This is a genomic window from Streptomyces sp. NPDC047049 (assembly GCF_040643995.1).
In the GTDB taxonomy this organism is placed as follows: Bacteria; Actinomycetota; Actinomycetes; order Streptomycetales; family Streptomycetaceae; genus Streptomyces; species Streptomyces mooreae.
On sequence record NZ_JBEYVM010000006.1, the window covers coordinates 57,672 to 114,650 of the forward strand.

Genomic DNA, 56,979 nt, shown 5'->3' on the forward strand with positions numbered 1-56,979 from the left:
ACTTCATCGAGTTCTCCGCGGGGTGGAAGCCGGTTGTTGAGATTCACAGGCCGGTTGTTGACGACACCCCGACCATCTGAGGCGGCGTTACCTCTCGTTCTCGGCCTGAGAGAACGCCGAGAACGCATGCGCCGGCCCCGGTCGACCCCTGAGTGGACCCGGGGAGCCGTCGGAAAATAACTCACGGACGCCGAAGCGCCGTTCCACTCGATGACCTCGCGAGACAGCCCGCCTGACCAAGATCAAATCCTGAAGTTACTTCTGTGACGGCCCTCAGGGCTTCGGCGTAGTCGAGTGAGGTCCACTTCGGCTCAGGCGAGGCCGAGGAGTGTTGAGGGGTCGGCGGGCGTCACGCGCATTGCGGCGACGGCCGGAGGCGATGTTCTTCGCGCCGTTCATTCGCAGGGCGCCGACCGCGAGGTTGCGCCAGGTCGCCATGGCGCGGGGTGCGCTGTCGGTCCGCCACCACGCACGCGGTCAGGTCGAGGACGGTGGCCAGCGCGTGCCCCACTCCTCGCAGCCGGATGATCTGCTATCAGCCCGACCGCCCGGCCCAGCCGCTCATCCATGCCGCTGCCCGGACGACGCTGAGGAACTGCTGACCGCGCGGGTTTTGTCCCGGGCGGCGGGCAGGAGGGCCACTCCCTGAGAGATCTGGTGCAGGGCGGGGCCGGTTTCTCCGAGGTCGATGAGGCAGCGCCTGGAGTCGACGGCGAGGTCTGCCGGGCTCATCCCAGCAGGCCAACCACGGTCTCGTCGTAGCTGTCCAGGAGCTGGGCGCTGTGCTGGCGGTCGACGGTGGCCATGCCCGTGAGGTGCCCAACGCTGGACTCCAGCCAGGTCACGAACCCCCGGGCGACCGGCCGGCCGTCGGCGGCTGACGCGGCAAGGGCAGGATCGAGGTGCGGGGGTGCGCGGGAGGGAGCCGGGGTGCGGGGCGAACTGGGCGGCGAGTTCGCCGAGGTAGCGGCCCAGGGCATCGGCCTGCGCGAGGACAGTATCGGCCGGGTCCGGCAGCGTGGTGTCCGTGGCGCTCTGGCACAGCCGGTCGGCGTGTTCGCGCAGCGTCCGACGGGCGTGATCGGCTCGGATCATGCCCGCGTACGCCGCGGCGTGCTGGGACCGGGGGCAGCTTTGGATGAGCGTGTGCAGGTGAGATCTGAGAGCGCGGAGCTTGTGAGTGAGATGTCGGCGCGCGCCCTGCAACGCCGCTTGTCCGGGTTGGAGGACACCGGGCTCTCGCCACGAGCGTGGCACCGCGTCCGTACCGGCGGGTCAGGGTGAGCTGCGACGAGCCGGGGCACGCAGATGGTCCGCGTTGTCTCCACGATGAGGCTCTGACCTGCGCGTACCTCTCTTCGGGTGCGGTCGGCGGCCAGGTTCCGGCGGCTCTTCCTGACCCGGGCGTCAGGACGGGGTCAGGAGGGGCGGTAGCGTGGCCGGGTGAGTGAGAAGACCCTGCAACACCGGATCGACGGACCCGACGACGCCCCCGTACTCGTACTGGGCGCCGCTCTGGGTACCACATGGCACATGTGGGACCGGCAGATCCCCGAGCTGACCCGCCACTGGCGTGTGATCCGTTTCGACCTTCCCGGACACGGCGGCTCGCCCGCCCACGCGGCGGCCTCCATCGCGGAGCTGGCCGACCGGCTGATCGCCACCCTCGACGCCCTGGGTGTGGACCGCTTCGGCTATGCCGGCTGCAACATCGGCGGAGCCATCGGCATCCAGCTGGCGCTCACCCGCCCGCACCAGGTCACCTCGCTCGCCCTGGTGTCCACCTCGCCGCGGTACGGCACCGCCGACGCCTGGCGTCAGCGCGGTGTGGTCATCCGCACGAACGGGCTGGAACCGATCGCCCGCACCGCGCCCGAGCACTGGTTCACCCAGGGCTTCGCCGGTGCCCAGCCCGCGATCGTCGAATGGGCCGTCCAGATGGTGCGGACCACCGACCCCGGCTGTTACATCGCCGCCTGCGAGGCGCTGGCGTCCTTCGACGTACGGTCCTCCCTCGGCCGGATCGGCGTCCCCACCCTCGCCGTGGTCGGCTCCGAGGACCAGGTCACCCCGACCACCGACGCCCGCACCCTCGTCGCCGGAATACCCGACGCGAGCCTGGCGCTGGTGCCCGGCACCTCCCACCTCGCGCCCGTCGAGCAGCCCTCGGCCGTCACCGAACTCCTCATCCGGCATTTCTCCACCGCCTGGCACGACAAGCCCGGCCCCGGTGGACAGACCGCCATCGGCGCCTCGGCCCCCAAGCCGCAGATCGCGCCCCCGCCGCCCCCGATGGCGCCGCCCGCCGCCATAGAGTCCGGCCTCGCCCAGCCGGCACAGGCCCGCGGCGCCACCTACGAAGCGGGCATCAAGGTCCGCCGTGAGGTCCTGGGCGACGCCCATGTCGACCGGGTCGAGGCCGCCGCCGACGACTTCACCGGCGACTTCCACGACTTCATCACCCGCTACGCCTGGGGCGAGACCTGGACCAGACCGGGCCTGGACCGGCGTACCCGCAGCGTCATCACGCTCACCGCGCTGGTCGCCCGCGGCCACCACGACGAGCTGGCGCTGCACACCCGCGCGGCCCTGCGCAACGGCCTCACCCCCACGGAGATCAAGGAAGTCCTGCTGCACACCGCCGTCTACTGCGGTGTCCCGGCAGCGAACTCCGCCTTCGCGGTCGCCCAGCGGGTGATACGGGAGGAGACGACGCCCGAGTCCTGAGGGCCGGGGAGCACACGGCCCGCGAGGAGCGCGCCCAGGGTGAGGGGCGCGCTCGGGAGACATGTGCACGGGAAGGGCGCGCCCCTCGTGCCCGCAGCCGGTGGCGGGAGCGCACGCACGCGGCCCGTCACGGCAAGATGGGCCCATGGAACTCACCAAGAAGACCCACGCCTGTGTCCGGCTGGAGAAGGACGGGCGGACGCTCGTCATCGACCCCGGTGTCTTCAGCGAGGAGGACGCGGCCGTCGGCGCGGACGCGATCCTGGTCACCCATGAGCACATGGACCACTTCAACGAGGACCGGCTGCGCGCGGGCATGGAGGCCAACCCGGCTGCCGAGATCTGGACCCTGTCCAGCGTCGCCGACCCGCTCGCCGGAGCCTTCCCCGGCCGGGTGCACACGGTCGGCGACGGGGACACCTTCACCGCCGCCGGCTTCGAGGTGGAGGTGCACGGCCAGCTGCACGCCGTCATCCACCCCGACATCCCGCGCATCACCAACGTCGGCTTCCTGATCGACGGCGGCACGGTCTTCCACCCGGGCGACGCCCTCACCGTCCCGGAGGGCCGTACGGTCGACACCCTGCTGCTGCCCGTCCACGCCCCCTGGAACAAGGTCGCCGAGATCATCGACTATGTGCGCGAGGTCGCGCCGCGACGGGCCATCGACATCCACGACAGCCTGCTGCAGGACCACGCCCGCCCGATCTACGACTCCATGATCGACAAGCTGGGTGGCGGGGCCGAGCACGGCCGGCTCACCCCGGGGCACCGGACCGCCCTCGGCTGAGGACCGGCTGTCAGTGCCGCGCGGTAGGTTTACCGGCATGCGCATCGCGACCTGGAACGTCAATTCGATCACCGCCCGCCTCCCGAGGCTGCTGGCCTGGCTGGAGCGCACCGGCACGGACGTGCTGTGCCTCCAGGAGACCAAGTGCAGCGCCGAGCAGTTCCCGTACGACGAGCTGCGCGCGCTCGGCTATGAAGCCGCGGTCAACGCCGACGGCAGGTGGAACGGCGTGGCCCTGCTGTCCAAGGTGGGGCTCGACGACGTGGTCAAGGGCCTGCCCGGCGGCCCCGACTACGACGGGGTGCAGGAGCCGCGGGCCGTCTCGGCGACCTGCGGCCCGGCCCGGGTGTGGTCGGTGTACGTCCCCAACGGCCGCGAGGTCGGTCATGCGCACTACACCTACAAGCTCGGCTGGTTCGAGGCGCTGAAGACGGCCGTCGCCGAGGACGCGGCGGGCTCCCGTCCGTTCGCGGTCCTCGGCGACTACAACGTCGCACCGAGCGACGAGGACGTCTGGGACCCGGCCGTCTTCGAGGGCGCCACCCATGTCACGCCCGCCGAGCGCGCCGCCCTGACCGCCCTGCGCGAGGCCGGCCTGTCGGACGTCGTGCCGCGCCCCCTCAAGTACGACCGGCCCTACACCTACTGGGACTACCGCCAGCTCGCCTTCCCCAAGAACCGCGGGATGCGCATCGACCTCGTCTACGGCAACGGGCCGTTCGCCAAGGCCGTGTCGGACGCGTATGTGGACCGCGAGGAGCGCAAGGGCAAGGGCGCCTCGGACCATGCCCCGGTCGTGGTGGACCTCGATGTCTAGGCGGGGGTGACGGCCCCGGCCGGGAGTCCTTCGCGGGCCGGCCGGGGCGGTGGACAGCAGGCACCGGGGCGGCCTCAGCTCCGTCCCGGCACCAGCGCCCGCAGGTCCACCGCGTTGCCGAGCGCCGCAAGGCCCGCGTCGCCGGGGTGCAGGTGGTCGCCGCTGTCGTAGACCGGCAGCAGCCGTGCGGGCCGCTGCGGATCGCGGAGTACGGCGTCGAAATCCAGCGCCGACTCGAAGACGGTGCCGCCGTGGCCGCGTACGAAGGCGTTGACGGCCTGGCGGCGGGCCTCCACGTCCGGGGTGCAGTCGGGGTAGCCCTCACAGGGCGCGATGGTCGCCACCACCACCCGCAGCCCCCGCGCGTGCGCCCGTCCCGCGAGAGCCCGCAGACCGGCGATGACCTCGTCGGCCGAGGTCCCCCAGCGCACATCGTTGATGCCCTCGAACACCACCACCGTCCGCGCCGAGGGCTGCGCCAGCACATCGCGCTCCAGCCGGTGCTGGGCGCTCACCCCGCCGGTGTCCGTGCTGACCCCGTCGCCCGGATAGCGGTCGGTGACGATCCGGTTCGCCGAGATGCCCTGGCCCAGCACGCCGTAGCGGGGCAGTGCGTGCTGCGCCTGGAAGCGGCGGGCCAGCACATCGGGCCAGCGCCGGTTGGTACCGCTCGTCGACTTCACCCCGTCGGTGATCGAGTCCCCCAGGGCCACGATCGAGCCGGGCCCGCCCGCGACATCGACGCCGGTCAGGAACGGCCAGAAGGTCATCGTTCCGGTGTAGGCAGCGCCCCCGGTGTCCGTGGTGCGGTCCCCGCTGCCCGTGGTGCTCAGATACGACTGCTGGGCCGCTTCCTGGTGCACCGGCGCCGCCGTCACCGTTCCCGGCAGATGGAGGCTCACCAGCAGATCGGTGCCGGCCGGAACGGTGAAGTCGACGGGATCGCTGAACGCCTCGGCCCCGGCCGGTATGCGGACGCCGGTGTGCCGCTTGCCGAACGTGAGCGGCACCGGTGTGCGCTTCGCCGCCGCCCCCGCGCCCCGCACCGCGATGCTGGCCGCCCCGATGTCCACCGGTGCGGCGGCGAAGGTGTTGGCGATCCGTATGCGCGCCCGCGGCCCGCCCGCACCGCTGTGCACCACCAGCCGCAGCGTACGGTCGGTCCAGGGCCCGACCGCCCGGTAGCCCGCCGTGCTCGCCGCCCAACTCCCGGTCCTGCCGCGCCCGGTGTCCCGTACGGACACCGCGAACACATGCAGCGCACCGGACGGCCCGGACGCCTCCGGCAGCACCACCGAGCCCACCTCCCGTCCCGCTCGCAGCGGCACCGTCACCGCATACAGCCGTGCCGTCGCGGACAGCTGGCCGCCCGGAGCATTCAGGTGCGGCAGCGTCACCGCCTTGGTGGCCGCCGGTCCCGACCGCCAGTCGGGGGCGGTGAGTTCATAGGTGCTGCGCGACCCGTCCCGGTAGCGCACGGTCCCGGTGCCGGTGGCCGTACCGCCGGTCCCGGCAACCAGGAAGGTCAGCGCCTCGCCCCGGCCGCGCACCGCCACCGGCTGGCCGTCCGCGAGGACGTTGTCCGGCGTCCCGGGCGCGGTGCGCGGCAGTGCGAGCCGGGCCCCGTCGAGCGTCAGGGCGCTCCCGGGCGACCAGCCGGCCGCCGCCAGGTCCTGGGCGGACAGCGAACGGCCCGACCCGTCGAAATCGGCCGCCCCGGGCCGGGAGTTGTCACTGACCGCCCGGTTGTCGAAGAGCCTGGCCAGGGGCAGCGGGCCGGGCGGTGCTCCGGCCCGCGACGGGTGTGCCGCGACGGCCCTCGCGGTTTCGGCGGCGGTGACCGGCGGTGCGGTCGCGGTGAGCAGCAGGACCAGGGCGGTGCCCCATCGTCGTACACGCATCGGTCCGTATCCCTCCGTGGGCGCGGGCGGGCAGGCATGAGCGGGTGTTCCAGGCCGGTCCTGCGAGAGGCGGGGGCTCCTGGGGGCCGGTCAGATCCGATCCGAGCGCCATGAAGGTAGGGAGCTGCGGGGGAAGCGTCAAGGTGACGAACGGGGCAGGGGTGCGCCGCGCGCCTGTGGCCGCGACCACAGGGCGGGTGGGACCCTGCAGACCATGAACATGTCTTTTCTGGACAAGTGGCGCAAGCGGCGGCATGCGCACCGGTCCGTGCCGCTCGCGGAGTCGGTGCGGGCCGATCCCGAAAGCGTCGTCGAGCTGCTGTCCGAGTGCGAACTGCTGCGGGCCCAGGCCGCCACGGAGGGCGTGGAACTGGACGACTCCGCACGGTCGTTGGAGGCGCTGGACCAGCTGCGGCCGGTCTGGCGGGACGACCCGGAGGTGCTGCCCTGGCTCGGCAACGACGCCGGTCTCTACCTCGGCACGGTCGTGGTCCGCACGGTACCCGGTGCCACCTGGCACGTCCGGCCGGACGGGCAGCCGGTGGTCCGGCTGGAGTCCGGGCGGGAGATCGACGTGGTGGCCATGGGCCATGGGTGGGCCGACATCGGCGCGCCGGAGCTGTCGCAGGTATACGCCGAGGTCTCGGAGAGCTGACCTCCTCCGCCCGGGATGCCGCGGCAACGGCCCGCGCCGGCCCCGCGCCGCACCTCGCGCCGGGTTCCTCCGTCACCCTGATTCACCCGCCCATCTCTCCGCATACGTGCGTGTCAAGGGAGAAGCGCCCTATTCGCCCCGGTAGGTTGCGAGTTCTCCGCTGTACGGATGAGAGTGGGCAGGTCTGCATATGGCCGGTGATGCGCTGATTGAACTGCGCGGGGTCAACAAGCACTACGGAAAACTGCATGTCCTGCGGGACATCGACCTCACCGTCGGCCGCGGCGAGGTGGTCGTGGTCATCGGGCCCTCCGGGTCCGGGAAGTCCACCCTGTGCCGGGCCATCAACCGCCTGGAGACCGTCGAGTCGGGCACCATCGAGCTGGACGGCCGGCCGCTGCCCGAAGAGGGCCGCGCACTGGCCCAGTTGCGGGCCGAGGTCGGCATGGTCTTCCAGTCCTTCAACCTCTTCGCCCACAAGACGGTGCTGGACAATGTGATGCTGGCGCCGATAAAGGTCCGGAAGAAAAAGAAGGACGAGGCCGCGCGGCGCGCCCGTGACCTCCTGGACCGGGTGGGGCTCGCCTCCCAGGCCGAAAAGTATCCGGCGCAGCTCTCCGGCGGCCAGCAGCAGCGCGTCGCCATCGCCCGCGCACTGGCCATGGACCCCAAGGCGCTGCTCTTCGACGAACCGACCTCCGCCCTCGACCCGGAGATGATCAACGAGGTGCTGGAGGTCATGCGGCAGCTCGCCCGGGACGGCATGACGATGGTCGTGGTCACCCATGAGATGGGCTTCGCCCGCTCCGCCGCCAACCGTGTGGTGTTCATGGACGACGGCCGCATCGTCGAGGACCGCACCCCCGAGGACTTCTTCACCGCGCCGCGCAGCGAACGGGCGAAGGACTTCCTCTCCAAGATCCTCAAGCACTGAACGGGAGTGCCGTGATGCCGCACAGCCACTCCTCGCCCCTGCGCCGTGCCCTCGTGGGCTGCGTGCTCGTCGTGTTCGCCGTGCTCGCGCTGGCCCTCGCCGGCTGCGGCCGGGAAGGAAGCCCGCCGGTCAAGGGCCCCAAGGGCAGCGAGCTGCCGCACTACCCGGTCGCCAAGAACTTCTCGCTGCCCGCCTCCCCGACCTGGGTACGGGCCAAGCGCCGCGGCCACCTCATCATCGGTGTCAAGGAGGACCAGCCCTACCTCGGCGAGAGGGACCCGGCCACCGGCCAGTACACCGGCTTCGACATCGAGATCGCCAAGATGATGTCCGCCGCCCTCGGCTTCCCGCCGCACACCATCCAGTTCCAGACGATCGCCTCCGCCAACCGTGAGACGGCCCTGCAGAACGGCCAGATCGACCTCTACGTCGGCACGTACACCATCAACGCCAAGCGCAAGAAGCTGGTGGGCTTCGCCGGCCCGTACTACATGGCCGGCCAGTCACTGCTGGTGCGCACCGACGAGCACGACATCAAGGGGCCGCAGGACCTGGCCGGCAAACGGGTCTGCTCGGCGGCCGGCTCGACCCCCTTCCAGCGCATCCAGACCGACTACCCCAAGGCCGTACTGGTCGCCTACGACACCTACTCGGTGTGCGTCGACAACCTGCTCACCTACCAGGTCGCCGCGGTCACCACGGACGACGCGATCCTGCTGGGCTACGCGGCCAAGGCGCGCGACGAGCTGAAGGTGGTCGGCAAGCCGTTCTCCCTGGAGCCGTACGGCATCGGCGTGCCCCGCGGCGACAACGCGCTGCGGTTCGCGCTCGACGACGCCCTCGCCGCGAACGAGAAGAACGGCAACTGGAAGAAGGCGTACGAGGCGACCCTCGGCCTCTCCGGAGTGCCCGCCCCCAAGCCGCCCCCGATCGACCGCTACCCGGCGGCCTGAGCCGCCAAGGACTGATCGATGAACGTTCTCCTCGACAACCTCTCCCTCTACGGGAAGGGCCTGCTGGGCACCGTCGAACTCACCGTCTTCGCCTCGCTGCTCGCGCTCGTCCTCGGTTTCCTGATGGCCGCGTTCCGGGTGGCGCCGGTCGGCTCCCTGCGGGCCTTCGGCACGGCCTGGGTGACGGTGCTGCGCAACACGCCGCTGACGCTGCTGTTCTTCGCGGTGGTGCTGGGCCTGCCACGCTTCGGCTTCGTCCTGCCCTTCAACCTCTTCGCCATCCTCGCACTGGGCTGCTACACCTCCGCCTTCATCTGCGAGGCGGTGCGCTCCGGCATCAACACCGTGCCCGTGGGGCAGGGCGAGGCGGCCCGCAGCCTGGGGATGACCTTCCCGCAGACGCTGGGCGGGATCGTCCTCCCGCAGGCCTTCCGCTCCGTCATCCCGCCCATCGGCTCCACCCTGATCGCGCTCGCCAAGAACTCCGCGATCGCCGGCGCCTTCAGCGTCACCGAACTGCTGGGGGTCTACAAGCCGCTCAGCGAGATGGGGTACGGCATCATCTGGACCTTCGTCTGGATCGCCGTCGGCTATCTGATCGTGACCCTGACCATCAGCGCGATCTTCAACGTGCTGGAGAAGCGCTTCGGAGTCGCCCGATGACCACCGCCCTCTACGACGTCCCGGGCCCGCGGACCAGGCAGCGCCACCGGCTCTACGGCCTGGTCTCCACGGTGCTGATCCTCGCCCTGCTCGGCTGGATCCTCTACCTCCTCTTCGCCACCGGCCAGTTCACCGCGGCGAAGTGGACTCCCTTCACCTACAAGGGAATTCAGGAGCTCCTGCTGCGGGGCCTCGGCAACACCCTGAAGGCCTTCGCCCTCGCGGCGGTGCTGTCGCTGGCACTGGGCGGGGTGCTGGCGACCGGCAGGCTCTCCGTGCACCGGATCGTGCGCTGGCTGTGCACGCTGCTGGTGGAGTTCTTCCGCGCCATGCCCGTACTCGTCATGATCTTCTTCATCTATGTGGCGCTGAAGGCGGAGCCGCTGGTCGCCCTGGTCTCCGGACTGACGCTCTACAACGGCTCGGTGCTCGCCGAGGTCTTCCGTAGCGGTGTCCACTCCGTCGACCGAGGACAGCGGGAGGCCGCCTACGCACTGGGCATGCACAAGACGCAGGTCATGACGCAGGTCCTGGTGCCGCAGGCGGTCCGGGCGATGCTCCCGGCGATCATCAGCCAGCTGGTGGTCGCCCTGAAGGACACCTCGCTCGGCTACCTCATCACCTACGAGGAGTTCCTGCACGCGGGCAAGCTGATCGCCTCCAACCTCGACTACGACCTGCCGTTCATCCCCGTCGTCATGATCATCTCGCCGATCTACATCGGGATGTGCATGCTGCTGTCCTGGCTGGCCCACTGGGTCTCCCGGCGCCAGCGGCGCAACCCCAAGGTGGAGGCCACCGAGGTGGCCGCCCCGGAGCCGGGCACCTTGCTGCCGGGGGGCCGGCGACCGCGGGGGTGAGCCGCCGGGGGCAGGTGCCGGGGGACCGCTAATCGCGCACGGGCACCGACACATACGACGGATCGTTCGCCGGGGAGGAGAACGTCAGCCGGGCGCCGCTCGGGTTGTGCTCGTTGTACAGCGGGTCGACGGTGTCCACGACCAGCGCGAGACGGTGGCCGGCCGGGACGTCGTAGGCCGTGGAGAACAGATCCAGGTCGACGCCGAAGGGCTGGTTCGGTGTCTTGTCGTGGAAGGTGTACGGCGCGTGGGTGACCAGCTTGCCGATGCCGAGCGGGCCCACGTCGTAGAGGTAGGCGATGGCGGTGCCGCTCTCCGCGGTGCTGGTCAGGGTGGTGTGCAGCCGAGTGGTTCCCCTGACCCGCTGCCCGGTGTCGTAGCGCTCGGACTGCCAGACGGCGGCCAGGGAGCGTGGCAGCAGCGGGATCGAGGCCATCGGGGGCAGCCGGAGGAACTGGTCCAGCATGCTGGAGAGGATGACCAGCCCGCCGTTGGCGCCGGAGTCCCAGTTGGTGTGGAGCTGCTTGCTGCCGCCCAGCTCGATCCGGCGCTGCGCGGACGGGACGTCCTTCCAGCTCTTGTAGCCCTCGTACGCGCCGGTGGAACGGGACTTGAGCAGCACCGGCGACTCCCGGTCGATGCCGTTGTCCGCGCCCTTGAGGTAGTGGTCGAACCACCGCTGGGTGTCGGTCCAGGTGTCGTTGGGCAGCCCGAACAGGCCGAGCCCTTCGGCCGTGGCGTGATCACCGGGACGGAATTCGAGCCGCTTGGGGCCGGTCAGCTTCTCGTAGAAGTCGGCGGTCTGGTTGGGCGGGAAGATGGAATCGCCCCAGGCGTTGCCCAGCATGACGGCGGTGCCGTTGGCGTTGATCCTGTCGAGGTAGGTGGCGGGGGAGCGCTTGCGGCCCCACGCGATCAGGTCCTTCTCCTTGTCCAGGTTCGAGGCGAGGAAGTCCTTCATGATGGTGCGGAATTCGGGGCTGGGGCGTCCGGTCAGCTCGCCCGTGCCGCCCAGGAACGACGCGGCCTGCCGGTGCTCCGTGCGGCCGCTGTAGATCGAGCCGACGAGATCGCCCCAGCCGCTGAGCGCCGCAACCGCCTTGATCCGCTTGTCGAACGCGGAGGCCAGCAGGCTGATCCCGGCACCGTAGGAGACCCCGCCCATCCCGACCTTCCGCGGATCGGCCGGCGTGTGGGCCAGTGTCCAGTCGATGACCTTCGAGGCGTCGGCGACGTCCTTCGGCCCGGCCGTATCGATCTCTCCGCCGGACTGCCAGAAGCCGCGTGAGTTGTATCCGACGACGACATAGCCCGCCTCGGCCAGCTTCTTGGCCTGTGCCATGTACTCGATCTGCGGCATCGACCAACTGGTGGGCAGCACGATGACGGGGTAGCGCCGGGTGCCGTCGGCGCCGGCCGGAGTGAAGACGTTCGCCTTGAGGGTGGTGCCGCCGTCGCCCTGGATGTCGACGAACCGCACGGAGGGGGTGCCCGACGCCGCTGCCGTGGGAGCGGATTGCGGCGTTGCCGCCTCGGCGGTGGCCGGCGCGCCGGCGAGGACCGTGGTGGCCAGCACTGCCGCGGAGACGGTGCTGATCGCGGCGCGCAGTGTCGTACGGGAGGGCCTCATCGTCTGCTCCAGATCTCGATGCGGGCCGGCCGCACGCTGTCCGAGTGAGACAGGTGGGGCGCACGGTGACCCGATTTTGACTGGAGAGTAAGGTCCACTCCTTACCTGAGGTAACCCATCGGTAGGTTACGGGTGGGTAACGCCCTTGTGGTCAGGGGGAGTCGGGGCCAAGGGCGCGGCCGCGGCGGTGCTCAGCCTTGCGGTGCGGTCGTTGCCGTGGTCGTTGTCGCGGACTTCGGCAGTGAGTTGAGGAATTCGTGCAGTGCCGCGTTGAAGGTGTGCGGCTGCTCCAGGTTCGGCATGTGGGCGGCCCGTTCGATGAGCGTCAGACGGGAATCCGGGATGCGTTCGTGGAGGTGGCGGGCGTCGCTCACCGGGGTGTAGGTGTCCTCGGTGCCGACCACCACCAGGGTCGGCACCGTGATGCGGGGCAGCAGTTCGGTGTAGTCGGGGCGTTCGGCCCGGCCGCGCAGGGCGGCGGCCGCGCCTTCGGGGCGTGTGGTGGTCATCATCTCCAGGACGTGCGCGGCGACGTCCGGCCGGGCGGCGATGGTGGCCGGGGAGACCATCTTGTCCAGCACCTCGTGCGCGTAGTCGGTCATGCCCTCGCGGAGCAGCCGCTCCGCCATGTCGTACCGCGCGGTCCTGCCGTCCGGGGTCTCCGCCGCCGCGAAGGTGTCGGCGAGCAGCAGGGCGCTGATCCGTTCCGGGAAGAGCCGGTAGCACTCCATGACGATCTGGCCTCCCATGGAGAGGCCGCCGAGGGCGCAGCGCTCGATCCCGAGGTGGTCGAGCAGGCCGACGAGGTCCCGGGCGAACGTCGCCAGGAGGGTCTTGCCGGGGGCCGCGGTGGTACCGGTGGTCATCGTGCTGTCCCCGTAGCCCCGGAGGTCCGGGGCGATCACCCGATGGCCGGCCCGGCTGAAGTACTCGGTCTGCGGGCGCCACATCGAACGGTTGAAGGGGTGTCCGTGTACGAGCACCAGCGGCTCGCCGCTGCCCTCGTCCTCGTACCCGACGGTGATCTCCCGGCGAAAGACCGATCCCATGGAAGGCGTCTCCTCTGCTGTGGCTTGACTCCTCGATGCTATAGAGGGCAATCTCTCGGCACAATGTAAATAATGTACTCGGTGCAATGTGGAAGTGATCGATGGACGACTATCGCGTGATCGCCGATGAGCTCGCGGCCGACATCGCCGCCGGCCGGCTCCGCCCCGGGGACCGGCTGCTGCCGCTGCGCAGGTTCGCCAGGAACCGGCGCATCGCCAGCTCCACGGCGGCCCGGGTGTACCGGGAATTGAGCCGACGCGGTCTGACGGTGGGGGAGGTCGGGCGCGGTACTTTCGTGCGCACCGCCGCGCCCGCGGCCGAGCCCGCCCTGGCCGAGCCGGGCGGGGCCAGGGTCGACCTGGAGATGAACTTCCCCGTCCTGCCGCACCACCCCGCGCTCCTGGCCAAGAGCCTGGAGCATCTGGTGCGTCCCGACGCGCTGGCCGACGCGCTCCGCCCGGTGGGCGCCGCCGGCACGGCCGTGGCCCGCCGGACCGCGGCCGCTCACCTCGCCCGCGCGGACTGGGCACCGGACCCCGGGCAGCTGCTCTTCGCGGGCAACGGCCGGCAGGCGGTGGCCGCGGCGGTCGCCGCACTGGTCCCGGCCGGCGAACGTCTCGGCGTCGAAGCGCTCACCTACCCCGTCGTCAAGGGCATCGCGGCCCGCCTCGGCGTCACGCTCGTCCCGCTCGCCATGGACGAGCACGGCCTGACCCCCGAAGCGCTGCGGGCCGCCGCTCCGCTGCGCGCCGTCTACGTCCAGCCGGCCCTGCACAATCCGCTCGGCACCACCATGCCCGGCCCGCGCCGTGTGGAACTCGCCGCCGCTGTGCGGGAGTTGGGCATCCATGTCATCGAGGACGCCATTTACGGCTTCCTCCGCGACGACCTGCCGCCGCTCGCGGCCCTCGCGCCGGAGCGCACCGTGGTCGTCGACAGCCTGTCCAAGCGGCTCGCGCCCGGCCTGTCGCTGGGGTTCCTCACGGTGCCCACGGGCACCACCCAGGACTTCGCGACCGCCCTGAGGTCGGGGACCTGGGCGGCCTCCCGCTTCGCACTCGACGCCGCCACCCGCTGGATGGCCGACGGCACCGCGGCGGCCGTCGAGGAGGAGAAGCGCAGCGATGCCGCCGCGCGCCAGCGGATCGTTGCCGACAGGCTCGCCGGCTTCCGGGTCCGGGCCGACCCGCGGGCGTATCACTGCTGGTGGGAGCTGCCGGACCCCTGGCGGGCCGATACCTTCGTCGCCGCCGCTGCCCGCCGCGGCATCGCGGTCACCCCGTCCGGGGCGTTCGCCGTCGGTCCGGGCCGTGCCCCGGGCGCCGTACGCCTGGCCCTCGCCTCGCCGCCCGTCGACACGCTGGCCGGGGCGCTCGATGTGCTGGCCGGGCTGGCGCGGGGGATGCCGGAGGACAGCGCGCCGGAGTGAGGGAGGGGCGCGGTTCACCGCCGGCGCGGTGCAACGCGCCCCGGTGCGGGGATCGCCGCGGGGCCGTGCAGGTGGCCGGTCCAGGGGCCCGGTTCCGGTGCCTGGTGCGAGTGCCCGGTCAGGTGCCGCTCATCAGCTCCGAGAGTCCGGTGCGCCATTCGGCGGCGTTCATCACCGGCCGCAGCGAGACCTTCGCGTTCAGGTCCATGAAGAAGGATTCGAGGAGAGTCGGCATCTGCGAGGACTCCCTCATGTCGAAGTAGAAGAAGGCGGTGCGCTCGCCGTCGTCGAGGGTGAAGTAGGCGGCCTCCGGCTGCAGAGCGGCGAAGGCCGACTCCATGATCTTCGACAACTGGCCGCTCTGGATCAGTTCGTTGCCGGTCCGGGTAGGTATCCGGGCCGTCAGGACCATCCTCATCGGGCTCACTCCTCGCTGGAGTGTGTGGATCGTGGGGTAGGGGGTGGGAATGGTGGTGCGGAGGGGCAAGGGGAGGGGATCGTTCTCTGTTTTCAGGGTCTCACGCTCCGGGGGCCGGGGCCCGGTCCGGCGGCCGGGAGCCGGCGAGCCGTCGGGGCCGCCCGGAAGCCGGCCGGGACCGCTTCAGAAGCTGTGCGGCGCAGGGTCGGGGCGGCCGCTGGGCGGGACCTCCTCGGCCGGCGGTACCGGGCCGGGCGGGGTGCCGTCGCCGAACGGCCGTCCGCCCAACTCGTCGCGGTGGTGCGGGGTCAGCCAGCCGGAGAGGTCCGGCCCGAGCGGGACGATGCCGGCCGGGTTGATGCCCGTGTGCACCCGGTAGTAGTGCTGCTTGATGTGGTGGAAGTCGACGGTGTCGCCGAAGCCGGGGGTCTGGTAGAGGTCCTTGGCGTAGGCCCACAGCACCGGGTCCTCGGCCAGCTTGAACCGGTTGCACTTGAAGTGCCCGTGGTAGACGGCGTCGAAGCGGACCAGCGTGGTGAACAGCCGGATGTCGGCCTCCGTGAGGGTGTCGCCCACGAGGTAGCGCCGGTCCGCCAGCCGCTCGGACAGCAGGTCCAGGCGCCGGAACAGATCGTGGAAGGCGGCCTCGTAATCGCTCTGCCCGGTGGCGAAACCGGCCCGGTACACCCCGTTGTTGACGTCCCGGTAGATGCCCGCCATGACCACGTCGATCTCCTCGCGCAGCGGCTCGGGGTAGAGATCGGGTGCGCCGGGCCGGTGCAGCGCCTGCCACTCCGTCGCGAAGTCCAGGGTGATTTGCTGGTAGTCGTTGGTGACGAGCTGCCCGCTGGGTACGTCCACGATGGCGGGGACGCTGACGCCGCCCGGGTAGTCCTTCTCACGGGCGTCGTAGGCCTCGCTGAGGAAGCGGATGCCGAGGACGGGGTCGCGGCCGTCCGGCTCCAGGGTGAAGCGCCAGCTGCGGTCGTCCTGGATCGGGTCGGTGAGGGCGAGCGAGATCGCGTCCTCCAGACCGAGCAGCCGTCGGGAGATGACGGCGCGGCTCGCCCAGGGGCAGGCGCGGCTGACCACCAGGCGGTAGCGGCCGGCCTCGACCGGCCAGCCGTCGCGGCCGTCCGCCGTGATGCGGTCGGCGAAGTGGCTCTTGGAGCGCTTGAAGGGCTTCTTGCCGTAGGCGGTGTTGCCCTCGGTGGTGGCGGGCGGGGTGCCGTCCGAGGCGCTGTCCGTGGCGCCGCCGGTATGACTGCCCGCGTTGCTGCCCGCGCCGTTGGCCGCGTCGCTGCCTGCCTCGCTTCCTGTGGTGCCGTCGGTGGTGCTCTTGGTGGGGCGGTTCATCACCGGCTCCTTCCGTCTGCCGTGGTGCGGAGTCCTCTGGGCGAGCCTTCCCGGCGCGGCGCCGGTATCCCCGTACTCAGCCGAGGTGGGTGAGATCGGGTCGCAGCCGGTGCCAGATCGGATGCCGCAGCCGGCCGGCCGAGGTCCAGCCGCTCAGCGTGATCTCGGCGACGAGCCGGGGCTCGGCCCAGTGCGCGCCCGGTGTGTCCACGGGGTTGATGAACGGGGAGTGGTCGAGCGGGATCACTCCCAGGTATTGCGCCAACTCCTGGCGCTCCCGGCCGGACAGCCCCGAGCCGACGGAGCCGACGTACCGCAGCCCCGCGGGTTCGGCGATACCCGCCAGGACGGAACCGGGCAGGCCGGCCAGCCCGCCATGGCCTTCGGTCCAGCCCCCGATGATCACATCGAGGGTCAGCAGATGCTTCGTCTTGCGCCACTCGGGTGACCGGACGCCCGGCAGATACGCGGAGGTCAGCCGCTTCGCCACCACACCTTCGAGGCCGCCCTGCAGCGAGGCCTCCCAGGCCTGCTGCCCATGGCCCTCCACATACTCGGGCGCCGACCAGTTCGGGCCGCGCAGGCGCAGCGCGGACAGCAGCCGGCGACGCTCGTAGTACGGCGAACCGAGCAGCGATCCGTCCAGGTACATGAGGTCGAAGAGGACGAGCTGTACGGGGTACTCCATGGCGAGCCGGGCCGTGCGGCGCGGGTTCACCACGCCCATCCGGCGCTGCAACAACCCGAAATCCGGCCGCCCGCGCGCGTCCAGCACCACCACCTCACCGTCGAGCACCGCGGACCGGCCCCGCAGCTGTTCGCCCAGCGGCCCCAGTTCCGGGTAGGTGGTGGTCGCGTCGTTGCCCGCCCGGGTGATCAGCCGGATGGTGCCGTCGCCGGGGGTGTTGACGATGCAGCGCGCACCGTCCCATTTGGCCTCGAACGCCCAGGCCGCCTCCTCGTGCTCGGCGGGCAACGGGCCGACCGTGGCCAGCATCGGCCGGATCACGGGGTACGAAGCCGAGCCGGGCTCGGCGAACGGGGCCATATGTCGATGATCGTCGGATCCGGGGGCGCGCGCAGATCGGGTGGGGCCGGGCGGTCGGTCCGTTCGGCCAGGTGGCCAGGCGGGGAAGCGGCCAAGCGGTCAGCCGGTCAGGCCGAACCGGCCGTGGGGAGCTGTTCCTCGCCCTCCGTCCGTACATGCGGCAGGATCCGGTCCAGCCACCGCGGCGTCCACCAGGCCGCCCGGCCCAGCAGCGTCATCACCGCGGGGACCAGCAGCAAGCGGACCACGGTGGCGTCGATCAGTACGCTCACGGCCAGGCCGAGGCCCAGCATCTTCACCACGACGTTGTCGCTGACGATGAAGGCCGCGAACACGCTCACCATGATCAGCGCGGCACAGGTGATCACCCGGGCGGTGATCTCCAGCGCGTGCGCCACGCTCGCCTTCGCATCACAGGTGCGCAGCCATGCCTCGTGCACCCGTGCCAGCAGGAAGATCTCGTAGTCCATGCTCAGCCCGAAGACGATCGCGAACATCATCATCGGCACATAGCTCTCGATCGGCACCCTGCCCGAGACCCCGAGCGCCGGGCCGCCCCAGCCCCACTGGAAGACCGCCACCACCACCCCGTACGAGGCGGCGATCGACAGCACGTTGAGCACCGCCGCCTTCAGGGCGACCAGCACCCCGCGGAAGACGATCAGGATGATGAGGAAGGCGAGGGCGACGACCACGGCGATGATCAGCGGGAGCCGGCCGGCGACGAGGTCGAGGAAGTCCACCTGGCCGGCGGTCGTGCCCGTCACATAGCTCTGCGCATCGGTTCCCCGCACGGCCTGCGGCAGGAGGTCGTGCTCGAAGCGGTTGACCAGGTCCGTGGTGTCCGCGTTCTGCGGGGCCCGGGCGGAGTACGCGGTACCGGTCAGCACTGCGCCGTCGGAAGTGGCCTTCAGCGGGGTGACGAAGGCGGCGCCCGGCACCTTGGTGAGCACCTTGCGTGCCTGCGCCGCCAGCATCGGACGGTCCGCCTGCGGCACGGCGGACTGGTCGATGACGAGGGTCAGCGGGCCGTTGGAGGCCGGTCCGAACGCCGAGGACATCAGGTCGTAGGCGCGCCGGTCGGTGAAGGACTTCGGGTCGGCGCCGTCGCCGATATGACCCAGCTGGATCGAGAAGACCGGCAGGGCCAGCACGACGACGATGAGCACCCCGCCCGCCAGGTACCACCAGGGGCGGCGCTCCACCCGCTGCGCGTAGCGGTGCCAGGTGCCGCGGGCCTCCTCGCCCGGTGCGGCGTCCGTCTCGGCGATGGGCCGGCGGACGCGGAGCCGGTCGATGCGGCGGCCGGTCAGCCCGAGCAGCGCCGGTACCAGGGTGAGCGCGCCGAGCACCGCGGAGACCACGGTGATGGCGGCCGCCACCCCCAGTTTGCCGATGAAGGAGAGGCCCGAGACCCAGAGCCCCATCAGCGCGATGATCACCGTGCAGCCGGACACCAGGACCGCCCGGCCGCTGGTGGCCACGGCCTTGCCCGCACCGGTGACCGGGTCCGTGCCGTCCATGAGGTTCTGCCGGTGCCGGGTGATCAGGAAGAGTGCGTAGTCGATGCCGACACCGAGGCCGATCATGGTGGCCAGGGTGGGGGAGACGGTGGCGAAGACGAAGACGGCGGCGAGCAGTCCCAGGCACGCCAGTCCGCAGAAGACACCGACCAGCGCGGTCAGCAGCGGCACCCCGGCCGCCAGCACGCTGCCGAAGCCGACCAGCAGCACCAGGATCGCCACGGCGAAGCCGATCACCTCGCTGACCAGGTCATTGGGCGCGGGCCTGGCCAGCTCGCCCAGCGGCCCGCCGTACTCCACGTCCACGCCGGCGGAGCGCAGCGGCCGCACCGCCGCGTCGACACCGCTCAGATAGCCCGGGGCGAGGGTGGACGGCTGCACGCTGAACCGCACGGTGAGGTACGCGGTGTGGCCATCGGTGGAGAGCGGCCCGACGTTCGGTGTGCCGGGCGGCGGTGTGGCAGGAGGGGCGCCGGGCGGGGGCAGCGGGTTCTGCACGGAGAGCACCTTCGGCAGCTTGCCCAGCGCGGTGACGGCACTGTCGATCCGGCTGCGGAAGGCGGTGAGGGGGTGAGCCGTGTCGTGCAGGACGACCTGGCTGCTGTAGCCACCGGCCTTCGGCTCGTGCTGCTGCAGCACCTCGCGGCCCTGGGTGGACTGGACGCCGGGCAGCGAGAAGTTGTCGGAGTAGTCACCGCCGTACGCGCGCTGCAGCACCTGGAGTCCGGCCAGGGCGACCAGCCACAGCACGATGACGAGGACGCAGTGCCGGGCACACCACTCGCCGGTGCGGCGCAGCGCCCCCTTGGAGCGGCGGGCGCCCGGCGCGGCGGGAGCGCTCGGGGTCTTCGGCAACGACATGCGTGCTCCCGGTGCGGGCCGGCGCTCCTGGCACAGGCGGACACCCAGCATTCAACTGCGGCCCCGCCGCCGCGGCATGCCCACAGGGGGGAGACGGGTGCCGTCCGAACGAGTGCGACAGCCCGTACTCGTCCCCGTCGCTCAGTTCCCGTCCCGCTGTCCCCGTCCCCGTGTCCCTTGCGGCTCCCTACGATTCCTTATGCACGTGGGTGACATGGCACGAGGTAAGGACTGAGCTGTTGATGAACCATTCCTGGTCGTTTGCTGAGGGGTCGCGCTCGCGTTGCGGTGGTGCCGGTGTGAGCCGTCCGCGCGCCGGAGCGGAGGGGGTCCGATGAGCCGGGCGGTGCTGGTGACCGGGGCTTCGCGGGGGATCGGCCGGGCGGTTGCCGAGATCTTCGCCGCGCACGGCGACCGGGTCGCCCTGCATTACGCGTCGCGGCGGGCGGCGGCGCAGGAGGCGTTCGAGGGGCTGGCGGGGAGCGGGCATGTGCTGGTGCAGGGGGATGTGAGCACGCCGGAGGGGGCGGCGGCGATCGTCGAGGCGGCCGTGGACGGGCTGGGCGGCGTCGATGTGCTCGTCAACAACGCGGCCGCGAACCGGGCGCATCCACTGGACCGTTCGTCGTTCGACGACTGGCGGAGCGCCTGGCGGCAGATCGTGGACGTGAACCTGCTGGGGGCGGCGGACGTCACCTACCACGCGGCGCGGAGCATGATCGAGCGGGAGGTGGAGGGACGGATCGTCAGTATCGGGTCGCGCGGGGCGTTCCGCGGTGAGCCGGATCATCCGGCCTACGGCGCGTCCAAGGCGGCGCTGCACGCGATGGGGCAGTCGCTGGCCGTCCATCTGGCGCCGTACGGGATCGGCGTGGCATCCGTGGCCCCTGGTTTCGTCGCCACCGAGCGGGTCGCGGACCGCCTCACGGAGGACGTCCGGCAGCAGAGCCCGTTCGGCCGGGTCGCCACGCCGCAGGAGGTGGCGTCCGCCGTCCACTATCTCGCGTCACCGGAGGCGGTCTGGACCTCCGGGACGGTGCTCGACGTCAACGGGGCGTCGTATCTGCGCTGAGCTCCGCCTCGGCATCGGGACGACGGGGCGGGGCAAGGGGACGGGACAAAGAGGAAGCCCCGGCCGAACGGGGGAATTCGGCCGGGGCGGCTTGTGGGGGCGCGGGCGGTGACGGCGGTGGCCTGCGGGCCTGCTGCCGTGCGGCGGTGGGCCGGCTTCCCTGGGGGAGGGCCCTCGGACGTCGTCGTGCCGGCGCCCGCTTCCAATTGAACGATAAACCATAGGGTGAGTTTCCGGGGCATCGGGTGACCGCTCTCACCCGATGCCCGCCGTCGCCGGTCTCGCCCCTGCCGATGCCCGCCGTCGCCGGTCTCGCCCCTGCCGATGCCCGCCGTCGACGGTCTCCCTCCCGGTGCCGGCGGCCCGTTCCTCGCCTCCGGGGCGCGGGCCCTCAGGGCTCGATGCGGATCGGACGGTACCCCTCGTCCAGCAGGCGTGGCAGATACCACTCCAGGGCCGCGACGGTCTGCCGGCGGTCACCGCCCCCGTCGTGCGACAGGACGATCGCGCCCGGGTGCATCGCGTCCAGGACGGTGTGTGCGATGGTCCGGGCCCCGGGGACGGTCCAGTCCTGTGAGTCGATCGCCCAGCCGACGGGGGACATGCCCAGGTCGTTGCAGATGCTCAGGGAGGGGTCGTCCCACTCGCCGTACGGGGCGCGGGCCAGGTCGGGGGCGGTGCCGAGGATGTCCTCGATCAGGCTGCTGGTGCGGCCGAGTTCGCTGCGGACGGCGCCCGGCGGCAGTGCGGTCAGCTGCGGATGCGTCCAGGTGTGATTGCCGACGGCATGGCCCTCGTCGGCGATGTCGCACAGCAGACCCGGGAATTCGATGGCGTTCTCGCCGATGACGAAGAACGTGGCCCGGACGCCGTGCCGGCGCAGGATCCGCAGGACATGGGGGGTGTGGAAGGGGTGGGGCCCGTCGTCGAAGGTGAGGAAGACCTCACGGCGGTCGGTGGAGAGGTGGAAGGCGACCTCGGGATGCGGCGGCGAGGCGCCCGGCCCCGACCGGGAGGTCTCGCCGGCCATCGGGCGGAGCCGGTAGGAGTGCGGGTCGTGTGCCGCACCGGCCGGACCGCCGCCCGGGGCAGGCCCGGTCGGCACGGCGTGCGGTTCCTGCGGCCGGGGCCGGGCCCGTGGCGGCCCGCCGGTCTCCGGAGCGTCGCTGCCGGCCGGGAGCAGCGCGCGGCCGGCGGAGAGCACCCCGACCACGACCGCGGCCTGCACGAACCTGCGCCGCGTCTTCGCGCGCTGATCGGATGCCATCCTCCACGTGCTCTCATGCGGTCCGCGGCGGGAGCGGGAACGACACCGGCCAGGCCGCGTTCCGCACCCGATCGGCTCGCACGGAGCGCGCGCCGAAGGGGCCGGCGGCACTGCCCGGGGGAGGGAGCCGGCGGCCCGCGGCCGTGCGGCGCGGCGGCCCCGCGAGCCTCCCTCCGCCCCCGTCGGGCGGCCCATAGTTTGTCCGCCTATGAGCCCCTTCTTCAGGCCGAAGCGGATGATGGTGGGCCGTCCGCTGGACAGTGCGCGGCTCGGCGAGACGCTGCTGCCCAAGCGACTGGCGCTGCCGATCTTCTGCAGCGACCCGCTCTCCTCGGTCGCCTACGCCACCGAGGAGATCCTGCTGGTCGTCGGCCTGGGCGGAGTCGCGCTGCTCCATCTGACCTGGTACGCCGCGGCCGCCATCGTGCTGGTCCTGATCGTCGTGGTGGCGTCCTACCGGCAGACCTGTTACGCGTACCCCGGGGGCGGCGGGGCCTACATCGTCAGCGCGCAGAATCTCGGGCGGAACGCGGCGCTCACCGCCGCCAGCGCGCTGCTCGTGGACTACGTGCTCACCGTGGCGGTGTCCGTGGTCTCCGGCGTCGCCGCGATCACCTCCGCGATTCCGTCCCTCGGCGGCCACGACATGGCGCTGTCCGTCGGGTTCGTGGCGCTGCTGGCGATGATGAACCTGCGCGGGGTCCGGGAATCGGGGCGGGTCTTCGCCGTCCCCACCTACGGGTTCGTCTTCTTCATCTATCTGATGTTCGTGTTCGCCGCCGTGCGGATCGCCACCGGCGCGACCCCCCGCGCGGAATCCGCCGGACTGCCGCTGCACGCCGTCTCGCACTACACGGGCCTGGCGCTGGTCCTGCTGGGGATGCGGGCCTTCGCCTCCGGCTGCACCGCCCTGACCGGTGTCGAGGCGATCAGCAACGGGGTGCCCGCCTTCCGCAGGCCGAAGAGCCGCAACGCCGCCACCACGCTGCTGATCATGGGGTTCTTCTCCGTCACCATGTTCGCCGGGATCACGGCCCTGGCCATGCTCTACGACGTGCATGTCGCGGTGGAGCCCACCGAACTGGGGCTGCCGCCGGGCACCCCGACCTCCACCGCCCTCGCCCAGATCGGCCGCGCCACCTTCGGCGAGGTCACCGTGCTCTTCTATCTGCTGCAGGCGTTCACGGCCGGGGTGCTGATCCTCGCCGCCAACACCGCCTTCAATGGCTTCCCGATGCTCGCGTCGATCCTCGCCGAGGACCGCTACGTCCCCCGGCAGCTGCACAACCGCGGTGACCGGCTGGTGTTCTCCAACGGCATCATCCTGCTCGCGCTGGCCGCCATCGGCCTGATCATCCTGTTCAAGGCCGAACTCACCCACCTCATCCAGCTCTACATCATCGGCGTCTTCGTCTCCTTCACGCTCTCCCAGACCGGCATGGTCCGGCACTGGCGGACCGTCCTCGCCGAACGCGGGCTGCCGGCCAGGGAACGGGCCCGGCACCGGCGTTCGCAGGCGATCAACGCGGTCGGCGCGGTACTCACCGGCGTGGTCCTCGTCGTCGTCCTGATCACCAAGTTCACGCACGGCGCATGGATCGTGGTGATCGCCATGCCGCTGCTCTTCACGGGGATGCGCGCCGTGCACCAGCACTACGCGCGGGTGTCACGGGAGGTGGCCATCGCCCCGGACGCGCGACCCTGGGAGCCGGCCGGAAACTATGTCCTGGTGCTGGTCAACGCGTTGAACGCGCCCACGCTCAAGGCCCTCGGCTACGCCCGTGCGATGCGGCCCACCTCGCTGGACGCGCTGATCGTCGCGATCGATCCCGCCGATGTGCGGGGGCTGCGCGAGCAGTGGGACGGGCATGACATCGACGTCCCCCTGCAGGTGCTCAGCGCCCCCTACCGGGACTTCACCCGGCCGGTGATCGACTACGTCCTGGGCGTCAGCGCACGGCATCCGGACGGGGCCGTCACGGTCGTCCTCCCCGAATACCTTGTCGGGCGCTGGTGGGAACAGCCGCTGCACAACCAGAGCGCCCTGCGGCTCAAGGCGCGGCTGCTGTTCACGCCGGGGGTGACGGTGGTCAACGTGCCCTACCGGCTCCCGTCGGGGAGGGGGCGCGACCACAGGGCCCAGTAGGTGGGGAGAGGCACCCCCTGAATCACCTTGCCGGACATGGTCACCGGAAGGAAGTACTCCCGTTGCCGGACCGTCCGGGTGGTCACGAACAGGCTGCGGAGAGCTTGGCAGAAGGGCCGGGTGGCTGCCCGTCGGTGCGCGGGAGCGGCGGACGGGCGAGCGGCCGGCCCCAGACCGGGCCGGGCTGTCGCGCTGCCGGTCTCAGGCCGGTGCCCGGTGGCCCTTCGGTTCCGCGGCCGTGAGCGCGGACTTGGTGACATCGGCGACCAGCTCGACGACATCGGGCCCGTACGCCTGTGAGTTGACCACCTTCAGCAGCAGACAGAACTGGCCGTCGGCGCCGTGCTTACGGGCCAGCCGGGCCCGGTTGCGGACCAGATGACGGACCGCGGCCCGGTGGGTGACCGGGCGCTGGCCGGCCGCCAGGAACACCGGGCGGTCGCCGCCCTCACCTGCGGTCAGCCGCGCCAGCAGGACGTATTCGACCGCGCCGGGCTCCATCCGGTACGCCGTGCCGCCGATCGTGAAGGTGCCGCGGCCCGCGCCGGACTCGTCGCCCGGGTGCACCATGACACCCGGCAGCAGATTGGCCAGATGGGCCGCCAGCCGCCGGTGCGCGGTCGGGTCGCCGACACAGAACTCGGTGCGCGCCCCGAAGCCCTGCAGGCCGGTGTCGTGCGGGGCCACCTCGGGGTGCGCACCACAGTTCTCGATCACCGCGGCCAGCCCGAGCAGCGCCAGCGCGTCATGACGGGGGATGCTCCAGTGCGCCGAGGTGCTGTCCCGGTGGGTGACCAGCACACACTCCGAACCGTCCGGCAGCCCGAAGAAGTCCTGTTCGCGGGTCAGCTTCCGCCGGACCGTCGCGGCGTGCACGGCCCAGCCGGCCGCCAGGCCCACGATCAGGGCCACGGCCGCCACGGTCAGGAGCAGCAGGGTGTCGTCCATGGCCGGGGAGCGTAGCGGCTCACCGGGTGGGTGTTCGAGGGCGGGGCGGGGGCCCGGGGCGGCTTGCCCCGGTCCGTACCGGGCTACCTGTTCCTCCCTGTTCCGTACGGAAAAGGGGGCAGCTGATCCTCGCCGTCAGCAGGGCGACGGCAGGCGAAAAGCGCTCTGTCCGCGGGCTGTTGGGCCGAGTAGGCTCCGGCCCCTGCCGCCCCCCCCGTGCGCACGCTCAGGAGGAATATCCGGTATGAGCAGAGCCCGACGCCTCACCGTCCTGGGAGCGGCCGCCGCGCTGGCCGGCTCCCTGGTGGCGGTCCCGGCCGCCGCCGTGCCCGCCGCACCACCTGCCGCACCCGCCCGGCCGGCTCCCGCGGCCCAGGACCGCGCCCCCACCGCCACACCGGAGAAGACACCGGTCGCCGTCGGCTCCGGCGGGGCCGTCGCCAGCGTCGACGCGGATGCCTCGGCCGCCGGGATCGCGGTGCTCGCACAGGGCGGCAACGCCGTGGACGCAGCGGTCGCCACCGCCGCCGCCCTCGGCGTCACCGAGCCCTACTCCTCGGGCATCGGGGGCGGCGGCTACTTCGTCTTCTACGACGCCAAGACCCGGACCGTACGCACCCTCGACGGCCGGGAGACCGCCCCGCGCTCCACCGGCCGGGACCTCTTCCTGGAGAACGGCACCCCGCTCCCGTTCGCCGACGCCGTCACCAGCGGCCTGAGCGTCGGCACCCCGGGGACCCCCGCCACCTGGGACACCGCCCTGCGCGCCTGGGGCAGCCGGTCACTGGGGCAGGTGCTGCGGCCCGCCCGGCAGCTGGCCGCGGACGGCTTCACGGTCGATGCGACGTTCCGCCGGCAGACCGCGGACAACGAGGCGCGCTTCAAGGACTTCCCGGCGACCGCCACCCTCTTCCTGCCCGGCGGCAGGCTTCCGGCGGTCGGCTCGACGTTCAAGAACCCCGATCTGGCCCGCACCTACGGGGAGTTGGCGACGAAGGGCGTACGGGCGCTCTACGACGGCGCACTGGGCCGGGACATCGTCCGTACCGTCGGCAAGCCACCGGTGCGCTCCGGAGCCACCCGCACGGTGCGGCCCGGCAAGCTGACCGCCGCCGATCTGCGCGCCTACCGGGCGCTCGGCCAGGCGCCGACCCACACCCGCTACCGGGGCCTCGACGTCTACGGCATCGGGCCGTCCTCCTCGGGCGGCACCACCCTCGCCGAGGCGCTCAACATCCTGGAGCGGAGCGACGTCTCCCGGCTGAGCGAGCAGCAGTACCTCCACCGGTACCTGGAGGCGAGCCGGATCGCCTTCGCCGACCGCGGCCGCTGGGTCGGCGACCCGTCGCAGGAGGACGTACCGGCCAAGGCCCTCACCTCCCAGCGCTTCGCCGACTCCCGGGCCTGCCTGATCCGCGACGACAAGGTGCTGACCAGCCCCCTCGCACCCGGCGACCCCCGCCATCCGCGGCGCTGCGCCACCGGCGGCAAGGGCGTCCCGACGACGTACGAGGGGGAGAACACCACCCATCTGACCGTCGCCGACAAGTGGGGCAACGTCGTCGCCTACACCCTGACCATCGAGCAGACCGGCGGCAGCGGCATCGTCGTCCCGCACCGCGGCTTCCTGCTCAACAACGAGCTCACGGACTTCTCCTTCGCGCCCGCGGACCCGGCGGTGCATGATCCCAACCTCCCCGGGTCCGGCAAGCGGCCGCGCTCGTCCCTCTCGCCGACGGTCGTGCTGCGCCACGGCCGGCCGGTGGTGGCGCTCGGCTCGCCCGGCGGCGCGACCATCATCACGACCGTGCTGCAGAGCCTGGTCAACCACCTCGACCGCGGGATGCCGCTGGTCGACGCCATTGCCGCGCCGCGCGCCAGCCAGCGCAACGCGGCGACGACCGAACTCGAACCCGGTCTGTGGAACAGCCCGGTCCGCGGGCAACTTGAGGCGATCGGTCATGCGTTCAAGCAGAACCCGGAGATCGGCGCGGCGACCGGCGTCCAGCGGCTGCCGGACGGCCGCTGGCTGGCCGCGGCGGAGAAGGTACGGCGCGGCGGCGGCTCGGCAAGGGTCGTCCACCCGTCGTAACGGCGCGCACCGGGCGTCCCGTCGTCACGGCGTGCCCGCTCGTCCCGTCACGGTGTGCACCGCCCCTCGCGCCCCTGGTGCGTGACCGGGCGTCACACCACCGGAACACGGCGGGCCGCTGTGTGCCGTCCGTGTGTCGTCGATGTGGCGCACCGCGCGGCATCGTTGATGGCCCTCGCCGTGACGATTAGCCTCCTGGGACCGTTCGTTCGAATGAGCGGTCCCAGGGAGGGCACGCAGCGTGAGTGTTGACGAGAGCCAGGACAGCGGGACCGGTCCGGCCCCGGCCCGGCACATCGGCGCCGGGGCCGGGGAGTGGGAAGGCCTCGCCGAGCAGGCGCAGGCGCTGGCCGAGGGGCGGGTGACCTCGACCGCGCTGGTACGGCGGTCGCTGGAACGCATCGAGGCCACCCAGGCCGGCGTCAACGCCTTCCGCCGGGTACGGGCCGAAGCCGCGATGGCGGAGGCCGCGGAGGCCGACCGCAGGCTGGCGCACGGCGAGCGGCTGCCGTTGCTCGGGGTGCCGGTCGCCGTCAAGGACGACACGGATGTGGCGGGCGAGCCCACCGCGTTCGGCTGCGCCGGCGAGTTCCCGCCCAAGGAGCGCGATGCCGAGGTCGTCCGGCGGCTGCGCGCGGCCGGGGCGATCATCGTCGGCAAGACCAACGCCTGCGAACTGGGACAGTGGCCGTTCACCGAGGGCCCTGCCTTCGGCAACACCTGCAACCCCTGGAACCTCGCGCACACCCCGGGCGGCTCCTCCGGCGGCTCGGCCGCCGCGGTCGCGGCCGGGCTGGTACCCGCCGCGCTCGGCACCGACGGCGCCGGCTCGGTCCGCATCCCCGCCGCCTGGTCCCATCTCGTCGGCATCAAACCCCAGCGCGGCCGCATCTCCACCTGGCCGGACCCGGAGTCCTTCCAGGGCATCACCGGTATCGGACCGCTGGCCCGTACGGTCGAGGACGCGGCGCTGCTGCTGGACGTGGCCAGCGGCAACCACGACGGCGATCTGCACCGGCCGCCCGCCATCGCGGCGCGCGAGGCGGCCGGCCGCGACCCGGGCCGGCTGCGGATCGCGCTGTCGTGGAAGGCCGCCTTCACCTTCACCCCCAAGCCGCTGCACCCCGATGTCCGGGAGGCGGTGACGGGCGTGGCCCGCACCCTGGCCCGGCTGGGGCACTTCGTGGAGGAGGCGGAGCCGGACTACGGGCTGGTCGGACTGGCCTTCGTCCCGCGCGCCACGGCCGGGGTGGGGGAGTGGGCGGGCCGGGTCCCCGACCCCTCCCTCCTGGACCGCCGTACGCGGGAGGCGGCGCGGATGGGGCGGCTGCTCGGCGGGCCGGTACTGCGGAGGGCACGGGCCGTCGAGAGGCGCCAACAGCGCCGGATCGGCGCGCTGTTCGGCCCCTACGACGTCCTGCTGACCCCGACCACCGCCACCCCGCCCCCGCGGATCGGCACCCTCGCCAAGCTCAGCGGCTGGCGCACGGATCAGGCCATGATCGCCGCCTGTCCGTACGCCTGGCCGTGGAACGTCCTCGGCTGGCCGGGCGTGAGCGTCCCCGCCGGATTCAGCGCCGGCGGCCTGCCGCTGGGCGCCCAGCTGCTCGGCCCGGCCCACGGTGAGCCGCGGCTGATCTCGCTGGCCGCCCAGCTCCAGGACGATCTGCGCTGGCACGAGCGGCGGCCTGCGGAGCATCCGGCGTCGCCCGACGGGGCGCGCCGCTAAAGGAGCCGTCCGGATCAGCCGGCCGTTCTCATGGGTCCCGGCCACCACATGAAGAACAAGGGCGTGCTTGCACTGCGTCCGATTTCTCTTTCGCCGAGTAGATATGTCGCTACGTAAGTCAGCAGTACTCGGGGATTATCGGGGGTCCCGATGGGATAACAGGAGTTCTGCTGGCATCGGCGAGACTTCGGTGGATAGAATATCGCGCGCTGCTCGCGATGGCGGTCGGTGAGGTCGGTGGTGGGTGGGGGGCCAAGACGCCGTGATCGAGGTGCAAGAACACGCAATCCAGGGCTTTTTTGTTCGAGTTCCTGAACGCGCGTTCGCTTTCCCTGGCCTGCGATGCTTACCCCTCGCCCGCAATATCCTCAAGCGATCACCACAAAGCGGTCCACGCGCCAGCGTGGGCCCTTTTTCTTTTCCGTGGCGTTCGCGCCGGTGTTCGTGTCCGGGGCCATGAAGCGGACGGGCAGCGAGAAGCGGGTGCTTCGTTTTCCCGACAAGAAAAATGTGGAGTGTGATGCCATGAACCGATTCGGCAGAGATTCTCGCCGGTCGGCCCGGAGGCTCGTGGAGCCGCTGGCGCGCATGGGGTTATCCCTTCTTTTGCTGGCAGGCGGCGCCGTGGGAGCGACGGCTGGACCGGCCGCCGCTTCGACGGCCGACGGCACGTTGACGGTGCAGGTGCTGCGCGACTTCTTCGGCACCGGCCTGATCAACGCGGCGATGGACGTACCGCAGCGGGGGATGAAGGTGAAGGTCTCGGACCCCGCCGGGCACCATGTCACCGGCGTCACGGATGCCACGGGCAAGGTCGTGGTCTCGCGGTCGACCGTGCTGAGCGGCGGCCAGTACCGCGTCGACGTCAGCATCCCGGCCCCGTACCGCGACTACCTGCGGGCGGCGCCCGCGTCGACGGCGGAGAACCACTTCGACAGCTTCACGTCGTTCGTGGAGGTGTCGGACGGTAAGAACGACTCGGTGGTGACGGGGGTGTGGGACCCGGCCGACTACGCGCTCCCGGACTCGCGGTACTTCGTGCCGGTCCACAACGGCCCCAACGGAACCGACAACCGGGCCTTGGTGGCCTTCGGGACGAAGACCCGGGGCACGTGTCCCGGCGATGTGGCGTGCCCGGCCACGCTGGCCACGCAGGACCAGGTGGGCACGACGTTCGGGTTGGCCTACGACAAGGACCGCACCCGGCTGTTCCAGAGCGCGTTCGCCCGCCGGTACGCCCCGTACGGGCCGAAGGGCCCTGGCGCGATCTACACGGTGCCGGTCGGCGGTTCGGGTGCGCCGGAGCTGTTCGCGCAGGTGCCGGACGCCGCGGTGACGCAGCACGACACCGCCAACATGATCAAGGATCCCGGCTTCACCGACGCACCGGGCAAGGAGAGCATCGGTGGCCTGGCCCTGTCGGAGGACGGCTCCACGCTGTACGCGGTGAACCTGCGGACCCGCAGCCTGGTGAGCTTCGACGCGACCGGGGCCACCGCCGCGGCGCCCGAGTCGACGGTCCCGATCCCGGACCCGGGGTGCGCGAGCCCCGGCGACTGGCGGCCGTTCGGCCTCCAGGTCCACAACAACACGCTGTACGTCGGCGGGGTGTGCAGCGCGGAGAGCACGCAGCAGCGCACGGACCTGAAAGCCGTTGTCTCCACCTACGACGGCAAGCGGTTCACCACGGTGCTGACCCACGCACTCACCGACAAGCGCGGCAGCGTCTTCGGCTCCGGCGACAAGGCCACCCACTGGAACCCGTGGAACACCAGCCCGGACACGTGGGACGACCGGAAGGCGGGCGGCGTCTTCATCGATCCGCAGCCGGAGCTCTCCTCCCTCGCCTTCGCCCGCGACGGTTCGATGATCCTGGGTTTCCGCGACCGGTTCATGGACGTGCTCGGGTGGGGAGGGCTGGACCCCCGCCCGGGGAACGACACGGCCGAAAGCGGCATGTCCGGCGGTGACATCACCATGGTCTGCGCCACTCCCACCGGTGAATACCAGTGGGAGGGCACCGGGAGCTGCCCCAACCACGCCACCCCCGCCAACAGCGGCGGCCAGCCCGCCGATGTCGTCGAATACTTCCCGGGCGACACTTTCGCCAACGCGCACCAGGAGACCGCGCTGGGTTCGGTGGCGTATATCCCGCAGCAGCAGTGGGTCGTCAGCACGGAGTTCGACCCGGTCGTCGATGTCGCGACCTCGGGGACCGGGTACCACGACATCACGACCGGTCAGGGCCCGGGCAACAACCCGAAGGCCAACGGGTTCCAGTTCGTCAGCCGGGAACAAGGCGGGTTCGGCAAGGCCGGCGGGCTCGGTGACATCGCGTACGCGGCGGCGAACGCGCCGATCCAGATCGGCAACGTCGTGTGGTTCGACGGCGACCACAACGGGATTCAGGACCCGGGGCACGTGCTGCTGCCGGGGGCGACGATCAACCTGCTGGACGCGGACGGCAAACAGGTCGCCACGACCCGGACCGATGCCGCCGGCGAGTACTACTTCGGTGGTGTCGGCGCCGAGTACGCACTCACGCCGGGTGCGAAGTACACGGTGCAGTTCGACGTGTGTACCGCGGACACCAGCAAGGTGCCCGAGCAGCCTCCGGCGAGCGAGCTGCGGTTCACGCTCCCGCGAGCCGGTGGCAACCGTGCGCATGACTCCAATGTGACTCCGCCGGCCACCGGGCGGTTGTGCAACGGCCGTGCGCGTGTCACGGCGCCGGACAAGCCGGGCGGGGTCGATCACACGATCGACGCCGGGGTGTACATCCCGAAGGCAACGCCGACTCCGACGCCGACGGGGACTCCGACGGGGACTCCGACCGGGACGCCGACGGGGACGCCGACGGGGACTCCGACCGGGACCCCGACCGCGACGCCGACCGGGACCCCGACGCTGCCCCCGAGCGCTACCCCGACGCCGAGTTCGCCCCCGGGCCCGACCTCGCCACCGGCCGCTACGCCGCCGCCACCCGCGCCGCCTGCCAACAACCCGCCCCCGGGCGGTGGGAGCACGGGTTCGCTGGCGCACACCGGTATGTCCGGGCTGCCCAAGATGACCGCTCTCGCCGGTCTGCTGGTGGGTGCGGGCCTGTTCATCGCGTTGATGAGCCGGAAGCGCCGCGCCCGGAAACGCTGAACGAACCCACAACAGTGATCTGCCTGCCCGCGGCCCGGATGACGCGGGCAGGCAGTTCACCTCCCGGCCGGTCCATGAGGGCCGGCCTCGGCGTCGTCTGTCACCGGACTGCCGAGTGCCGCCGCGACCGCACGGTGGCCGGGCAGCATGGTGACCGAGAGGGTGGATCAGAAGAGTGTCAGCGTCGAGCCGCGTGCGGAGCGTGAGAACCCGGCAAGCCCTACCGGACCGTGCGGCTGACCGGCGCCGACGGCTGCGGCCACGCCGGGCGGCAGCCGTCATCGCCGCCGCGGCCGCCGCGGTGGCCGCGTTCCTTCTCGCCGACGGCGTCCTCGGCCCCAGCGGTCCGCGCGCACTGACGTCGGACGAGGCGAACCGGCTGGCGATCACGAGGTTCCGTAACTATGCGGCGCACGGCCGTGCGGTGACGATCACTGTGCCGGGTACCGCCGGCGGGCTGACCGTCACCGGGTCCGTCGACTACCGGGCCAAGCTCGGTTACGGCGTGGTGCACGGCACCGGGCGCGACACCTCCAGCGACGGGCTGATCGAGTGGACCGCCACCTCGGTGTTCGTCCATCCGATGGCGAACGCCCCGGCGCACGCACCCGCGTCGCCGCCCCGCTCGGCCTGGTACCGCCGCCCGCTGCTGTCGTCCGGCAGCGCGCTGGACAGTTCGCTGACCATCGCGCTCGGTCTCGGCAGCGACCGGCCTGACAACGCCGAACTGCTGCCGCAGAACGGCGCCGCCTGGTGGGGACGGGACCAGGTGGCCGGGCATCGGGTGGACGTCATGACCGGGCCGTCCTCCCCCGGCCGCTCCGGCACGGCGGGCAACGTGCGCTACTGGGTCGGCCCGGACGGCACCATGTACCGGGTCCGCGTCAGCGTGGGTTCCGAGCCGCAGCCGGTGGTCATCGCTTTCGACACCCAGAAGTACGCTCCGGTCGAGCCGGTACCCGGTGTCACCCCGGCCCGGTAGCCGCTGTTCAGGACGGCTGCACCCGCGCGTGCGCGGCGAGCAGGGACGCCGGCGGCAGGGGGATGCCTGCCGTCTTCGGCAGGGCCGGAACGGCCGGGACAGCGGTGGCGCCCGTAGTGGTGGCACGGGGGAACTGCGGCTGCGGACCCGGCACCGCGACCTCGGTGAACGGGATGCCACCGGGCGCCGTCGGCATCGACCACCGGCCGGCCGGCGAGACCGACTCGGACGGAAGCGGGCAGGACGCGGTGGTCGCGAGCCGGGCGGGCACGGTGGTGCGCAGCTCGTTGCCACGCAGGCAGTTCCCCCGCCCCCGCGTGGCGGTGGGGAACGCCCAGCCGACGTCGATGCCGTTACCGGTGAACGTGTTGTCCACGATCTGGTTGCCCACCGGAGGCAGGTCGGCGGTTGCGGTGATCACCAGCCCGGCGTTGCTGTTGCCGGCGATGCGGTTGCGGACGAACCGGTTGTCGCTGCCGCCGTCGATGCCGATGCCGACGCCCCACCCACCGTCGGCCTGCACGGGGGTGGCCCGCTGCTGGTTGGCGGCGATCAGATTGCCCGCGATGACGGCGCCCCGCTGCGGGAGCAGCTTCTCCTGGTGGTCGGAGTCGGTGGTCAGGCCGACCCGGTTGCCGACCAGGCGGTTGCCGACCACGTACATGTCTCCGCCGGCGTTGGTGCCTTCGTAACCGACGGCGTTGAGTTCGGCGATGTTGTCCCGCACCACGACGCGACAGGGCTTGCACTGTCCGACGTAGATCCCCGAGTCGGCCCCTCCTGACGCGTACGAGTGCTCGATGACACCGTTCTGCGCGGAGAACGCATAGATGCCGTACAGCCCGTTGCGGGTCGCGGTCACATACGAGACCAGGAACGACTTCAGAAAGGTGACGGGCTCGTCGCCGGTGTCGTAGCCGCCGCTTCGCCCCGGCAGCCCGGCGGCCGCTTTCGCCGAACCGGTGACCAGGACCCCGTTCTGCGTATTGTTCTTCACGGTCAGGTTCTGCACGGCCACCCCGGGCGCCGCGACGACCACGCCGTTCGGCTGCCGCAACCGCCCGTCGATGACGACCTTGTCCCGGGACGCGCCGCGAAGGGTGAGGCGAGCCGTGTCGATCTTCACCGACTCGTGGTACACGCCCGGAGCGACCAGTACCAGGTCACCGGGCCGGGCCAACGACACCGCGTCCGAGATCGTCGGCGCATCGGTGGGCACACGGATCGTCACCTGCGCACCGGCCGGTCGCCGGCCGCTGCTCGCTCCGCCGTCACCGCCGCCGCAGCCGGCCACAAGTGCCAGCGTGCCCAGTACCGCCGCCAACACGCGAAGAGCTGATCGAGGCATGATCCCAGTTTGGCAGCATGACGCCCAATTCCGCGCCGGAATCGGGAGGTTGACCGCGGGCGCGATGCGGGTGTGGCACTCTGCACACCATGCACCGAGCCGATCACCATCCGTCGCGGCGTGCGTTCCTCGATGTCACCGGAGCCATGGTGGCCGCCGGTCTGACCGCCGGATGCACCTCGGACTCCGCCCGGCCGGAAAGGCCCGCCCCTACCGCGGCGGCCACGCCGACGCCCGTGGTGGCAATGGGCCGGCATCAGGCAGGCATCACGCTCCCGCAGCCGGCCCAGCCCCACCTGCTGGCCGTGGTGGCCGACCTCGGCGCCGGCGTGCACGCCGGTCCGTTACTGGCCGAACTCGGCCGGGCCATCCGCACCCTCACCGCGGGGAGTGACCCCCGGCTGCTGGGCCTGCCGCCGGGCGACCTCACCGTGACCGTCGGCGTGGGCCCCCGGCTGGTACGTACGGCCGGTGCCACGCTGCCCGGCGCGGCCGACCTCCCGCGGTTCTCCCACGAGCGGATCACCCCACGGGCACGCGGCGGAGACCTGCTGATCCAGATCTGCGCCGGCGACCCGCTGCTCCTCCCGGTCGTGGGCGCCGCGCTCCTGGACCAGGCCGGTGACCGCATCCACGAACGCTGGCGGCAGTCCGCACGCCGCGGTACGAACGTGCCCCTCGGCAACGGCCTCACCGCGCCACGAAACCCGCTCGGATTCATCGACGGCATCGTGGGCCCGCACACGACCGCCGAACAACAACGCGACCTGTGGCTGGCCGGTCCCCCCGCGGTGGCCGGCGGCACCCTTGCCGTACTGCGGCGCATGGAACTCGACCTGCCGCGGTTCGCCGCCCTGTCCGTGGCCCAGCAGGAGGCGGTCTTCGGACGGCGCCGGGCCAGCGGCGTCCCCCTCTCCGGCGGCCCCGTCGCCGCAGGCCCGGACCTCGGCGCCAAGACACCGGACGGCCGTTACCTCGTCCCCGCGGATGCTCACGTGCGCAGGGCCAACCCCGCCGTCGTCGGCGCCGGCCTCATGCTCCGCCGCTCCTACAGCATCGACGAGCCCGCCCCCGGCCTGCTCTTCCTCAGCTTCCAGAACGACCTGCGGGCTTTCACGGCCACCCTCACTCACATGGACACCTCCGACGCGCTGCTGTCCTTCACCACCACAACCGCCAGCGCGACCTTCCTGATCCTCCCCGGCTTCGACGGGCAACACCCCCTCGGCTACCGGCTGTTCGGCTGATCGTGCGCGCTACCGGAGCCGGTCCCACGACCGGCTGGTCCCCATGAACTGCGCAGGGGAGTCCGTCCGGTCCGGCTTGACCGGACGCACACCTCTCGGAGTGGGCCGCGCGCCTCAGCCGAGGAGTCCGAGGATCGCCTCGGTGGTATCGGTCTCGCCCAGCCGGGGGAAGATCTTCTCCAGGCTGTTGCGGTGGGCGTCGGCGTCCAGGTCGGTCATCGCGTCGGTGGCGAGGGTGACGTGGTAGCCGTGCTCGTGCGCGGCGCGGGCGGTGGACTCCACGCCGATGCTGGTGGCGATGCCGGCGAGGACGACCTGGGTCACCCCGCGGCGGCGCAGCTCCAGGTCCAGGTTCGTGCCGTGGAAGGCGCCCCACTGCTGCTTGGTGACGAGGATGTCGCCGGGCTGCCGGTCGAGCTCGGGCACCAGCTCGGCCCAGTCGGCGGGCGGGCTGCCGGCGGGCCGCGCGCTCTGCGTACGGCCCGGGGCGCCGCCCGTGACGTTCACCAGGACGACCGGCAGCCCGCGCGCCCGGAAGGCGGCGGCCAGCCGTGCGCCCCGTGCGACGACCTCGGTGGCGGGCACCGGCGCGCCGGGCAGGGCGGCGATGCCCTTCTGCAGGTCGATCAGGACCAGGGCGGTCGTGGCGTCGAGGGTGGTGGCGGGCATGGGTGCTCCTTGGGGGGTGAGGGGTGGTGGAGGTATTGCGGGGGCGGCCGTCGCGGCGCGTGGCCGGTGTCCGATGGCCGGTTTCAGCCGCCGCTCCCGGTGGCCCCGGGCCGCAGGCCGCGGTCGGCGAGGGTCAGGACGAGCAGCAGCAGGCCGAGCGCGATCCCGGTCAGTGCGATCTCGTGCAGCCCGGAGTCCGAGGCGCGCTGCCCGTAGAGCAGCCCGATGACGCCGGAGGCGGTGATCGCGCCGAGGTACTGGGCGGTGCGCTGGAGCCCGGCGGCCGCGCCCACCCCGTCGTCCGGGGCCTGGGCGTAGACGGCCGCCTGATTGCCGGTGGAGGCCAGGCCCTGCGGGATGCCGAAGAGCGCCCCGGCACACAGCAGCGCGACCAGCGGTCCGGTGCCCTGCAGCAGGAGGAAGACCGCGCTGCCCAGGGCGAGACAGACCGCGGCGACGGTCAGCGGGGCACGGATGCCCTTCGTCCGGGCGCCCACCAGCGAGCAGACCGCGGCCGCCAGGGACATCGGCAGCAGGATCAGCCCGGCCTGGAAGGAGGAGGCGCCGTACGCCTGCTCCAGCCACTGGCTGAAGCCGTACAGCACGCAGTAGATGACGAGATAGGTCAGCCCCTGGCGGAGGTAGGAGCGCACCAGGGCGCCGTGCCGGGCGAGCATCCGCAGATCGAGGAACGGCTCCGGATGGCGCAGCTGCCACCACACCAGGACGCCCGCGAGCACCCCGGCCGGTACCAGGAGCGGCCACTGCGGGTCCGCCAGGCGCAGCAGGAAGACCATGGCGCAGGTGAGCGCCGCGGCGAACAGCGCGATGCCCAGCGGGTCGAGGGAACCGGAGCCGGTCCCGGCACGGCCCGGCCGGGCGTCGTTCCGGTCCGCGGGGAGCCAGGCGAGCGCGCCGAGCAGGGCGAGCAGCGCGAGCGGGACGTTGACGGCGAACACCGCGCGCCAGCCCGCGGTCGCGGCGAGCAGTCCGCCGAGCGTGGGGCCGACGGCGGCGCTGCTCAGCGCGGCGAGCGAGAGCCGGCCGAGCACATGACGGGGCGTGGGGCGACCGGTACGCCCGGACTCGGCGCGCAGCACGGCCATCGCGGCGGGGTAGGCCGCCGCGGTGCCGATCCCGAGCACGACCCGGGAGACGATCAGCAGCGCGAAGGTGGGCGCGAGCGCCCCGATGACGCCCGCGGCACAGACGGTCAGCGCGCCGGCGACGAACACCCGGCGGGGCCCGACGCGGTCGGCCAGCCGCCCCATCGACGGCTGGCCCACCGCGCTGGCGAGGTACATCGCGGAGATGAGCCAGGCGGTGTCGGCGGCTCCGGCGTGGAAGTCCCGGCCGATGGCCACCAGGGCGGTGGCGATCATCGTCGAGTTGATCGGGTTCAGCAGCGACCCGAGCAGGAGCGGTGCCATCAGCCGGGCGCCGAAGGCACGATCGGGGTCGGTGGCCGCGCCGGGGCCGGTGGCCGCGCCGGGGCCGGCCGGGGGAGCGGGGAGGCCGGGCCGGCCCGTTTCCCGCGGAGTGGGGACGGCCGCCGGGGCCGTCCCCGTCGTCGGCCTGCCGCCCTGCCCGGAAGCGGAGGAGCCGTTCGTCCCGGCGTCCATCCCGGCCTTCATTCCGGCATCAGCCGCCGTATCAGCGCGGTCGCCGACTCCAGGGTCTGCTGCTCCTCCGGGGTCAGCCGGTCGGCGATGGCCTCGGCCAGCCAGTTGTGCTTGGCCTGCCGTACGACGGCGAGCATCCGGCGGCCCTCCTCGGTGAGCGAGAAGACCACCTGCCGGCCGTCCGTCGGATGCGGGCTGCGGGCGAGGACGCCGCGCTCCTCCAGCGCCCCGACGGTCAGCCGCATCGACTGCGGGCGGACCAGCTCGGCGCGGGCCAGGGCGGCGATGGTGGCCTCCCCGTCGGTGTCGATCCGGCCGATCACCGCGCGCTGGGTCGGGGTGAGCTCCCCCTGCGGCGAGGCGGCGCGCAGATGTCGCATGAGCAGGGAGACGGTGGCGGCCAGCTCCGTCGCCAGGCGTTCCTGGTCCTTTTCCGGCATATCTCCAGCGTAAATATCGACAGGCAAACTTGCAAGTTTTCCTGTTGATATCCCGGACGCGCCATGCGGAGATGGTCTTGCCACGGTGCGTGACGGGGCTTACGGTCACCTCCACACGCGTAGATCCCGCGCGGGCTGCAGGCTGACGCATCGACAAAGGAGCAGCTCATGGCCGATGTTGTGCGTGCCGCACTGGTCCAGGCGACCTGGACCGGCGACACCGAATCGATGATCGCGAAGCATGAGGAGTACGCCAGAGCGGCGGCCGCGCAGGGCGCGAAAGTGATCGGCTTCCAGGAAGTCTTCAACGCTCCGTACTTCTGCCAGGTCCAGGAGCCCGAGCACTACCGCTGGGCCGAGCCGGTGCCCGACGGGCCGACCGTACGGCGGATGCAGGACCTCGCCCGCGAGACCGGCATGGTCATCGTCGTCCCGGTCTTCGAGGTCGAACAGTCCGGCTTCTACTACAACACCGCGGCCGTCATCGACGCCGACGGCACGGTCCTGGGCACCTACCGCAAGCACCACATCCCGCAGGTCAAAGGCTTCTGGGAGAAGTACTACTTCAAGCCGGGGAACGCCGGCTGGCCGGTCTTCGACACCGCGGTCGGCAAGGTCGGCGTCTACATCTGCTATGACCGCCACTTCCCCGAAGGATGGCGGCAGTTGGGCCTCAACGGCGCCCAGCTCGTCTACAACCCCTCCGCCACCTCCCGCGGACTGTCCGCCTACCTCTGGCAGCTGGAGCAGCCCGCGGCGGCCGTCGCCAACGAGTACTTCATCGCGGCGATCAACCGGGTCGGCGTCGAGGAGTACGGCGACAACGACTTCTACGGCACCAGCTACTTCGTCGACCCGCGCGGTCAGTTCGTCGGCGACGTGGCCAGCGACTCCAAGGAGGAACTGGTCATCCGCGACCTCGACTTCGCCCTGATCGACGAAGTCCGCCAGCAGTGGGCGTTCTACCGCGACCGCCGCCCCGACGCGTACGACGGGCTGGTGCAGCCATGAGCCCTGACCCCGCGGACCTGCACGCCCGCCACCAGGCCGTCCTGCCCTCCTGGCTCAGCCTCTACTACGAGCGGCCCCTCGAACTCACCCATGGCGAGGGCCGCCACGTCTGGGACGCCGAGGGCAACCGCTACCTCGACTTCTTCGGCGGCATCCTCACCACCATGACGGCCCATGCGCTGCCCGAGGTGACCAAGGCCGTCAGCGAGCAGGCCGGCCGCATCCTCCACACCTCCACGCTCTACCTCTCCCGCCCCATGGTCGAGCTGGCGGAGCGGATCGTGGCGCTCTCCGGCATCCCCGACGCCCGGGTCTTCTTCACCACCTCCGGTACGGAGGCCAATGACGCGGCCCTGCTGCTGGCCACCACGCACCGCCGCTCCAACCAGGTCCTGGCGATGCGCAACAGCTACCACGGCCGCTCCTTCTCCACCGTCGGCATCACCGGCAACCAGAGCTGGTCCCCGACCAGTCTCTCGCCGCTGCAGACGCTCTATGTGCACGGCGGGGTACGCAGCCGCGGCCCGTACGCCGGGCTGAGCGACGCCGCGTACATCGCCGCCTGCGTCGCCGACCTGGAGGACATGCTCCAGCAGACCGCGGGCGGCGTCGCCGCGCTGATCGCCGAACCGGTCCAGGGCGTCGGCGGGTTCACCATGCCGCCGGACGGCCTCTACGCGGCGTTCCGCGAGGTGCTCGCCCGGCACGGCATCCTCTGGATCAGCGACGAGGTGCAGACCGGCTGGGGCCGCACCGGGGACCACTTCTGGGGCTGGCAGGCGCACGACGGCAACGGCCCGCCCGACCTGCTCACCTTCGCCAAGGGCATCGGCAACGGCATGTCCGTCGGCGGAGTGGTGGCCCGGGCCCAGGTGATGAACTCGCTCTCCGCCAACTCCATCTCCACCTTCGGCGGCAGCCCCGTCACCATGGCCGCGGGCCTCGCCAACCTCAACTACCTCCTTGAACACGACCTCCAGGGCAACGCCCGGCGGGTCGGCGGACTGCTCATCGAGCGGTTGCGGGCGGTCTCGGCCGGCATCGGTCTCGTACGGGAGGTGCGCGGCCGCGGCCTGATGATCGGCATCGAACTGGTCCGGCCCGGTACCGACGAGCGCTCGCCCGAGGCCGCCACGCTGGTCGTGGAGGCCGCCAGGGAACGCGGTCTGCTGGTCGGCAAGGGCGGCCAGGGCGGTGCCTCGCTGCGGATCGCACCCCCGATGACGCTGACGGTCGCCGAGGCGGAAGAGGGCGCGGAACTGCTCGCGGACGCGCTGCGGTCGGTGCAGGGGATGACGGCCGCCTCGTAGCGGGCGCCGCGGTGGCCGGGGCGGGGCAGCCTCACTCCGTCCCGGCGAACTCGCGCACCGTGTCGGCCAGCAGGGTGAAGAACCGGGTGTGCGCGCGCCGGCTGCACGGGGCCTCCGGGTTCCACGGCAGCAGCCGCGCCCGGGCCTCGATCGCGCGCCAGTGCTCGTCGGCCCGGAGCTCCTGCGGCCGGGCGGCATTGGCCCGTACGTCCCCCAGTACGATGTCCGGGGCCATCGCCGCGGCCTCCGCCCAGCCGACGGTGGACCAGTTCACCCCGGCGCCCGCGGCCGGCTCCAGCAGTCCGACGCCGTGTTCGGTCAGCGCCCGCAGATCCGGCCAGGAGCCGGGCCGGGCCAGGTGCACCCGCTCCGGCCCCGCGGGCGACAGCGCCAGCACCCGCGGCCGCACCGCGCCGCCGGTCGCCTGCCGCAGGGCGTCCTCCGCGGCGTCCAACTCGCGGGCGGCGCCGAGGGGTTCGCCCCGCCCCAGCGAACCGGCGAGCGCCGCGAACCGTTCGCGCACCCCGGCCAGGCTCCGCCCCGGGCCCACCGCGACCGTGGCCACCGGGACATGCGCCTCCAGCTCCAGCGCGGTCTTCTGCTCCAGGCCGTAGACCTGCTCACCGTCGTACGTCACGGCCACGACGAGGTCCGGCTCCGCCTCCAGCAGGGTGTCCGGGTGCAGCGCGCCGCCCGAACCCAGGTAGGGGATCTCCGCGAGCGGCAGCTCACCGCCCTTCGCCGGGTCGGGGGCGGCGCCGTCGTGCTGGGATCCGAAGAGCCCCACGGGACGTATGCCGTGGTCCCACAGCGTCGCCCCCGCCTGTATGTACGCCACGATCCGCAACGGCCGGTCCCCGGCCACCGCAAGGCGCCCCCGGTCGTCGGAGAACTCCCACGGTGTGCTGTGTTCCATGCCCTCTCGCCTCTCTGCATCGTCCGCCAGGATGCTGTGGCGCTCGCGAGGAATGCCCGCCGGCGTCGGCGCATACCTGCCCAACGGGCCGTCCCCGCACCCCTCCCGTGGCTGCCGCGACGGCCGCGGCAGGCTCCGCGTTGAACCGTCCAGATGATCGTCGGTGCAACACGAACCTCTCCGCTGATGAACGGTCACGGTATTGCCACCGTGGGTGACATGCTTCTACGGTCTCCTTCTCGACCGCGATCTACGGGAGTAGACCGGTGGTGGCGTGGCGTCAGCGGAGCGGACCTGCCGGGGGGATGGTGCGCGTCGGCTCCGCCTTCCCGTGCCGCCGATGTCGCTGGTGTGGAAGGAGCAGGATGGTGAGCCGTACGGTCGTCCGGGGCGGACTGGTGATCACAGCCGCCGATGAGATCCACGCCGATGTCCTGGTGGAGGACGGGCGGATCGCCGCCCTCGCCGCACACGGCAACCCCACCGCCGAACGCTGGGTGGAGGCGGCGGACCGCATCCTCGACGCCACCGGCAGATATGTCATCCCGGGTGGCGTCGACGCCCACACCCACCTGGACTTCCCCTTCGGCGGGACGTTCTCCTCCGACACCTTCGAGACCGGGACCCGCGCCGCGGCCTGGGGCGGCACCACCACCCTCATCGACTTCGCGGTCCAGTCCCGCGGCAAGTCCCCCCGGGCCGGCCTGGACACCTGGCACGCCAAGTCCGACGCCCAGTGCGCCATCGACTACGCGTTCCACATGATCCTCTCGGACGTCAACGAGCACACCCTCAAGGAGATGGACCTCCTGGTGGCGGAGGGCGTCACCTCCTTCAAGCTGTTCACCGCCTACCCCGGCGTCTTCTACAGCGACGACGGACAGATCCTGCGCGCGATGCAGCGCTCCGCCGACAACGGCGGCCTGGTGATGATGCACGCCGAGAACGGCATCGCCATCGATGTCCTGGTCGAACAGGCGCTGGCCGAGGGGAAGACCGACCCCCGTTACCACGGCGAGGTCCGCAAGGTCCTCCTGGAGGCCGAGGCCACCCACCGCACCATCCAGCTGGCGCGGGTGGCCGGCGCCCCGCTCTATGTCGTCCATGTCTCCGCCGAGGAGGCCCTGGCCGAGATCGCCCAGGCCCGTGACAAGGGGCTGAACGTCTTCGGCGAGACCTGTCCGCAGTACCTGTTCCTGTCCACGGACAACCTCGCCGAGCCGGACTTCGGGGGCGCCAAGTACGTCTGCTCCACGCCGCTGCGGCCGCGGGAGCATCAGGAGGCGTTGTGGCGCGGGCTGCGCACCAACGACCTCCAGGTGGTCTCCACCGACCACTGCCCCTTCTGCTTCCAGGGGCAGAAGGAGCTCGGCCGCGGCGACTTCTCCAAGATCCCCAACGGGATGCCCGGCGTGGAGAACCGGATGGACCTCCTCCACCAGGCCGTCGTGGAGGGCCGGATCAGCCGCCGCCGCTGGATCGAGATCGCCTGCGCCACCCCGGCCCGGATGTTCGGCCTCTACCCGAAGAAGGGCACCATCGCCCCCGGCGCCGACGCCGACCTCGTCATCTACGACCCCACCGTCCGGCAGACTCTCTCGGCCGAGACCCACCACATGAACGTCGACTACTCGGCGTACGAGGGCAAACAGCTCACCGGCCAGGTCGAAACGGTCCTCTCACGGGGCGAACTCGTCATCGACCGGCGGAAGTTCACCGGCCACGCGGGGCACGGCCAGTACATCCCGCGCGGCACCTGCCAGTACCTGAACTGAGGAACCAAGGAGGGGAACACCATGGACTTCGGACTCGTCCTGCAGACCGACCCGCCGGCTTCCGAGGTCGTCAGCCTCATGAAACGCGCGGAGGCCGGAGGGTTCACGTACGGCTGGACCTTCGACTCGTGCGTGCTGTGGCAGGAACCGTTCGTCATCTACAGCCGCATCCTGGCCGAGACGAGCCGCCTCACGGTCGGTCCGATGGTCACGAACCCGGGCACCCGCACCTGGGAGGTCACCGCCTCCACCTTCGCCACGCTCAACGACATGTACGGCAACCGCACCGTGTGCGGGATCGGCCGCGGTGACTCCGCGATGCGGGTGGCGGGCCGCAGGCCCCACACGCTCGCGCGGATCAGCGAGGCCATGAAGGTCATCCGTGCGCTCGGCCGCGGCGACGAGGCGGACCTCGGCGGCGGCACGACGGTGAAGTTCCCCTGGGTGCGGGACGGCGCCCACCTGCCGGTCTGGATGGCCGCGTACGGGCCGAAGGCGCTCAAGATGGCGGGCGAGGAGGCGGACGGCTTCATCCTGCAGCTTGCCGACCCGTTCCTCACGGAGTGGATGGTCAAGGCGGTGCGCGCGGCGGCGGTGGCGGCGGGCCGTGCTCCGTCCGAGGTCAGGATCTGCGTCGCGGCTCCCGCCTACGTCACCGAGGACGACTCACCCGGGGCGCTGGCGCAGGCGCGCGAACAGTGCCGCTGGTTCGGGGGCATGGTCGGCAACCATGTGGCCGACCTGGTGTCCACGTACGGCAGGGACTCCGGCATGGTCCCGCAGGAGCTGACGGACTACATCGCGGCCCGCGAGGGCTACGACTACGCCCACCACGGCCGCGCCGGCAACCCCGACACCGCATTCGTCCCGGACGAGATCGTGGACCGCTTCTGCCTCGTCGGCCCGGCGTCGGCACATGTCGACAAGCTGCTCAGGCTCCGGGAGCTGGGCGTCGACCAGTTCGCGCTGTACGCCATGCACGATGCGAAGGAAGCAGTGATCGACGCGTACGCCGATGCCGTCATCCCCGTACTGAACGCACGACCGGCGGACCGGCACCAGCCCACCGGGCCACGGCAGGAGCAGGCCGCCACACCCGCTTGACCGGGCTTCCGGCCGCGTTCAGAAGGAGCCGGTCTCGCAGCGACGGACCCAGTCGGTCGCTGCGATGGCGTAGGCCGGAGCGGGGTGCAGTTTGTCCTCGCGCCGGCAGGCTTCTACGTACTTGATGGCGTGCGGGTCCTCGGTCGCCAGGGCGCGTTCGGCGAGTGTGGCGTAGTCCTGGGCCGGCTCCCCGGGGTGGTGCTCGCGCTGCCCGGTGCCGTAGGCGCTGCGGATGGCCGCTGAGAAGCGGACCGCGGCGGCGACGCTGGGCCAGTGGAGTTCGGTGGGCAGACTCGGCAGGACCAGACGTACCGCGGCAGGCGTGGTGAGCGCGTGGACGAAGGCCATGGGGGTCTTGTGATCGTCCGTGAGATAGCTCCTGGCGGCTGCCCGGGTGAGCCGGCTCAGCGCCCCGTCGGCGTCGTCCTCGGGGCGGAGGGAGTCCACGGCCGGCGCGAAGTCCGGTTCGAGCCATACGGTTTCGAGCCGGATCCTGAAGATCATGCCCATGCCCTGGTCGCTGCGCAGCTTGGGTACCGCCTCCCACGCCTGCGTCAGGTCCCGCTCGCGCGGTGTCGACGGCGCCTCGGGGAGTTCTTGGTACCGCGCGGCCCAGTAGCCCAGTCCGCGGGCGAGTTCGTCCAGGCGCCACGGCGTGTGGGCCTCCGTGAGCATCCGCACCGCGTGCCCGGTGCGGATGACGCCGTGGCCGCCTCCTGCGGCGAAGCCCGGCAGCAGGCGCGGCCACCAGCGGGCGAGGACGTCGGTCCAGGCGGCGCCGTCGAGTTCCCGCCGGAAGAATGCGGTCCAGTCCCCGAGGAGTCGCATGTTGCCGAGGGCGGGGCGCCAGTTGTCGTGGGTGATCTCGTGGAAGCGCCCGTACGTGTCCTCGTAGAGGACCTTCCGGTACGAGGACACCCAGGCGCCGATCGCGTCGGCGTAGCCGAGCCGGCCCAGGGCTTCGGCAGCCATGGGGCCGTGATTGCTCACACCGGGGCCGAACTCGGGCCCGGAGCCGCTGAGGTACTGCAGTGCGCCGTCCAGATCGTCCACTGTTCCCCCTGAGATCGCTGCCCCCCATATGGAAGGCCGCGGCGCCCCCTTCGGCAACACGGTGGATGCACATTGGCTCATTCCGGGGCTGTCGGGAGGCTCGTGGCCGGCGTCCGCCCGGCACCGACGGGTGGGTTTCGGCAGTGGACACGAGGAGCGGCGATCATGCATCTACGCGGGCCCGTGCAGGCAGGGGCAGGAGCCGTGCGGGACGTGCTCATACGATCTTGGCTCAATCCAGCGGGCTTTTCAGGCTGGCGGAAATATGTCAAAACGAGACAGTTGTCCGAACGGCGTTGACTTGGGCATTTGCCAAAACTACAGTCCTGCCTCGGCCACAATGCGGCTCCTCGCCCACGCCCGGCTCGAAGCCGATCCGCGTTTCGTTTAACGCCTTTCTCTGTCCATGCAGTCAGCGGAATTCATCCGCACCACCCATGTGGCGTCATCGCTCCGTACGGGACACACCTGTGCCCGGTTGCAGGGGCTGACACGTGACGACAAGAGGAATTCATGATCAAGCACACATCGCCGATCAGCGGAATCGATGCCCACGGCGGACTTGTGGTGACCGCCGGCTACGACAACCGGGTCATTCTCTGGAATGCGTCGACCCGTACCGCCCTCACCGAGGCACGCCACGACCACCTCGCCAATCAGTGCCGGTTCTCCGCCTCCGGCCGCATCGTTGTGACCTCTGGCAGCGACTATTCGGCCCGCTTATGGTCCGTGCCCGACCTGCGTCTCATCACGGTCCTCACGGATCAGAAGGACGACGTGGAGATGACCGTGGTCTCGCCCGACGAGACACGGGTGGCCACGGCCGCACGCGACCACCTCGCGCGGATCTACGACCTGGACGGACGCCTGATCCACCGCCTGGAGGGGCACGAGGCCGACGTCTTGTCGGTCGAATGGGTGCGGGACGGCACCGAGTTGGTGACCACCAGCGACGACGGCACCGTACGCCGCTGGGACGCAGCCGGCGGATCTCTGTTGAGCACCATCGACCTCGGGGACGCCGAGACGGACACGGTCGCGGTGCTGGGGGTGGACCGCTTCGCGCTCGGCAATGACGAGGGAGAGCTGATCCTGACCGGCCCGTCGGGCACCAGACGCCACCGTGTGCACGACGCCGGGATCAAGCGGCTCGCCTACGACGCCGAGAGCGGCATTCTGCTCAGTTCCAGCTACGACCGCACGGTGCGGCTGTGGCGCCTGGACCGGGAGACGGACCCCGTCCACCTCCTGACGAGCGAGGTGCCGGCCGATGTCTGGCTGCGGTCGTGCGCCCGACTGGACGCCACCCGCTGGGTCTTCGGGACCTTCGGATCGAGTTACGCCGTCTTCGACCGGGACACCGGGAGCTGGGACCTGACCGGCGTCGAGCCCACGCCGGGCCTGAACGCGGTCGCGAGTACCCCCCTCGGGCGGTTCACGGTCGGTGACAGCGGCACGGTCCGGCGCGATGACGAGGTGTCGGCCGAACTCGGCAGCTGCTGCAACTTCGTCACCCCGGTCGCGGGTACGGTCGTCAGCGGCGGCCAGCTCGGCGCCCTGTACGACGCGATCACCGGGGCGGTGCTGCACCAGCACCGCTCCCCGCTCAACTGCGCGGCCGTGCACACGACACCGGACGGCGACGTGCTGGTCGTCGGCACCTACACCGGTGAGGCGCTCGTCCTGCGTGACCAGGCGGGGACCGGACTGCAACTGGTCGGCGAGCACCGCATCCAGGAGAACGCCATCAAGGGCCTGGCCGTCCAGGGCGACGTGCTCTTCAGCGTGTGCGCCACCGGTGCCGCGAGGTGGCATTCCCTGCCGGACCTGAAACCCGTCGCCGGCGACGACGAGGCGCACGCGCGCATAGCCAACGGTGCGGCGGCTCTTCCGGACGGACGTTTCGTGAGTGTGAGCCGCGACCTGACGCTGAGGATCTGGACCGCCGGCGGGGAGCAGCAGAAAGTCGTGCCGACTCCGCACCGCAACAGCATCAAGTGCGTCGCTGTCGATCCGCACACCGGGCTGATCGCGACGGGCGGCTACCACGGCCGGGTCGCTGTCTACGACCCTGAGGCCGGTGAGTGGGTGCGCGACGCGCGGCCGACGACCGCTGGCATCTCGGCACTGGCCGCCGCCGGCGCGCCGGGGCGGTTCCTGGCCTCCTCCTATGACGGCCGGGTGTATGAGATCGAGGCGCCCGCGGCCGTGGGATCCGCCGGCCGGAGCAAGTAGGAGCTGCCTGATGACGACATCCGATGAGACCGTGGTGGCACGCCTTGCGAGTGCTCCCGTCCCGGTCGGCTCCACCCTCATGCAGCTGACCGTCTTCGGGCAGGTCGGCGCGGACGGCCGGGAGACGGAGGAAGTGGTCACCCTGCGGACGCTCGCGCCGTGGAGCGAATCCGCCGCCCCGCCGATCGCGCGCATCCACAGCGCCTGCTTCACCGGAGACGTCCTCGGCTCCGAGAAGTGCGACTGCGGTCCCCAGCTGTCCGCGTCCCTGGCCGCCATCGTCCAGTCGTACAACGGGGTTCTCGTCTACATGCTCCGCCAGGAGGGGCGGGGTATCGGCCTGGCGAACAAGATCCGCGCCTACGCGCTGCAGGCGGCGGGGCACGACACCATCAGCGCGAACCTCGCCCTCGGCTTCCCGGCAGAGGGCCGTGACTTCCGGATGGCCGCCGACTGCCTGCGGCATCTGGGCATCACCCGGGTCCGCCTCATGACCAACAACCCGGAGAAGGTCGGACAGCTCGCCGCCCAGGGGATCGTGGTCGAGGACCGGGTCCCGCTCGGCGGCTTCCGCACCCCCTTCAACGAGGCGTACCTCGAGGTCAAGGACCGGTTGATGGGCCATCTCGACGCACTGGGCACGGCACGTCCGCTCACCGGACTCCCCGTCGGTGTCTCACCTCAGGGGGCACCGTGACGTCCCACATGGTGCACACGAACCTGGTCGACGCCGACATCAACTCCCTGACCGACAGAGCGGCCATGGGGCTGCCCGAAGGGTACGTGGAACCCAGGGCGGAGCGTCTTTCGCACTTCGCGCAGGTGGCCGGCCATCCGCCGGCCCGGCTGGCCGAGCTGGTCGAGGACGCCTCCCTCACCCTCGAACACCGTCTGGCGGCCGGCACCGCCCTGGCTCTCGCGGGCGACCCCCGGATTCGCTGGGACGCCCCGGACATGCTGCAGGTCCCCGCAGGCCGGGCACTCCTCGGAACGCCGGACAGCGAGGTCGACGCACTGCACGCCGACGCCGCTCAGTTCGGCGTGCAGCGGTCCTGGGTGGAGAAGGAATGCCCCCGCCACACACTGCCGATCCCGTCCTTCGGCATCGCCAAGTACCCGGTGACCAATGCGGAGTTCGCGGTCTTCCTCAAGGACACCGGCCGCTCCGGGATCCCGAGCAACTGGAACTACGGCCGCTTCGATCCCGCCGCCGCCAACCATCCCGTGTACACGGTCACCGCACACTGCGCCGACGCCTACGCGAACTGGCTCGGTGAGCGCACCGGCCGCCGCTTCCGTCTGCCCACCGAGCAGGAATGGGAGTACGCCGCAGCGGGGCCGAAGGGACTGCGCCACCCCTGGGGCGACACCTGGGCCGCCCGGGCGGCCAACACACTGGAGACCGGTCTGCTCATGACCAGCCCGGTCGGGGCCTTCCCCGAGGGCCGGTCATGGTGCGGGGCACTGGACATGGCGGGCAACGTCGAGGAGTACACCAGCAGCACCTATGGGCCGTACCCGGGCGGGGAAGTGGTGCACGACGACCTGTACGTGAGGCTCGGCGCCTACCGGATCGCCCGGGGCGGAGCCTTCAACCGGTTCCGTGACCTGGCCAGGTGCCAGCGCCGGCACGGCCCCTACCCGCGCTCGCTGTATGCGATGGGCTTCCGGCTGGCCGAGGACGTTCCGGCGTCCGGGGAGGACTGACGAGCGGTGCGTATCGTCCACGTCCACTGGACCGGGCTGCCGGTCACCGGTGGGGTAGAGAGCCATCTGAGCGCGGTCGTCGGCCAGCTCGGCGCCCTGGCGTGCGAGGTCCATGCCGTCGTGGGCACACCGCACTCACCCGGCTGCGACTACGACCCGGCCCTCGACATCGGCGAGCCCTTCGACCCCGGCCGTGCCACCGCACTCGCCGCACGGTGTCTGGACGCCGACCTCGTGCACTGGCACAACCCGCAGTGGCACAGGCCCGAGGCCGTGACCGCGGTCGTGGAGCGGCTGCGGGAGCGCCGGTGGCGCGGCCGCCTCGTCTTCGACCTGCACAACATCGACGAGCGGCCTGAGCAGTGGACGTTCCTCGCCACACTCCCCGGCCCCCTGGTCGCGCACTCCGCCTTCGTCGCCGACGAGGTCAGGCGCAGGCTGCCCGATGCCGAAGTCACCGTCCTCGCCCTGGCCCTGCCCCTGGAAGAAGACCCCTTCCGGCTTCCCGGCGCGGGGGGCACCACCGTGCTGCAACCCAGCAGGCTGACCCGCTGGAAGGGCTCCCACCTGAGCCTGGAGGCGTCCTTGACCCTGCTGGACGAAGGCGCCGATCTGCACTTCGTCCACGCGGGAACCCAGCACCTCATCTGGCCGCCCGGCATCCCCGGGTCCCTGCTGGAACGGGCCGGTGCCTGGCAGGAGAAGGGACGCGTGCATTTCACCCACTACCGTCCCCAGCAGAGCTGGGCCGCGATCCGCGCAAGCGACCTCATCATCCATCCGACCATCGACCGGGGCGCGCACGGCGAGCCCTTCTCGCTCTCCGTCGCGCAGGCCGTCATCTGCGGACGCCGCATCATCGCCAGCGACTCCGGGAACCTGCCGCTGCTGCTCGGCGACTACTCGGCCGCCACCCTCGTCCCCGCGGGCGACGTCCACGCACTGACCGGCGCACTCCGGGAGGCCGTGCAGCAGCCGCCGGTCGTGCCGACGGCCGGCGACCGCGCCCTGGCCAGGCGCCTCCGTGCCGACTTCGCGACCGCCGGCCGGCGTCACCTGGCCTTCTACCGGGCCCTCGCCGGCACGGCATGACGAGGCGGGCGCCACCACCGCCGCAGCACCACCGCCGCAGCACCACCGCCGCAGCACCACGGCCGAAGCACCACCGGCAAAGCACCACCGGCAACGCACCACCGACGATCCGCCGCAGGCCCCCGACCGAACACCTGGAGCCCCCCATGCCCACCCCCATCATCCTGGACTGCGATCCCGGCCACGACGACGCGATGGCCATCCTGCTCGCCGTCGGCGACCCCCGCGTGGACCTGAAGGCGGTCACCACCAGCGCGGGCAACCAGACCGTGGAGAAGACCGCCCTGAACGCACGGCGCATGTGCTCCCTGGCCAAAGCCTTCGACGTACCCGTCGCTGCCGGATACCTCAAGCCGCTGACCGGCAGGCTGCTGATCGGCGACGACGTGCACGGCGAAACCGGCCTGGACGGCTGGGACTTCCCGGAACCGGAGGTGCCGCTCCACTCCGCACATGCCGTGGATCTCCTCCACAACCTGCTGGCCGACAGCCCCGAACCCCTCACCCTGGTGGTCACCGGCCCCCAGACGAACATCGCGGGACTCCTCGCCCTCCACCCCCAGGACAAGGAGAAGATCAAGGAAATCGTGTGCATGGGCGGGGCCACGCACCGCGGCAACACGCTGCCCTACTCGGAGTACAACATCCTGGTCGACCCCGAGGCCGCCCACGAAGTGCTCGCCAGCGGCGTCCCCCTGACGTACTGCGGCCTCAATGTCACGCACCAGGCGCCGGTCACCCGCGAGGTGCTGCAGCGGATCACCGACGTGGGCACGCACATCGGCAAGGCGTCCGCCGCCCTCCTCGGCTTCCGCTCCAGCACCTACGACCAGATCTGGGACCTGCCCGACGCGCCGCTCCACGATCCCGTCGCCATCGCCCGGGTGATCGATGCGAGCCTCGTGGAATGCGTCGAGGCCCCCGTCTCGATCGAACTGCACGGGGAGTTCACCCGCGGCGCGACCGTGATCGACCTCTACGGTGTCACCGGCAGGCCCGCCAACGCCCGGGTGGCGACGCGGCTGGACACCGAACGCTTCTGGGATGTGTTCATCGCGGCGCTCACCGCCCTGGGCTGACCAGCTGACCTACGGAGGCTGACCGACCGTGCCCGTATCCCCCCTTCCGACACCGGGTGCCCGCTTACTGACGGCACTGGCCGGGGCGCAGCTGCTGGTGGCGCTCGACTTCTCCATCATCTACGTCGCGCTGCCCGGCATCGGGGCGAGCCTCCATTTTTCCGCGGTCGCGCTGCAGTGGATCGTGAGCGCGTACGCGATCTTCTTCGCCGGGTTCCTGCTGCTGGGCGGGCAGCTCGCGGACGTCTTCGGCGCCGGCCGGGTGTACCTCACCGCCCAGCTGCTCTTCGCCGCCTCCTCGGCCGGGGCCGCCCTCTCGCCGTCCGCCGCGGTGCTGATCGCCGCCCGTGTCGGACAAGGGGTGGCGGCGGCCCTGCTGGTGCCCGCGACACTGGGCCTGCTCAGCTCCGCCTACCCGGCGGGCCCGGAGCGCGACCGGGCCGTGAGTGTGTGGGGCACCACGGGGGCGGTCGGGCTCGCCCTCGGTGTCACGGCCGGCGGAGGCATCCTCGCGGTGGCCTCCTGGCAGTGGATCTTCTGGATCAACCTCCCCATCGTGCTGGTCTGTCTGCTCGCCGCCGGGAACGCGGTCCGCTCCACCACGGCCGGACCCCGGGCTCCCGTCGCCGCGGTGGCCACGTTCTCGGCGTGTGCCGCGGTCGTGGCCCTCGTCCTCGCCTGCACCGAACTCTCCCGCGCCCGGCCCTCCCTCCCCGTCGTCACCGCCGCGCTGGCGGTGACGATCCCGGCCGGGGCGCTCCTCGCACTCGGCCAGAGACGGCGCAGGCCGCTGGTGTCCCGTGCCCTGTTGCGCGTGCGGACCCTTCAAGTGGCCTGCCTGGCGGCGGCGTTGTACATGGCGAGCTTCGGAGCCGAGTTCTACCTCGTCACCCTCTACCTCCAGGACGTACGGGACTACAGCGCGTTCGCCGCGGGCCTGGCCTTCCTTCCGCTGGCCGGCGCCATCACCGTGGGGAACACGGTGGCCGGCCGCCTGGCCGGCCGGCTGCCGTTGCGGCGGCTGCTGTCCACGGCGTTCCTCACCGGTGCGGCCGGCCTTGTGGTGCTCGCCCTGGCCGTGGGCGCCGAGGGCGGTTACCTGCCGGCCATCCTGCCGGGACTGCTGCTCAGCGGCCTGGGGCAGGGGATGGCGTTCACCGGAATGTTCATCACCGGGACCCGTGATCTCCCGCGGGCGAGCAACGCGACCGGGAGCGCCCTGGTGACAACGGCGCAGTACCTCGGCGGCTCCCTCGGCCTGGCGCTGCTGGTCCTGTTCCACGGCGAGCAGCCGGCAACCGCCGACTTCGTCCGGACGTTCTGCGTCACCGCGGTCATCGCCGCGGCGGCCGCGCCGGCGGCGCTGTTCCTCCTCACCCGTACGGGCCGGCAACCCGCCCCGGTGTCCCGGCAAGACCAGCCCACACAGCACAGGACCGGAGGTCATCGATGAACGCTGCCCGCTTACTCGACAGGACCGGGCTCCCCCCGCGGACCCGGCAGACGGTGGACGAGTTCGAGAAGGAACACGACACGTACTTCAGCCACCTGGTCCACTTCGACCCCCAGCTGCTGGAGTCGCTGCACGCCCCCGGCGCGCTGCCGGACACCATACGCGTGGCGTCCGCCGGCGTTCCTGCGGTGCGCGAGCGGATGTCCACCGTCACCGAGGTCGCCAACCTTCCCGAACAGCGGGAGGCCGACCGCGGCCGCTACCTCCAGGCGCTGCTCGACATCTACGGCCTGCTTCCCGTCCAGGCGCGGCACAGTGCGTCCGCACCGGGAACGACGGTCATCGCGCCGGAGCGCGAGGGGCGCATCCTGGCCGAGCGCCTTGCCGTCCTGCCCCGGCAGCGGGGCTGGACACCCCACGCCAAGCGGATGCCGGTGGCCGGGGGCCTGCTCGTCGGTGTGGACGAATGGCTGCCCTCGCAGGCGGACCGGCTGGTCATCGTCGACGGCGTCGTGGCCAGCGGGGTGACCCTCATGACGATGCTGCAGCTGACACTCCGGCCGGGAGCCGACGTCGAGATCTTCACCTGCCACGCCACCCGGCAAGGCGCACTCGCCCTGGCGAGGTACGCCGAACAGCTGGAGGTGTCGCTGACCCTGCACGTCGGTCACGTGTCCGGGGCGCTGAACGGAAAGTTCTACGCCGTGGCACCGGACGCACCCGACCAGGTACTGCTGGGCGATGTCGGAGACACCATCAGCCCCGTCACCCCCGCCTTTCCGCCCCGCGGACCACGACGTGACCCCGCCTGACCGCCCAGGACTCCGGCCGAGGCCGGTCTCCGCCCACCCCGGGGCCGGGCACGGAGCGGTCGACCGGTACTTCCGCCTGAGCGCGCGGGGCTCCACCTGGCGCCGCGAGATCTTCGCCGGGCTGTCGACGTTCCTGGCACTCTCCTACATCGTGGTCGTCAACCCGGCCGTCCTCAGCCAGGGAGGCATCCCCCACGCCGCCGCCTTCTTCGCGACGGCGGCGGTCGGCGGCCTCGCCACCATGATCATGGGACTGTGGGCGCGGCTCCCCTTCGCCGTGGCACCCGGCATGGAGATGAACGCGATGATCGCCTTCTCCGTGGTCGGTACCCTCTCCTACACGTGGCCCGAGGCCCTGGGAATGGTGTTCTGGTCCGGCATCGCGATGCTCGCGGTGTCCCTGCTGCGGCTGCGCGAGGCCGTGATCAACGCGATCCCCCCACAGATGCGTTCGGCGCTCGCCGCCGCGGTCGGCACGTTCATCGGCCTCATCGGCGTGCAGATCGGCCACCTCGTCACCACGTCCGACGGGCGGCTGTCCGGCCTGGGCGACTGGACGGGGCCACCCGCCATCGCCCTCTACACCGGCCTCGCCGTCGCCCTGGCCCTGGACGCCCTGGGCGCCCGTGCCGCGGCGGTCCTCGGCGGCATCGCGGCCGCCGCGCTGTACTGCGCGTTCGCGGGCATCAGCACCGAGGCGGTACACGACGGCGTCCACGGCAGCGGGGCCGCGCTGCTCCGCTTCGACCTCACCGTCATCTCCGACCCGAGAGCGTGGAGCATCATCCTCGTGCTGTTCGCCCTCGACTTCTTCGGCAGCATCGCGAAAGTGGTGGGCCTGTCGGCGCGCACCCCCCTGATGGACGGCGACGGGCAGGTGCCCGGTATGCGTCAGGCACTGCTCGTCGACGCCGGCGCCACGGTCGCCGGATCCGCGGCCGGATCCTCCAGTTTCGTGGCCTTCGTGGAGAGCGCGGTCGGTATCCGCGCCGGCGCCCGCACCGGGATCGCGGCGATCGTCACCGGACTGCTGCTGTTCTCCTGCCTGTTCCTGGGCCCGCTCCTGGCCCGCGTCCCCGTCGAAGCCACCACCGGTGCGCTGGTCTTCGTGGCGGTCAAGATGCTCACCGCGCCCCGCTCGGGCGGAGGGGACCGCCTGGGCCTGGCCGTCACGGCGACCGCCGTGGGTGTCACGGTCGTCACCCTCGCGATCGACCAGGCCATGGCCGCGGCCTTCCTGGTGACCACGGCCGCGAGCGTACTCCGCCGCCGACGACCGCATCCCGCCCTGTGGGTGACGACGCTCGTCCTTACGGCCGGCGTCCTTCTGCACTATCTCCACCTCTGAACAGTGCACACCCGACCCCCTTCGAGGAGCCTGCCATGCCCCACGACGACGCCCCCCTGCTCGCCGCATCGGTCCAGCAGCCCGACGGCACCCCCGACAGACTGCGCCGGCAGATCGAGTTCATCATCGAGGTGGACCGGCTCAAGAACATCTTCCGGCAGAGCCCGCTGCTGGCCGCGGACCGCAAGGAGAACGACGCCGAGCACTCCTGGCACCTCGCCCTGATGACCTTGGTCCTCGCCGAATACGCGGACGAGCCCCTTGACACCAGCAAGGTCCTCGCCCTCGTCGTCCTGCACGACCTGGTGGAGATCTACGCCGGAGACACCTTCCTGTACGACACGGCAGCCGCCGCCGGCCAGGAAGCGCGGGAACAACAGGCGGCGGACAAGCTCTTCGCCCTCCTGCCCGCCGACCAACGAGACCACTTCCGTTCCCTGTGGGACGAGTTCGAGGAACGCGCCACCCCCGAGGCGCGATTCGCCAAGGCCATGGACCGGCTCCAGCCCCTGCTCCTCAACTACGGCAACCGCGGGGGTACTTGGCGCACGCCGGGAGTCACCGAGCAGGACGTGCTCACCCGCAAGTCCGTGATCAAGGATGCCTCCGCAGACCTCTGGCACTACGCGCAGGACCTCATCCACACGGGAGCCGCCAACGGCTGGGTCCCCCGCGCCGATCCCAGCGCCTGAGGAGAATCCAAGCCAGTCGTCCCCCTCCGGCTCCGGACCCTCCTTGAGCCGCCTCGGCTGAGCCTCAAGGAGGGAGACTCGGAGGTCGCCGGTGCGGTCCCCGGCATGTTGCGGAGCGTCGGCGGTCCGTTTGACCTATGGTGCAGTGGCCGCGGACCTCGGTGCCTGCGCCGCTCAGCGATGAGCACCCGTACAGCGCGTACCAGCGAGCCACGGCCGGTACCTCCCGCGTGGCACCTGCCAGTACCTCAGCTAAGGAGCGCCGCCGTGGACTTCGGAGTTGTTCTGCAGGCCGACCCGCCCTCCTCCGCCCTGGTGTCCCTGATGCGCCGTGCCGAGCGCAACGGCTTCCGCTACGGCTGGACCTTCGACTCGGCCGTGCTGTGGCAGGAACCGTTCGTCCTCTACAGCCGCGTCCTGGAACACACCGAGCGCCTGATCGTCGGCCCGATGGTCACCAACCCCTCCACCCGCGCCCCCGAGGTCACCGCCTCCACCTTCGCCACCCTCAACGAGATGTACGGCAACCGCACCGTCTGCGGCATCGGCCGTGGCGACTCCGCGATGCGGGTGGCCGGACGGCCGCCCAACACCCTGGCCCGGCTCGGCCAGGCCATCGGTGCCATCCGCGATCTGGCCGAGGGCCGGGAGGCATACGTCGGCGACCACCGGATCAAGATCCCCTGGATCAAGAACGGCAAGCTCCCGGTATGGATGGCCGCCTACGGCCCCAAGGCCCTCGCCATGGCCGGTCAACTGGCCGACGGCTTCATCCTCCAGCTCGCCGACCCCTTCCTCACCGAATGGATGATCAAGGCCGTACGGACCGCCGCGAAGGACGCCGGCCGCGACCCCGCCGCCCTCACCATCTGCGTCGCCGCACCGGCCTACGTGGGCGACGACCTCGACCACGCCCGCGAGCAGTGCCGCTGGTTCGGCGGCATGGTCGGCAACCACGTCGCCGACCTCGTCGCCCGCTACGGCGAGCACTCCGGCATGGTGCCCGACGAGCTGACCGCCTACATCGCCTCCCGGGAGGGTTACGACTACGCGCACCACGGCCGG

At 71.6% G+C, this 56,979-nt stretch carries 48 protein-coding genes (2 of these 48 running past the window's edge); 31 read left to right on the plus strand and 17 right to left on the minus strand.

Features of this window, described 5'->3' with window-relative positions:
• A protein-coding gene (locus tag ABZ851_RS16660) for a hypothetical protein (RefSeq protein ID WP_361127531.1) crosses the window boundary here: on the plus strand, positions 1–80 show its final stretch. It extends 529 nt beyond the left edge of the window; 80 of the gene's 609 nt are visible here — the last part of the coding sequence; the start codon falls outside the window, past its left edge; its stop codon occupies positions 78–80.
• Positions 81–728: 648 nt separating this feature from the next.
• Here ABZ851_RS16660 and ABZ851_RS16665 read toward each other — a convergent pair.
• Complete coding sequence (locus ABZ851_RS16665) at positions 729–980, minus strand: hypothetical protein (protein ID WP_361127534.1); 252 nt, start codon at positions 978–980, stop codon at positions 729–731.
• A gap of 463 nt (positions 981–1,443) precedes the next feature.
• Here ABZ851_RS16665 and pcaC point away from each other — a divergent pair, with 463 nt between their 5' ends.
• The 3 genes from pcaC (at position 1,444) to ABZ851_RS16680 (ending at position 4,334) form a co-directional block, all read left to right on the plus strand.
• Positions 1,444–2,727 (plus strand): 4-carboxymuconolactone decarboxylase, encoded by a 1,284-nt coding sequence (gene pcaC, locus ABZ851_RS16670; protein WP_361127536.1) that lies wholly within the window; start codon positions 1,444–1,446, stop codon positions 2,725–2,727.
• Between the two features lie 145 nt (positions 2,728–2,872).
• Positions 2,873–3,517 (plus strand): MBL fold metallo-hydrolase, encoded by a 645-nt coding sequence (locus ABZ851_RS16675; protein WP_361127539.1) that lies wholly within the window; start codon positions 2,873–2,875, stop codon positions 3,515–3,517.
• A gap of 37 nt (positions 3,518–3,554) precedes the next feature.
• Positions 3,555–4,334: an exodeoxyribonuclease III gene (locus tag ABZ851_RS16680; protein ID WP_361127542.1), complete on the plus strand. Its 780-nt coding sequence runs from the start codon at positions 3,555–3,557 to the stop codon at positions 4,332–4,334.
• A gap of 74 nt (positions 4,335–4,408) precedes the next feature.
• Here ABZ851_RS16680 and ABZ851_RS16685 read toward each other — a convergent pair whose 3' ends face one another.
• Complete coding sequence (locus ABZ851_RS16685) at positions 4,409–6,235, minus strand: SGNH/GDSL hydrolase family protein (RefSeq protein ID WP_361127545.1); 1,827 nt, start codon at positions 6,233–6,235, stop codon at positions 4,409–4,411.
• Between the two features lie 214 nt (positions 6,236–6,449).
• Between ABZ851_RS16685 and ABZ851_RS16690 the strand changes: the two genes are divergently transcribed.
• The 5 genes from ABZ851_RS16690 to ABZ851_RS16710 all read left to right on the plus strand — a co-directional run bounded on the left by ABZ851_RS16690 (position 6,450) and on the right by ABZ851_RS16710 (position 10,300).
• On the plus strand, positions 6,450–6,890 hold the full coding sequence (locus tag ABZ851_RS16690; protein WP_361127548.1) for a DUF6278 family protein: 441 nt from the start codon (positions 6,450–6,452) through the stop codon (positions 6,888–6,890).
• A gap of 190 nt (positions 6,891–7,080) precedes the next feature.
• A complete protein-coding gene (locus ABZ851_RS16695) occupies positions 7,081–7,824 on the plus strand; it encodes an amino acid ABC transporter ATP-binding protein (RefSeq protein ID WP_361127551.1) in 744 nt (247 codons plus the stop codon).
• 14 nt (positions 7,825–7,838) lie between these two features.
• Positions 7,839–8,777 (plus strand): glutamate ABC transporter substrate-binding protein, encoded by a 939-nt coding sequence (locus ABZ851_RS16700; protein WP_361127554.1) that lies wholly within the window; start codon positions 7,839–7,841, stop codon positions 8,775–8,777.
• An 18-nt stretch (positions 8,778–8,795) separates the two neighbouring features.
• Positions 8,796–9,440 (plus strand): amino acid ABC transporter permease, encoded by a 645-nt coding sequence (locus ABZ851_RS16705; RefSeq protein WP_336048062.1) that lies wholly within the window; start codon positions 8,796–8,798, stop codon positions 9,438–9,440.
• Complete coding sequence (locus ABZ851_RS16710) at positions 9,437–10,300, plus strand: amino acid ABC transporter permease (RefSeq protein WP_361127558.1); 864 nt, start codon at positions 9,437–9,439, stop codon at positions 10,298–10,300. Before ABZ851_RS16705 ends, ABZ851_RS16710 begins: the two co-directional genes overlap by 4 nt.
• Before the next feature lie 28 nt (positions 10,301–10,328).
• Here the strand turns inward: ABZ851_RS16710 and ABZ851_RS16715 are convergent, their stop codons facing one another.
• Complete coding sequence (locus ABZ851_RS16715; RefSeq protein WP_361127561.1) at positions 10,329–11,930, minus strand: alpha/beta fold hydrolase; 1,602 nt, start codon at positions 11,928–11,930, stop codon at positions 10,329–10,331.
• 191 nt (positions 11,931–12,121) lie between these two features.
• The gene (locus ABZ851_RS16720; protein WP_361127564.1) at positions 12,122–12,979 is read right to left on the minus strand and encodes an alpha/beta fold hydrolase; all 858 of its coding nucleotides are present in this window, start codon (positions 12,977–12,979) and stop codon (positions 12,122–12,124) included.
• 101 nt (positions 12,980–13,080) lie between these two features.
• Here ABZ851_RS16720 and ABZ851_RS16725 point away from each other — a divergent pair, with 101 nt between their 5' ends.
• Complete coding sequence (locus tag ABZ851_RS16725) at positions 13,081–14,409, plus strand: PLP-dependent aminotransferase family protein (RefSeq protein ID WP_361127567.1); 1,329 nt, start codon at positions 13,081–13,083, stop codon at positions 14,407–14,409.
• A 118-nt stretch (positions 14,410–14,527) separates the two neighbouring features.
• On the opposite strand, the gene ABZ851_RS16730 is transcribed toward ABZ851_RS16725, so the two are convergent.
• The 4 genes from ABZ851_RS16730 to ABZ851_RS16745 form a co-directional block, all read right to left on the minus strand.
• Positions 14,528–14,827: a hypothetical protein gene (locus ABZ851_RS16730; protein WP_176956349.1), complete on the minus strand. Its 300-nt coding sequence runs from the start codon at positions 14,825–14,827 to the stop codon at positions 14,528–14,530.
• A 183-nt stretch (positions 14,828–15,010) separates the two neighbouring features.
• Positions 15,011–16,183, minus strand: a complete 1,173-nt coding sequence (locus ABZ851_RS16735; protein ID WP_361127570.1) for a glutathione S-transferase C-terminal domain-containing protein — start codon at positions 16,181–16,183, stop codon at positions 15,011–15,013.
• A 76-nt stretch (positions 16,184–16,259) separates the two neighbouring features.
• Positions 16,260–17,231, minus strand: a complete 972-nt coding sequence (gene ligD / locus ABZ851_RS16740) for a non-homologous end-joining DNA ligase (RefSeq protein WP_361127573.1) — start codon at positions 17,229–17,231, stop codon at positions 16,260–16,262.
• Between the two features lie 107 nt (positions 17,232–17,338).
• Complete coding sequence (locus ABZ851_RS16745; protein WP_361127576.1) at positions 17,339–19,615, minus strand: MMPL family transporter; 2,277 nt, start codon at positions 19,613–19,615, stop codon at positions 17,339–17,341.
• Between the two features lie 334 nt (positions 19,616–19,949).
• On the opposite strand from ABZ851_RS16745, the gene ABZ851_RS16750 reads away from it, so the two are divergent.
• On the plus strand, positions 19,950–20,687 hold the full coding sequence (locus ABZ851_RS16750) for an SDR family oxidoreductase (protein WP_336048053.1): 738 nt from the start codon (positions 19,950–19,952) through the stop codon (positions 20,685–20,687).
• A 391-nt stretch (positions 20,688–21,078) separates the two neighbouring features.
• Here ABZ851_RS16750 and ABZ851_RS16755 read toward each other — a convergent pair whose 3' ends face one another.
• Positions 21,079–21,954, minus strand: coding sequence for a polysaccharide deacetylase family protein (locus tag ABZ851_RS16755; protein WP_361127579.1), 876 nt, complete (start codon positions 21,952–21,954; stop codon positions 21,079–21,081).
• A gap of 208 nt (positions 21,955–22,162) precedes the next feature.
• On the opposite strand from ABZ851_RS16755, the gene ABZ851_RS16760 reads away from it, so the two are divergent.
• On the plus strand, positions 22,163–24,100 hold the full coding sequence (locus ABZ851_RS16760) for an APC family permease (RefSeq protein WP_361127582.1): 1,938 nt from the start codon (positions 22,163–22,165) through the stop codon (positions 24,098–24,100).
• A 201-nt stretch (positions 24,101–24,301) separates the two neighbouring features.
• Here ABZ851_RS16760 and ABZ851_RS16765 read toward each other — a convergent pair whose 3' ends face one another.
• Positions 24,302–25,048, minus strand: a complete 747-nt coding sequence (locus ABZ851_RS16765; protein ID WP_361127585.1) for a hypothetical protein — start codon at positions 25,046–25,048, stop codon at positions 24,302–24,304.
• Positions 25,049–25,292: 244 nt separating this feature from the next.
• Between ABZ851_RS16765 and ggt the strand changes: the two genes are divergently transcribed.
• A complete protein-coding gene (gene ggt / locus ABZ851_RS16770; RefSeq protein WP_361127588.1) occupies positions 25,293–27,140 on the plus strand; it encodes a gamma-glutamyltransferase in 1,848 nt (615 codons plus the stop codon).
• A gap of 295 nt (positions 27,141–27,435) precedes the next feature.
• Positions 27,436–28,869 (plus strand): amidase, encoded by a 1,434-nt coding sequence (locus ABZ851_RS16775; RefSeq protein WP_361128218.1) that lies wholly within the window; start codon positions 27,436–27,438, stop codon positions 28,867–28,869.
• Positions 28,870–29,237: 368 nt separating this feature from the next.
• Here ABZ851_RS16775 and ABZ851_RS16780 read toward each other — a convergent pair whose 3' ends face one another.
• On the minus strand, positions 29,238–29,459 hold the full coding sequence (locus ABZ851_RS16780) for a hypothetical protein (protein ID WP_361127591.1): 222 nt from the start codon (positions 29,457–29,459) through the stop codon (positions 29,238–29,240).
• Here ABZ851_RS16780 and ABZ851_RS16785 point away from each other — a divergent pair.
• The gene (locus ABZ851_RS16785; protein ID WP_361127594.1) at positions 29,458–32,019 is read left to right on the plus strand and encodes an SdrD B-like domain-containing protein; all 2,562 of its coding nucleotides are present in this window, start codon (positions 29,458–29,460) and stop codon (positions 32,017–32,019) included. The two genes, ABZ851_RS16780 and ABZ851_RS16785, sit on opposite strands and share 2 nt — an antisense overlap.
• Positions 32,020–32,320: 301 nt before the next feature.
• Positions 32,321–33,001, plus strand: a complete 681-nt coding sequence (locus ABZ851_RS16790) for a hypothetical protein (protein WP_361128221.1) — start codon at positions 32,321–32,323, stop codon at positions 32,999–33,001.
• 7 nt (positions 33,002–33,008) lie between these two features.
• Here the strand turns inward: ABZ851_RS16790 and ABZ851_RS16795 are convergent, their stop codons facing one another.
• Positions 33,009–34,349, minus strand: coding sequence for a right-handed parallel beta-helix repeat-containing protein (locus tag ABZ851_RS16795; protein ID WP_361127597.1), 1,341 nt, complete (start codon positions 34,347–34,349; stop codon positions 33,009–33,011).
• Positions 34,350–34,438: 89 nt separating this feature from the next.
• Here ABZ851_RS16795 and ABZ851_RS16800 point away from each other — a divergent pair, with 89 nt between their 5' ends.
• Positions 34,439–35,596, plus strand: a complete 1,158-nt coding sequence (locus ABZ851_RS16800; protein WP_361127600.1) for a Dyp-type peroxidase — start codon at positions 34,439–34,441, stop codon at positions 35,594–35,596.
• Between the two features lie 114 nt (positions 35,597–35,710).
• Here the strand turns inward: ABZ851_RS16800 and ABZ851_RS16805 are convergent, their stop codons facing one another.
• The 3 genes from ABZ851_RS16805 to ABZ851_RS16815 all read right to left on the minus strand — a co-directional run bounded on the left by ABZ851_RS16805 (position 35,711) and on the right by ABZ851_RS16815 (position 38,327).
• A complete protein-coding gene (locus ABZ851_RS16805) occupies positions 35,711–36,265 on the minus strand; it encodes an isochorismatase family protein (RefSeq protein ID WP_361127603.1) in 555 nt (184 codons plus the stop codon).
• A gap of 83 nt (positions 36,266–36,348) precedes the next feature.
• Positions 36,349–37,887, minus strand: coding sequence for an MFS transporter (locus ABZ851_RS16810; protein ID WP_361127606.1), 1,539 nt, complete (start codon positions 37,885–37,887; stop codon positions 36,349–36,351).
• Positions 37,888–37,895: 8 nt separating this feature from the next.
• Entirely contained in the window at positions 37,896–38,327 is a 432-nt protein-coding gene (locus ABZ851_RS16815; protein ID WP_361127609.1) for a MarR family transcriptional regulator, read from the minus strand.
• Between the two features lie 168 nt (positions 38,328–38,495).
• Here ABZ851_RS16815 and ABZ851_RS16820 point away from each other — a divergent pair, with 168 nt between their 5' ends.
• Together ABZ851_RS16820 and ABZ851_RS16825 are read left to right on the plus strand one after the other, a co-directional pair.
• A complete protein-coding gene (locus ABZ851_RS16820) occupies positions 38,496–39,338 on the plus strand; it encodes a nitrilase-related carbon-nitrogen hydrolase (protein WP_088800894.1) in 843 nt (280 codons plus the stop codon).
• Positions 39,335–40,648, plus strand: coding sequence for an aspartate aminotransferase family protein (locus ABZ851_RS16825; RefSeq protein ID WP_361127613.1), 1,314 nt, complete (start codon positions 39,335–39,337; stop codon positions 40,646–40,648). The genes ABZ851_RS16820 and ABZ851_RS16825 overlap by 4 nt, the downstream gene beginning before the upstream one ends.
• A 31-nt stretch (positions 40,649–40,679) precedes the next feature.
• Here ABZ851_RS16825 and ABZ851_RS16830 read toward each other — a convergent pair whose 3' ends face one another.
• A complete protein-coding gene (locus ABZ851_RS16830) occupies positions 40,680–41,564 on the minus strand; it encodes an ABC transporter substrate-binding protein (RefSeq protein WP_361127616.1) in 885 nt (294 codons plus the stop codon).
• Between the two features lie 365 nt (positions 41,565–41,929).
• Between ABZ851_RS16830 and hydA the strand changes: the two genes are divergently transcribed.
• On the plus strand, positions 41,930–43,339 hold the full coding sequence (gene hydA, locus ABZ851_RS16835; protein WP_361127619.1) for a dihydropyrimidinase: 1,410 nt from the start codon (positions 41,930–41,932) through the stop codon (positions 43,337–43,339).
• Positions 43,340–43,360: 21 nt separating this feature from the next.
• Positions 43,361–44,443, plus strand: coding sequence for a TIGR03842 family LLM class F420-dependent oxidoreductase (locus tag ABZ851_RS16840; RefSeq protein ID WP_361127622.1), 1,083 nt, complete (start codon positions 43,361–43,363; stop codon positions 44,441–44,443).
• 18 nt (positions 44,444–44,461) lie between these two features.
• Here the strand turns inward: ABZ851_RS16840 and ABZ851_RS16845 are convergent, their stop codons facing one another.
• Positions 44,462–45,496, minus strand: coding sequence for a questin oxidase family protein (locus ABZ851_RS16845; RefSeq protein ID WP_361127625.1), 1,035 nt, complete (start codon positions 45,494–45,496; stop codon positions 44,462–44,464).
• A gap of 513 nt (positions 45,497–46,009) precedes the next feature.
• Between ABZ851_RS16845 and ABZ851_RS16850 the strand changes: the two genes are divergently transcribed.
• The 10 genes from ABZ851_RS16850 to ABZ851_RS16895 form a co-directional block, all read left to right on the plus strand.
• Positions 46,010–47,731, plus strand: a complete 1,722-nt coding sequence (locus tag ABZ851_RS16850; RefSeq protein ID WP_361127628.1) for a WD40 repeat domain-containing protein — start codon at positions 46,010–46,012, stop codon at positions 47,729–47,731.
• A gap of 10 nt (positions 47,732–47,741) precedes the next feature.
• Complete coding sequence (gene ribA, locus ABZ851_RS16855; protein WP_336048034.1) at positions 47,742–48,428, plus strand: GTP cyclohydrolase II RibA; 687 nt, start codon at positions 47,742–47,744, stop codon at positions 48,426–48,428.
• 8 nt (positions 48,429–48,436) lie between these two features.
• Entirely contained in the window at positions 48,437–49,438 is a 1,002-nt protein-coding gene (locus tag ABZ851_RS16860; protein ID WP_361127632.1) for an SUMF1/EgtB/PvdO family nonheme iron enzyme, read from the plus strand.
• A gap of 6 nt (positions 49,439–49,444) precedes the next feature.
• On the plus strand, positions 49,445–50,530 hold the full coding sequence (locus ABZ851_RS16865; protein ID WP_361127635.1) for a glycosyltransferase: 1,086 nt from the start codon (positions 49,445–49,447) through the stop codon (positions 50,528–50,530).
• A gap of 146 nt (positions 50,531–50,676) precedes the next feature.
• Complete coding sequence (locus tag ABZ851_RS16870; RefSeq protein ID WP_361127638.1) at positions 50,677–51,609, plus strand: nucleoside hydrolase; 933 nt, start codon at positions 50,677–50,679, stop codon at positions 51,607–51,609.
• A gap of 28 nt (positions 51,610–51,637) precedes the next feature.
• The gene (locus ABZ851_RS16875) at positions 51,638–53,062 is read left to right on the plus strand and encodes an MFS transporter (RefSeq protein ID WP_361127641.1); all 1,425 of its coding nucleotides are present in this window, start codon (positions 51,638–51,640) and stop codon (positions 53,060–53,062) included.
• 53 nt (positions 53,063–53,115) lie between these two features.
• Positions 53,116–53,874 carry a hypothetical protein gene (locus tag ABZ851_RS16880; protein ID WP_361127644.1) on the plus strand — a complete coding sequence of 253 codons (759 nt, stop codon included), beginning with the start codon at positions 53,116–53,118 and terminating at the stop codon, positions 53,872–53,874.
• Positions 53,861–55,222, plus strand: a complete 1,362-nt coding sequence (locus ABZ851_RS16885; protein ID WP_361127647.1) for an NCS2 family permease — start codon at positions 53,861–53,863, stop codon at positions 55,220–55,222. The genes ABZ851_RS16880 and ABZ851_RS16885 overlap by 14 nt, the downstream gene beginning before the upstream one ends.
• 35 nt (positions 55,223–55,257) lie before the next feature.
• A complete protein-coding gene (locus ABZ851_RS16890; protein WP_361127650.1) occupies positions 55,258–55,914 on the plus strand; it encodes an HD domain-containing protein in 657 nt (218 codons plus the stop codon).
• Positions 55,915–56,181: 267 nt separating this feature from the next.
• On the plus strand, positions 56,182–56,979 hold the 5' portion of the coding sequence (locus tag ABZ851_RS16895) for a TIGR03842 family LLM class F420-dependent oxidoreductase (RefSeq protein WP_361127653.1). 204 nt of this gene lie beyond the right edge of the window; only the first 798 of its 1,002 coding nucleotides appear in the window; the start codon lies at positions 56,182–56,184; its stop codon lies off the right edge, out of view.

What these genes read in the sequence shown, in the direction of transcription:
- ABZ851_RS16665 (WP_361127534.1), bottom strand. Translation starts at nt 980, where the DNA reads ATGCCCTGGGCCGCTACCTCGGCGAACTCGCCGCCCAGTTCGCCCCGC.
- ABZ851_RS16675 (WP_361127539.1), top strand. Translation starts at nt 2,873, where the DNA reads ATGGAACTCACCAAGAAGACCCACGCCTGTGTCCGGCTGGAGAAGGAC.
- ABZ851_RS16680 (WP_361127542.1), top strand. Translation starts at nt 3,555, where the DNA reads ATGCGCATCGCGACCTGGAACGTCAATTCGATCACCGCCCGCCTCCCG.
- ABZ851_RS16685 (WP_361127545.1), bottom strand. Translation starts at nt 6,235, where the DNA reads ATGCGTGTACGACGATGGGGCACCGCCCTGGTCCTGCTGCTCACCGCG.
- ABZ851_RS16690 (WP_361127548.1), top strand. Translation starts at nt 6,450, where the DNA reads ATGAACATGTCTTTTCTGGACAAGTGGCGCAAGCGGCGGCATGCGCAC.
- ABZ851_RS16695 (WP_361127551.1), top strand. Translation starts at nt 7,081, where the DNA reads ATGGCCGGTGATGCGCTGATTGAACTGCGCGGGGTCAACAAGCACTAC.
- ABZ851_RS16700 (WP_361127554.1), top strand. Translation starts at nt 7,839, where the DNA reads ATGCCGCACAGCCACTCCTCGCCCCTGCGCCGTGCCCTCGTGGGCTGC.
- ABZ851_RS16705 (WP_336048062.1), top strand. Translation starts at nt 8,796, where the DNA reads ATGAACGTTCTCCTCGACAACCTCTCCCTCTACGGGAAGGGCCTGCTG.
- ABZ851_RS16710 (WP_361127558.1), top strand. Translation starts at nt 9,437, where the DNA reads ATGACCACCGCCCTCTACGACGTCCCGGGCCCGCGGACCAGGCAGCGC.
- ABZ851_RS16715 (WP_361127561.1), bottom strand. Translation starts at nt 11,930, where the DNA reads ATGAGGCCCTCCCGTACGACACTGCGCGCCGCGATCAGCACCGTCTCC.
- ABZ851_RS16720 (WP_361127564.1), bottom strand. Translation starts at nt 12,979, where the DNA reads ATGGGATCGGTCTTTCGCCGGGAGATCACCGTCGGGTACGAGGACGAG.
- ABZ851_RS16725 (WP_361127567.1), top strand. Translation starts at nt 13,081, where the DNA reads ATGGACGACTATCGCGTGATCGCCGATGAGCTCGCGGCCGACATCGCC.
- ABZ851_RS16730 (WP_176956349.1), bottom strand. Translation starts at nt 14,827, where the DNA reads ATGAGGATGGTCCTGACGGCCCGGATACCTACCCGGACCGGCAACGAA.
- ABZ851_RS16735 (WP_361127570.1), bottom strand. Translation starts at nt 16,183, where the DNA reads ATGAACCGCCCCACCAAGAGCACCACCGACGGCACCACAGGAAGCGAG.
- ligD (WP_361127573.1), bottom strand. Translation starts at nt 17,231, where the DNA reads ATGGCCCCGTTCGCCGAGCCCGGCTCGGCTTCGTACCCCGTGATCCGG.
- ABZ851_RS16745 (WP_361127576.1), bottom strand. Translation starts at nt 19,615, where the DNA reads ATGTCGTTGCCGAAGACCCCGAGCGCTCCCGCCGCGCCGGGCGCCCGC.
- ABZ851_RS16750 (WP_336048053.1), top strand. Translation starts at nt 19,950, where the DNA reads ATGAGCCGGGCGGTGCTGGTGACCGGGGCTTCGCGGGGGATCGGCCGG.
- ABZ851_RS16755 (WP_361127579.1), bottom strand. Translation starts at nt 21,954, where the DNA reads ATGGCATCCGATCAGCGCGCGAAGACGCGGCGCAGGTTCGTGCAGGCC.
- ABZ851_RS16760 (WP_361127582.1), top strand. Translation starts at nt 22,163, where the DNA reads ATGAGCCCCTTCTTCAGGCCGAAGCGGATGATGGTGGGCCGTCCGCTG.
- ABZ851_RS16765 (WP_361127585.1), bottom strand. Translation starts at nt 25,048, where the DNA reads ATGGACGACACCCTGCTGCTCCTGACCGTGGCGGCCGTGGCCCTGATC.
- ggt (WP_361127588.1), top strand. Translation starts at nt 25,293, where the DNA reads ATGAGCAGAGCCCGACGCCTCACCGTCCTGGGAGCGGCCGCCGCGCTG.
- ABZ851_RS16785 (WP_361127594.1), top strand. Translation starts at nt 29,458, where the DNA reads ATGGGGTTATCCCTTCTTTTGCTGGCAGGCGGCGCCGTGGGAGCGACG.
- ABZ851_RS16780 (WP_361127591.1), bottom strand. Translation starts at nt 29,459, where the DNA reads ATGCGCGCCAGCGGCTCCACGAGCCTCCGGGCCGACCGGCGAGAATCT.
- ABZ851_RS16795 (WP_361127597.1), bottom strand. Translation starts at nt 34,349, where the DNA reads ATGCCTCGATCAGCTCTTCGCGTGTTGGCGGCGGTACTGGGCACGCTG.
- ABZ851_RS16800 (WP_361127600.1), top strand. Translation starts at nt 34,439, where the DNA reads ATGCACCGAGCCGATCACCATCCGTCGCGGCGTGCGTTCCTCGATGTC.
- ABZ851_RS16805 (WP_361127603.1), bottom strand. Translation starts at nt 36,265, where the DNA reads ATGCCCGCCACCACCCTCGACGCCACGACCGCCCTGGTCCTGATCGAC.
- ABZ851_RS16810 (WP_361127606.1), bottom strand. Translation starts at nt 37,887, where the DNA reads ATGGACGCCGGGACGAACGGCTCCTCCGCTTCCGGGCAGGGCGGCAGG.
- ABZ851_RS16815 (WP_361127609.1), bottom strand. Translation starts at nt 38,327, where the DNA reads ATGCCGGAAAAGGACCAGGAACGCCTGGCGACGGAGCTGGCCGCCACC.
- ABZ851_RS16820 (WP_088800894.1), top strand. Translation starts at nt 38,496, where the DNA reads ATGGCCGATGTTGTGCGTGCCGCACTGGTCCAGGCGACCTGGACCGGC.
- ABZ851_RS16825 (WP_361127613.1), top strand. Translation starts at nt 39,335, where the DNA reads ATGAGCCCTGACCCCGCGGACCTGCACGCCCGCCACCAGGCCGTCCTG.
- ABZ851_RS16830 (WP_361127616.1), bottom strand. Translation starts at nt 41,564, where the DNA reads ATGGAACACAGCACACCGTGGGAGTTCTCCGACGACCGGGGGCGCCTT.
- hydA (WP_361127619.1), top strand. Translation starts at nt 41,930, where the DNA reads ATGGTGAGCCGTACGGTCGTCCGGGGCGGACTGGTGATCACAGCCGCC.
- ABZ851_RS16840 (WP_361127622.1), top strand. Translation starts at nt 43,361, where the DNA reads ATGGACTTCGGACTCGTCCTGCAGACCGACCCGCCGGCTTCCGAGGTC.
- ABZ851_RS16850 (WP_361127628.1), top strand. Translation starts at nt 46,010, where the DNA reads ATGATCAAGCACACATCGCCGATCAGCGGAATCGATGCCCACGGCGGA.
- ribA (WP_336048034.1), top strand. Translation starts at nt 47,742, where the DNA reads ATGACGACATCCGATGAGACCGTGGTGGCACGCCTTGCGAGTGCTCCC.
- ABZ851_RS16860 (WP_361127632.1), top strand. Translation starts at nt 48,437, where the DNA reads ATGGTGCACACGAACCTGGTCGACGCCGACATCAACTCCCTGACCGAC.
- ABZ851_RS16870 (WP_361127638.1), top strand. Translation starts at nt 50,677, where the DNA reads ATGCCCACCCCCATCATCCTGGACTGCGATCCCGGCCACGACGACGCG.
- ABZ851_RS16890 (WP_361127650.1), top strand. Translation starts at nt 55,258, where the DNA reads ATGCCCCACGACGACGCCCCCCTGCTCGCCGCATCGGTCCAGCAGCCC.